At 73.6% G+C, this 56,712-nt stretch carries 50 protein-coding genes and 2 pseudogenes (1 of these 52 only partly in view); 30 read left to right on the forward strand and 22 right to left on the reverse strand.

What is annotated here, in order from left to right; genetic code table 11:
* Positions 1-143: 143 nt before the first annotated feature.
* Both IE109_RS26195 and IE109_RS26200 read right to left on the reverse strand, forming a co-directional pair.
* Positions 144-512 (reverse strand): STAS domain-containing protein, encoded by a 369-nt coding sequence (locus IE109_RS26195; RefSeq protein ID WP_189553812.1) that lies wholly within the window; start codon positions 510-512, stop codon positions 144-146.
* Positions 509-1,996: a PP2C family protein-serine/threonine phosphatase gene (locus IE109_RS26200; RefSeq protein WP_229891570.1), complete on the reverse strand. Its 1,488-nt coding sequence runs from the start codon at positions 1,994-1,996 to the stop codon at positions 509-511. The genes IE109_RS26195 and IE109_RS26200 overlap by 4 nt, the downstream gene beginning before the upstream one ends.
* 117 nt (positions 1,997-2,113) lie before the next feature.
* On the opposite strand from IE109_RS26200, the gene IE109_RS26205 reads away from it, so the two are divergent.
* The 4 genes and pseudogenes from IE109_RS26205 (at position 2,114) to panD (ending at position 5,440) form a co-directional block, all read left to right on the forward strand.
* Entirely contained in the window at positions 2,114-2,488 is a 375-nt protein-coding gene (locus IE109_RS26205) for a hypothetical protein (protein WP_189553813.1), read from the forward strand.
* Between the two features lie 758 nt (positions 2,489-3,246).
* Positions 3,247-3,609, forward strand: coding sequence for a hypothetical protein (locus IE109_RS26210; protein WP_189553814.1), 363 nt, complete (start codon positions 3,247-3,249; stop codon positions 3,607-3,609).
* Positions 3,606-4,144: pseudogene (locus tag IE109_RS26215) on the forward strand (nucleotidyl transferase AbiEii/AbiGii toxin family protein); the annotation flags it as partial. The gene IE109_RS26210 and the pseudogene IE109_RS26215, both read left to right, overlap by 4 nt.
* An 867-nt stretch (positions 4,145-5,011) precedes the next feature.
* The gene (gene panD, locus IE109_RS26220; RefSeq protein ID WP_189553815.1) at positions 5,012-5,440 is read left to right on the forward strand and encodes an aspartate 1-decarboxylase; all 429 of its coding nucleotides are present in this window, start codon (positions 5,012-5,014) and stop codon (positions 5,438-5,440) included.
* Positions 5,441-6,110: 670 nt separating this feature from the next.
* Here the strand turns inward: panD and IE109_RS33370 are convergent.
* Positions 6,111-6,191: pseudogene (locus IE109_RS33370) on the reverse strand (NAD(P)-binding domain-containing protein); the annotation flags it as partial.
* A 223-nt stretch (positions 6,192-6,414) separates the two neighbouring features.
* On the opposite strand from IE109_RS33370, the gene IE109_RS26230 reads away from it, so the two are divergent.
* The 3 genes from IE109_RS26230 (at position 6,415) to IE109_RS26240 (ending at position 10,145) form a co-directional block, all read left to right on the forward strand.
* Positions 6,415-7,671, forward strand: coding sequence for a transglycosylase family protein (locus IE109_RS26230; RefSeq protein ID WP_189553816.1), 1,257 nt, complete (start codon positions 6,415-6,417; stop codon positions 7,669-7,671).
* 568 nt (positions 7,672-8,239) lie between these two features.
* Positions 8,240-9,706, forward strand: a complete 1,467-nt coding sequence (locus IE109_RS26235) for an SDR family NAD(P)-dependent oxidoreductase (RefSeq protein ID WP_189553817.1) — start codon at positions 8,240-8,242, stop codon at positions 9,704-9,706.
* A gap of 268 nt (positions 9,707-9,974) precedes the next feature.
* On the forward strand, positions 9,975-10,145 hold the full coding sequence (locus IE109_RS26240; RefSeq protein ID WP_189553818.1) for a hypothetical protein: 171 nt from the start codon (positions 9,975-9,977) through the stop codon (positions 10,143-10,145).
* Positions 10,146-10,256: 111 nt separating this feature from the next.
* On the opposite strand, the gene IE109_RS26245 is transcribed toward IE109_RS26240, so the two are convergent.
* The 3 genes from IE109_RS26245 to IE109_RS26255 are packed head-to-tail and all read right to left on the reverse strand — an operon-like array spanning position 10,257 to position 13,061.
* Positions 10,257-11,669: a lipase maturation factor family protein gene (locus IE109_RS26245; RefSeq protein WP_189553819.1), complete on the reverse strand. Its 1,413-nt coding sequence runs from the start codon at positions 11,667-11,669 to the stop codon at positions 10,257-10,259.
* 22 nt (positions 11,670-11,691) lie between these two features.
* Positions 11,692-12,237, reverse strand: a complete 546-nt coding sequence (locus tag IE109_RS26250; protein WP_189553820.1) for a DUF1990 domain-containing protein — start codon at positions 12,235-12,237, stop codon at positions 11,692-11,694.
* Positions 12,234-13,061 (reverse strand): YndJ family protein, encoded by an 828-nt coding sequence (locus IE109_RS26255; protein ID WP_189553821.1) that lies wholly within the window; start codon positions 13,059-13,061, stop codon positions 12,234-12,236. Before IE109_RS26255 ends, IE109_RS26250 begins: the two co-directional genes overlap by 4 nt.
* Positions 13,062-13,218: 157 nt before the next feature.
* Between IE109_RS26255 and IE109_RS26260 the strand changes: the two genes are divergently transcribed.
* The 3 genes from IE109_RS26260 to IE109_RS26270 all read left to right on the forward strand — a co-directional run bounded on the left by IE109_RS26260 (position 13,219) and on the right by IE109_RS26270 (position 17,696).
* A complete protein-coding gene (locus IE109_RS26260; RefSeq protein WP_189553822.1) occupies positions 13,219-14,568 on the forward strand; it encodes a DUF6777 domain-containing protein in 1,350 nt (449 codons plus the stop codon).
* Between the two features lie 50 nt (positions 14,569-14,618).
* On the forward strand, positions 14,619-16,739 hold the full coding sequence (locus tag IE109_RS26265; protein ID WP_189553823.1) for a SpoIIE family protein phosphatase: 2,121 nt from the start codon (positions 14,619-14,621) through the stop codon (positions 16,737-16,739).
* A gap of 96 nt (positions 16,740-16,835) precedes the next feature.
* The gene (locus IE109_RS26270; RefSeq protein WP_189553824.1) at positions 16,836-17,696 is read left to right on the forward strand and encodes an Fpg/Nei family DNA glycosylase; all 861 of its coding nucleotides are present in this window, start codon (positions 16,836-16,838) and stop codon (positions 17,694-17,696) included.
* Between the two features lie 9 nt (positions 17,697-17,705).
* Here the strand turns inward: IE109_RS26270 and IE109_RS26275 are convergent, their stop codons facing one another.
* Positions 17,706-18,359: an anti-sigma factor family protein gene (locus tag IE109_RS26275; protein WP_189553825.1), complete on the reverse strand. Its 654-nt coding sequence runs from the start codon at positions 18,357-18,359 to the stop codon at positions 17,706-17,708.
* 117 nt (positions 18,360-18,476) lie between these two features.
* Here IE109_RS26275 and IE109_RS26280 point away from each other — a divergent pair, with 117 nt between their 5' ends.
* From IE109_RS26280 to IE109_RS26300, 5 genes are all read left to right on the forward strand, one after another.
* On the forward strand, positions 18,477-19,223 hold the full coding sequence (locus tag IE109_RS26280) for a LytR/AlgR family response regulator transcription factor (RefSeq protein WP_189553826.1): 747 nt from the start codon (positions 18,477-18,479) through the stop codon (positions 19,221-19,223).
* Between the two features lie 344 nt (positions 19,224-19,567).
* Positions 19,568-19,954: a hypothetical protein gene (locus tag IE109_RS26285; protein ID WP_189553827.1), complete on the forward strand. Its 387-nt coding sequence runs from the start codon at positions 19,568-19,570 to the stop codon at positions 19,952-19,954.
* Between the two features lie 17 nt (positions 19,955-19,971).
* Positions 19,972-21,714 (forward strand): sodium/solute symporter, encoded by a 1,743-nt coding sequence (locus IE109_RS26290; protein ID WP_189553828.1) that lies wholly within the window; start codon positions 19,972-19,974, stop codon positions 21,712-21,714.
* Complete coding sequence (locus IE109_RS26295; protein ID WP_189553829.1) at positions 21,711-22,940, forward strand: sensor histidine kinase; 1,230 nt, start codon at positions 21,711-21,713, stop codon at positions 22,938-22,940. The genes IE109_RS26290 and IE109_RS26295 overlap by 4 nt, the downstream gene beginning before the upstream one ends.
* Positions 22,941-22,997: 57 nt before the next feature.
* Complete coding sequence (locus IE109_RS26300) at positions 22,998-23,219, forward strand: DUF6296 family protein (RefSeq protein ID WP_189553830.1); 222 nt, start codon at positions 22,998-23,000, stop codon at positions 23,217-23,219.
* A gap of 79 nt (positions 23,220-23,298) precedes the next feature.
* Here the strand turns inward: IE109_RS26300 and IE109_RS26305 are convergent, their stop codons facing one another.
* Positions 23,299-23,799, reverse strand: coding sequence for a hypothetical protein (locus tag IE109_RS26305; RefSeq protein ID WP_189553831.1), 501 nt, complete (start codon positions 23,797-23,799; stop codon positions 23,299-23,301).
* A gap of 185 nt (positions 23,800-23,984) precedes the next feature.
* On the reverse strand, positions 23,985-24,524 hold the full coding sequence (locus tag IE109_RS26310) for a sigma-70 family RNA polymerase sigma factor (RefSeq protein WP_189553832.1): 540 nt from the start codon (positions 24,522-24,524) through the stop codon (positions 23,985-23,987).
* A 269-nt stretch (positions 24,525-24,793) separates the two neighbouring features.
* Here IE109_RS26310 and IE109_RS26315 point away from each other — a divergent pair, with 269 nt between their 5' ends.
* On the forward strand, positions 24,794-26,002 hold the full coding sequence (locus IE109_RS26315; RefSeq protein ID WP_189553833.1) for a CapA family protein: 1,209 nt from the start codon (positions 24,794-24,796) through the stop codon (positions 26,000-26,002).
* An 83-nt stretch (positions 26,003-26,085) separates the two neighbouring features.
* Here the strand turns inward: IE109_RS26315 and IE109_RS26320 are convergent, their stop codons facing one another.
* Positions 26,086-27,534, reverse strand: coding sequence for an amino acid permease (locus tag IE109_RS26320; protein WP_189553834.1), 1,449 nt, complete (start codon positions 27,532-27,534; stop codon positions 26,086-26,088).
* A gap of 211 nt (positions 27,535-27,745) precedes the next feature.
* Here IE109_RS26320 and IE109_RS26325 point away from each other — a divergent pair, with 211 nt between their 5' ends.
* A complete protein-coding gene (locus IE109_RS26325; protein WP_189553835.1) occupies positions 27,746-28,636 on the forward strand; it encodes a polysaccharide deacetylase family protein in 891 nt (296 codons plus the stop codon).
* A gap of 61 nt (positions 28,637-28,697) precedes the next feature.
* Here IE109_RS26325 and IE109_RS26330 read toward each other — a convergent pair whose 3' ends face one another.
* Positions 28,698-29,360, reverse strand: coding sequence for a class F sortase (locus IE109_RS26330; RefSeq protein WP_189553836.1), 663 nt, complete (start codon positions 29,358-29,360; stop codon positions 28,698-28,700).
* A 322-nt stretch (positions 29,361-29,682) separates the two neighbouring features.
* Here IE109_RS26330 and IE109_RS26335 point away from each other — a divergent pair, with 322 nt between their 5' ends.
* Complete coding sequence (locus IE109_RS26335) at positions 29,683-30,168, forward strand: hypothetical protein (protein ID WP_189553837.1); 486 nt, start codon at positions 29,683-29,685, stop codon at positions 30,166-30,168.
* Positions 30,169-30,272: 104 nt separating this feature from the next.
* Here IE109_RS26335 and IE109_RS26340 read toward each other — a convergent pair whose 3' ends face one another.
* From IE109_RS26340 to IE109_RS26350, 3 genes are all read right to left on the reverse strand, one after another.
* Entirely contained in the window at positions 30,273-30,842 is a 570-nt protein-coding gene (locus tag IE109_RS26340; protein WP_189553838.1) for a hypothetical protein, read from the reverse strand.
* 168 nt (positions 30,843-31,010) lie between these two features.
* Positions 31,011-31,784 carry a bestrophin-like domain gene (locus tag IE109_RS26345; RefSeq protein ID WP_189553839.1) on the reverse strand — a complete coding sequence of 258 codons (774 nt, stop codon included), beginning with the start codon at positions 31,782-31,784 and terminating at the stop codon, positions 31,011-31,013.
* A 100-nt stretch (positions 31,785-31,884) separates the two neighbouring features.
* Positions 31,885-32,487 (reverse strand): hypothetical protein, encoded by a 603-nt coding sequence (locus IE109_RS26350; protein WP_189553952.1) that lies wholly within the window; start codon positions 32,485-32,487, stop codon positions 31,885-31,887.
* Positions 32,488-32,693: 206 nt separating this feature from the next.
* On the opposite strand from IE109_RS26350, the gene IE109_RS26355 reads away from it, so the two are divergent.
* From IE109_RS26355 to IE109_RS26365, 3 genes are all read left to right on the forward strand, one after another.
* Complete coding sequence (locus IE109_RS26355; RefSeq protein ID WP_189553840.1) at positions 32,694-33,728, forward strand: SCO0930 family lipoprotein; 1,035 nt, start codon at positions 32,694-32,696, stop codon at positions 33,726-33,728.
* A gap of 273 nt (positions 33,729-34,001) precedes the next feature.
* Complete coding sequence (locus tag IE109_RS26360) at positions 34,002-34,814, forward strand: SAM-dependent methyltransferase (protein ID WP_189553946.1); 813 nt, start codon at positions 34,002-34,004, stop codon at positions 34,812-34,814.
* Complete coding sequence (locus tag IE109_RS26365) at positions 34,811-36,979, forward strand: putative bifunctional diguanylate cyclase/phosphodiesterase (RefSeq protein ID WP_308431396.1); 2,169 nt, start codon at positions 34,811-34,813, stop codon at positions 36,977-36,979. The genes IE109_RS26360 and IE109_RS26365 overlap by 4 nt, the downstream gene beginning before the upstream one ends.
* A 75-nt stretch (positions 36,980-37,054) precedes the next feature.
* On the opposite strand, the gene IE109_RS26370 is transcribed toward IE109_RS26365, so the two are convergent.
* The 3 genes from IE109_RS26370 to IE109_RS26380 all read right to left on the reverse strand — a co-directional run bounded on the left by IE109_RS26370 (position 37,055) and on the right by IE109_RS26380 (position 39,354).
* Positions 37,055-37,762: a B3/B4 domain-containing protein gene (locus IE109_RS26370; RefSeq protein WP_189553842.1), complete on the reverse strand. Its 708-nt coding sequence runs from the start codon at positions 37,760-37,762 to the stop codon at positions 37,055-37,057.
* A gap of 78 nt (positions 37,763-37,840) precedes the next feature.
* The gene (locus tag IE109_RS26375) at positions 37,841-38,488 is read right to left on the reverse strand and encodes an FMN-binding negative transcriptional regulator (protein ID WP_189553843.1); all 648 of its coding nucleotides are present in this window, start codon (positions 38,486-38,488) and stop codon (positions 37,841-37,843) included.
* A 29-nt stretch (positions 38,489-38,517) separates the two neighbouring features.
* The gene (locus IE109_RS26380; RefSeq protein ID WP_189553844.1) at positions 38,518-39,354 is read right to left on the reverse strand and encodes an EamA family transporter; all 837 of its coding nucleotides are present in this window, start codon (positions 39,352-39,354) and stop codon (positions 38,518-38,520) included.
* A 117-nt stretch (positions 39,355-39,471) separates the two neighbouring features.
* Here IE109_RS26380 and IE109_RS26385 point away from each other — a divergent pair, with 117 nt between their 5' ends.
* Complete coding sequence (locus IE109_RS26385) at positions 39,472-40,047, forward strand: helix-turn-helix domain-containing protein (protein WP_189553845.1); 576 nt, start codon at positions 39,472-39,474, stop codon at positions 40,045-40,047.
* A gap of 234 nt (positions 40,048-40,281) precedes the next feature.
* Here IE109_RS26385 and IE109_RS26390 read toward each other — a convergent pair whose 3' ends face one another.
* Positions 40,282-41,211: a LysR family transcriptional regulator gene (locus tag IE109_RS26390; RefSeq protein ID WP_189553846.1), complete on the reverse strand. Its 930-nt coding sequence runs from the start codon at positions 41,209-41,211 to the stop codon at positions 40,282-40,284.
* A 95-nt stretch (positions 41,212-41,306) separates the two neighbouring features.
* Here IE109_RS26390 and IE109_RS26395 point away from each other — a divergent pair, with 95 nt between their 5' ends.
* From IE109_RS26395 to melC2, 5 genes are all read left to right on the forward strand, one after another.
* Positions 41,307-42,011, forward strand: a complete 705-nt coding sequence (locus IE109_RS26395; protein WP_189553847.1) for a succinate dehydrogenase cytochrome b subunit — start codon at positions 41,307-41,309, stop codon at positions 42,009-42,011.
* A gap of 1 nt (position 42,012) precedes the next feature.
* Positions 42,013-43,995 (forward strand): fumarate reductase/succinate dehydrogenase flavoprotein subunit, encoded by a 1,983-nt coding sequence (locus IE109_RS26400; RefSeq protein WP_189553848.1) that lies wholly within the window; start codon positions 42,013-42,015, stop codon positions 43,993-43,995.
* The gene (locus tag IE109_RS26405; RefSeq protein ID WP_189553849.1) at positions 43,992-44,744 is read left to right on the forward strand and encodes a succinate dehydrogenase/fumarate reductase iron-sulfur subunit; all 753 of its coding nucleotides are present in this window, start codon (positions 43,992-43,994) and stop codon (positions 44,742-44,744) included. The genes IE109_RS26400 and IE109_RS26405 overlap by 4 nt, the downstream gene beginning before the upstream one ends.
* Before the next feature lie 296 nt (positions 44,745-45,040).
* On the forward strand, positions 45,041-45,439 hold the full coding sequence (gene melC1 / locus IE109_RS26410; RefSeq protein ID WP_189553850.1) for an apotyrosinase chaperone MelC1: 399 nt from the start codon (positions 45,041-45,043) through the stop codon (positions 45,437-45,439).
* 23 nt (positions 45,440-45,462) lie between these two features.
* Positions 45,463-46,290 carry a tyrosinase MelC2 gene (gene melC2 / locus IE109_RS26415; protein WP_189553851.1) on the forward strand — a complete coding sequence of 276 codons (828 nt, stop codon included), beginning with the start codon at positions 45,463-45,465 and terminating at the stop codon, positions 46,288-46,290.
* Between the two features lie 64 nt (positions 46,291-46,354).
* On the opposite strand, the gene IE109_RS26420 is transcribed toward melC2, so the two are convergent.
* Complete coding sequence (locus tag IE109_RS26420; RefSeq protein WP_189553852.1) at positions 46,355-46,762, reverse strand: SMI1/KNR4 family protein; 408 nt, start codon at positions 46,760-46,762, stop codon at positions 46,355-46,357.
* A 189-nt stretch (positions 46,763-46,951) separates the two neighbouring features.
* On the opposite strand from IE109_RS26420, the gene IE109_RS26425 reads away from it, so the two are divergent.
* The 3 genes from IE109_RS26425 to IE109_RS26435 all read left to right on the forward strand — a co-directional run bounded on the left by IE109_RS26425 (position 46,952) and on the right by IE109_RS26435 (position 52,997).
* A complete protein-coding gene (locus tag IE109_RS26425; protein WP_189553853.1) occupies positions 46,952-47,938 on the forward strand; it encodes a hypothetical protein in 987 nt (328 codons plus the stop codon).
* 248 nt (positions 47,939-48,186) lie between these two features.
* Positions 48,187-50,034: an HSP90 family protein gene (locus tag IE109_RS26430; protein ID WP_189553854.1), complete on the forward strand. Its 1,848-nt coding sequence runs from the start codon at positions 48,187-48,189 to the stop codon at positions 50,032-50,034.
* A gap of 2 nt (positions 50,035-50,036) precedes the next feature.
* Entirely contained in the window at positions 50,037-52,997 is a 2,961-nt protein-coding gene (locus tag IE109_RS26435; RefSeq protein WP_189553855.1) for a hypothetical protein, read from the forward strand.
* A gap of 200 nt (positions 52,998-53,197) precedes the next feature.
* On the opposite strand, the gene IE109_RS26440 is transcribed toward IE109_RS26435, so the two are convergent.
* The 3 genes from IE109_RS26440 to IE109_RS26450 all read right to left on the reverse strand — a co-directional run.
* Positions 53,198-53,605 (reverse strand): DUF3224 domain-containing protein, encoded by a 408-nt coding sequence (locus tag IE109_RS26440; protein WP_189553856.1) that lies wholly within the window; start codon positions 53,603-53,605, stop codon positions 53,198-53,200.
* 173 nt (positions 53,606-53,778) lie between these two features.
* Positions 53,779-56,130, reverse strand: coding sequence for an ATP-binding cassette domain-containing protein (locus tag IE109_RS26445; RefSeq protein ID WP_189553857.1), 2,352 nt, complete (start codon positions 56,128-56,130; stop codon positions 53,779-53,781).
* Between the two features lie 10 nt (positions 56,131-56,140).
* A protein-coding gene (locus IE109_RS26450; RefSeq protein WP_189553858.1) for an MsnO8 family LLM class oxidoreductase crosses the window boundary here: on the reverse strand, positions 56,141-56,712 show its 3' portion. It continues 439 nt past the right edge of the window; only the last 572 of its 1,011 coding nucleotides appear in the window; its start codon lies beyond the right edge, outside the window; its stop codon occupies positions 56,141-56,143.

The following is a 56,712-nucleotide window of genomic DNA, read 5'->3' on the forward strand; positions in this document are numbered from 1 at the left end:
GTAGCGCCATGGCGGAGCGGATGAGCGCGCGTCGCGACCAGTACGTCGGTCGCGGCGCGCGTTTGGCCGTGCCCCGGCGCCGGCCGCGGGAGAAGGCCGGGCTGTGCGGTGCTGGCCGGCTGTCGACTGGTGAGTGAGGGGTGTCAGGCGGTGGTGCGGTTGCCTTGGCGAGCGGCGAGCGCGGCGTCGGTGCTGGGGTAGGCGGGCAGGAAGGTGTCCATCCCGGTGACGCTGAGCAGGCGGCTCAGCCGGTCGGGGATGGCCGCCAGGGTCAGGGAGCCGTCGGCGTTCTTGGCGCAGCGCCAGATGCCGACGAGGGCACCCAGCCCTGAGGAGTCGCAGAAGGTGACGCCCGCCAGGTCGACGACCAGGTCGGGTTGTCCGGCCGCGATGAGGTCCAGGGCGCGGGTGCGGACGGCGGGTGCGGCGGCGATGTCGAATTCGCCGGACAGTGCGATCACGGCCAGGGTGCCGTCGGTGTGCGGGACGTCGATGTGGAATGCGTCGGTCATGGGCGTCGGTTCTCCTGCCCGACGGAGACGTCGGCGGTCGGGGCTGCGGCGCTGTGAACGGTGGTGGTGATACCGGCGGGAGCGGCATCGCGGGTGGGGACGGACAGGGCCAGCAGGGCCACGTCGTCGCGTTCGGTGTCGGGGAGTGTGTCCAGGAGCGCGACGGTGTCGTCGATCAGGGCGCCGGCACCGACCGGCGCCGGCCGCCGGTCGAGGAAGTCGGTCAGGCCCGTGTCGGCGAGCATCTGGCCATCGGCCGTGCGGGCCTCGGTCAGCCCGTCGGTGTACAGCAGCAGTCCCTCGCCGGGCGCCAGGTGCAGGGTGCGTGAGGCGAACGCGGCTTCGGCGAACGCGCCGACCAGCATCCCTCCCTTGGCGCGGACCGCCTCCACCCGCACACTGCCGTCCTCGGTGGGGCTCAGGTGGTAGGCGGGCGGGTGACCGCCGGTGGCCAGCGTGACCGTGAATCCGCCGTCCCGGGCGGGGTCGAGCAGGCCGAAGATGGCGGTGCAGAAGCGGGTACCCACCGCCGGGTCCAGCAGCAGCGCCGTGTTCAGGGCATTCAGCGTTGCCATCGGGTCCGGATCGACGAGGGCCGCGGCCCGCAGCGTGTAGCGGATCAGTGAGGTGACCGAGGCGGCTTCGGCGCCCTTGCCGCACACATCGCCCAGGAAGAACGCCCACCGGCCGGCGCCGACGGGGAAGACGTCGTAGAAGTCGCCGCCCACTTCCTGCGGGGAGGCGGTCTGGTAGTGGCAGGCCAGCTCCAGCCCCGGTACGGCGGGCAGCACGGGAGGCACCAGGGTGCGCTGGAGTGTGGAGGCGAACGCGGCGATGGCCGCCTTGTCCCGCTCCGCGCGCTGCCGGGCCTCTTGCTCCGCCCGGCGCTTTTCCTGCTCGACCTTGCGGCGCTCCTGTTCGGCGCGCACCACGTGCAGCGCGGACAGCCGCAGCTCAAGCTGGTCACGCACCACCGCGGCCAGGTCCGCGAGCGTGGCCGAGTCCGCCTCGCTGATCTCACGGGGGCGGGTGTCCAGGACGTTGACCGTGCCCAGCCGGTACCCGTCGGCGGTGATGATCGGAGCGGCGGCGTAGAACCGCACCCCCATCGGGCCGGCGACCAGCGGATTGGAGCAGGCGACCGGATCGAGCAGGGTGTCGGGGATGACAGTGGCGTCATCGGTCAGGACCGCCGAGGCGCACAGGCCCGGATCGCGGCCGATCTCGGTGACGCCTTCCAGTCCGTGCGTGGCCTTGAACCAGATCCGGTCCTCGTCCACGATCGTCACCGTCGCCACCGGAACCTCGAACAGACGCGCGGCCAGCGCTGCGACTCGGTCGTAGGCGCCGTCCGGAGGGGTGTCGAGAATGTCGTAACGGCGCACCGCCGCCATCCGCGCCGCCTCGACCGACGCGGCCAGAGGCTCGTTCGGTGTTATCGCAGGCGGGCTCGCTTGTTCCGGCATGTTCCTCGTCTCGCTCATCCCCCAGAAGGCGCCAACCGAACAGTCGGCCCCATGGCACTGTACCGAAATGCCCCGGCGCTCCCGACCCGCCGATGAGCTTCGTGAAAACGGTGCCGGATCACGTATCACTTGCCCGTGCTCACTATCAGGTGCGTACTCCGGCGGCGGGATCTCAACATCCGCCGCCTCGTGCCCCTTTCTAGGGATTCCGATCACGGCGAGCACTCCGGGAGCGCTGCTCTTCTCCCACTGCTCCCGGTTCGCCTGGACGGGATTGCCGCGGCGGCTGTCGTAAACATTCACGATGTGTGTGCGATGTGCGGGGAGAAGATCACCGGCAGGCTCTGGGCCAGCCGGGAACAGGCCACAGCCTTCACCAGGAAGCGCCGGGCGGCGACGCGGCAGGGCACAGCGGGTGGTGGGCTTTCGCTGGGTGAGGAGAACCGGCGGTCGCTTGCCACGCAGGACCGCATCCCGTGCCACCGCCAAGAGTCACCGGACGAGCTATAGCCGGGGTTCTGCAATCGCCGATCTGGCTGCCGGCGATTTGCTGCTGTTTGGCCGCGCCCCTGTGTCCCCTTGGATGCGGTGTTGCACCGGGGGGCTCCTTTCTCCTTTTTCGATGTAAAGGAGGACCGGGCCCGCCGGCCTATGGCGCTACGCAGGCTCGCTTCCGGTCCCGCCGTCGCTCCCGACTGCCGTCCAGGCCCCCGGCGTGACGCTGATCACGGACGCTGTTCGGGGGCTGCTGCGTAGGCTTGTGCAGTCGTCACGGTGTGTCCCGGGAGGGCGGGCGAGGCTTTCCTGCATCCGCCTGATGACATGGTGCGCGAGTGGTCAGCATGAGTCCGAAAAACGCCTGGCTCCCGCTTGGGACGCTCGCTGGGTTACTCGACAGCTCGTCCGCGGCATGGGTTCTGAGCGAGTGGGCTGCGTTCGAGGCCGAAGCGGCGTGCCTTGTGGATGCCGCCCGTCCCCTCCGGCCGCTACCGCGACACCGAGGCCGAGGCCGCAGCCGACTCCACCGCGGCGGCCCTCCGCGCAACCTGCTGCGTCATGATCACCCGCGCCTGCGAGCGGGGCTGGTCCCGGGTCTGAAGGGCAGCCGGTTGCCGCGCCACCTTGGGGCCTGCACGGGTAGGCGATGATGCGCTAAGCGCCCACTGGGTGAGATGTCCGAGGGAAGGGCGGGCGCCCGCCCGACGTACGTACGACAGGGGACCCCCGTATCCGCCATGCCGCCGCCTCCCAGCAGTGATAGTGGAGGCATGGACACGACGACCACCGCGCCCCGCGCCGAGGTGCTGCGGGACCGCTATCGCAGCCGACTGCCCGAGCGCTTGCAGGAGCTGGCCGGCCCCATCGAGGGCAACGTGGACCTGCCGCTCCACATCGTCTGGTCCGGGCGGACGAGCTACAGCCTGGACCGTCCGAAGTCCCGCATGACGCTCTACCGGACCGTCCTCGCCGAAGGACTGCGCGAGGACCTGGTGACCCTCCTGCACCACCGGCTGCTCGCCGAGCAGTGGCCCGTGCTGCGGCGCTTGATCAGTCCCTACATCCGCGAGGTCTGGGAGGGCGCCTTCCCCGAGCTGCTCCGCACCGCTCCGGCCGACACGACCGCCGCGTGAAGCTCACTCCGCTCCACGAGCGTCTCCTCGCCGACATCCTCGACCTCGGCTCCCCCTACCCTCTGGTCCTCACCGGGGGATACGCCGTGCAGGCCCACGGCCTGGTCGAACGCTTCAGTCGTGACCTCGACGTCGCCACCGAGAGCCCCGCTCCGATGCAGGAGATCGTCGCCTCACTCACAGCCGGCCCCAGCGCGCGCGGATGGCGGACCACGCACGTCCAGACCGATCCGCTCAGTGGCCGGTTTCTCGTCACCGATCCGGACACCGGCGAGGAGTGTGAGGTCGACGTCCTCAAGGAGGCGTTCTGGGCTCCGCCTGCCCAGACCCCCTACGGCCCCGTCCTTTCCTCGACGACGTGATCGGCACCAAGGTCCGTGCCCTCGCCGACCGCGGCACCGTCCGCGACCTCATCGACGTCCAGGCTGCCTCCCGCCACCGCTCCACCGCCGACCTCGAATCCCTGGGCCGCCGTCGCGCCCATGACGAGTTTGTAGTCAGTAGGTTCCAACCCGGAGCCGTCCACGGTGGGTGGCTGCCCTGCACGGCGGATGTGCATGGCGGCCGAGCGATACCCCGCAGTGGACTCACGGCGAAACCGGGCGGTAACGGTCAAACACTGCATCCCGCTCCCACAACGGCCAGCTCGAAGAATTGGTCGGAAGGCTTCCGGCTGGATCCATTGACTACCAGCGCTGACAGCATCGGCTCGGGACCGGTGCTGTCCCGGCGGCAGACGTCTGCCGGCAGAAGCGACATCATCCGGCCGTGGTACTGCACCCGGTGCTCCGGTGCCACGGCCTCGCTCAGCGCCTTGTAGGTGTCGGTCCGGCCCTCTCGGGCCCACCCCTTCAGACGACGCTAGACGACACCTCCCCTGACGCCAGGGGGATTTGACAAAGCGCGGCGCACCCTGGAAGTGCGGCTCCGCACGAGGACGTGTCCGTGGCGGACCGATACGCGCCCGTAGTGGGCGTCGTCGAAAGCCTCAGCAGAGCTGCCGGCAGATCCAGCCCCCGCTGCACCTGCGAGTCATGTGGCCGGTTGGACGCCAGCTGCGCCTCGACTTCACCGGGGCCCGAGGTGCCGGTCCTCATCGCGTCGGCGGCGCTCACTGACGCCGACCACCTCGTGGCCCTGCCCTCACGCTCCTGATATGCCGTCAGGTAAGTCAGCGTTTCGTCAGCATCGGTTCTGGCGTGTTCCGCGAAGAGTGTTCGGGTGGGGGCGTGTTCGACGAGCCACGACAGCCTGGTTCGCACGGAAGCCCAGGCAGTGAGCCGGCTCACCGAAGTGAAGCGATGTTCCTCACAATCTTCGACTCAGGCGGGTGCCAGTTGTAAAGTGATACCGCCCTTGACCTGCACAAAGTAGGCAGGGAGCCTAGGTCCAGGAGTCCAAAGTGCTGCGTACTCTGTTCAAGTCCAAGATCCACCGCGCCACCGTGACCCAGGCGGATCTCCACTACGTCGGATCGGTCACCGTTGACGCCGATCTGATGGAGGCGGCCGACCTGCTTCCCGGCGAGCTCGTGCACATCGTCGACATCGACAACGGCGCCCGGCTGGAGACGTACGTCATCGAGGGTGAGCGCGGCTCGGGCGTCATCGGGATCAACGGGGCGGCGGCGCACCTCGTGCACCCCGGCGACCTGGTGATCCTGATCAGCTACGCCCAGGTCGACGACGCCGAGGCCCGCTCCCTCGTGCCGCGGGTCGTGCACGTCGACGGGACCAACCGGATCGTGGAGCTCGGCTCCGACGCGTCGGCGCCGGTGCCCGGCAGCGACACCGCGCGCAGCCCGCAGGCCGTGCCGGCCGCGCGCGGCTGAGCCCCGGCGGCGACCGGCCGGCGGCCCGGAGGGGCTCGGCCGGTCCCGGCACGGAGCGCCCCGCCGGGAACCGGGCCGCCCCCGGGAGTGGGCGTGGCCCGTCCGGAGGGCCATGGTCCGCTCGCCCGGGTGCCGTGACCCCGATGAGTGATCCCGCCGCGCGGGGGAACGCGCAGCGCGAGAACCTGGAAGGCACACGGACGAACCGCCGAGGGAGCGTGCCATGACCAGCCCGAACCCGTATCCCCCCGACCCCGTGCCCCCCGCCCCGACGCCCGGCCCGCCGGACCCGGTGCCGCCGACGCCGGTGCCGCAGCCGGGTCCGACCGGCCCCGAACCGGGTCCCGCTCCCGGCCCCGTACCCACCCCGGCACCGCCGCATCCGGGCCCGCCGCCCCCGGGGCCGGCGCCCGACCCGGTGCCCAAGCCGCCCGGCCCCGACCCGGTGCCCGGACCGGAGCCGGAACCCGGCCCGGCGAGCTGACGTCAGCCGCCCCCCTCCGGGCGGTCACCCCGCTCCGGGCGGCCACCCCCTCCGGGCGGTCACCCCGCTCCGGGCGGTCGCCCCGCTCCGGGCGGTCGCCCGCCTCCGGGGGGTCACCGCCCGGGGACGTCGTCGTCGACGGCGGCAACGCGCACGTCGCAGACCCCCGGCGCCGCGAACGTGGGGGTGCACCGCGACGGTGAGACCGTCGCGGGCCATGTCGCGGGCCAGGTTGCGGCCCATCACGCCGAGCCCCGTGACGCCGATCCGTGCGGTGCCACTCGTCTGTGCTCCTGGATTCCGGTGGGTTCCGTGAGTGCGGCGAGCGCGCGTACGCGTCCATACGCGGGGCATGAGCAGGACGTTCACCGCGGTGCGCCCAACGCGCGCCCCTGTACGGCGTTTTGACGCGTCTCGCGCCCCCTTGTCACGGCCCGGCCGGTACCTCTAGCTTGGGCGGCTGCTGACGTGTGCAAGGGGGGACCGACCCATGGCCGTACGCGGACGACACCGCCGGTATCAGCCCAGCCGTATCAACCGGGCATCGCTCACCGTCACGGCGAGCGGCGCGGGGATCGCGCTGCCGCTGATAGGAGCGGGAGCGGCCCACGCGGCCTCGGTGGACGTCTGGGAGAAGGTCGCGGCCTGCGAGTCCACCAACAACTGGAAGATCAACAGCGGTAACGGCTATTACGGCGGCCTGCAGTTCACCCAGTCGACCTGGGAGGCGTACGGCGGTACGCGCTACGCGCCGCGCGCCGACCTCGCCACCAGGGACCAGCAGATCGCGATCGCCGAGAAGGTGCTCAAGGGGCAGGGGCCGCGCGCCTGGCCCAGCTGCTCGGTCAAGGCCGGCCTCACCCGGGGCGGTGACGCGCCCGACATCTCCCCCCAGGGGAGATCGCAGGCCCAGCCGAAGCAGCAGTCGCAGGCTCGGCCCAAGAGCGAGTCCCGGCCCCAGTCGCCGCCCGCGACGCCCACCACGGTTCCCGGCAAACGCGAGAGCTACACGGTGGCCCGGGGCGACTCCCTCTCCGGCATCGCCGAGGCGCAGAGAGTCAGAGGCGGCTGGCAGCGCCTGTACGAGGACAACCGTACGGTCATCGGCACCGACCCCGACCTCATCATGCCGGGCCAGCGACTGGCGCTGCGCGCGACCGCGCCCGGGCCAGCCCCCGCGAAACCTCCTACGGCGGCCCCGAAGCGGCCCGCCGCCAAGCCGGCCGTGCCCAAGCCCGCCACCAGGCCCGCCCCGGCGAAACCCGCCGCCAAGCCCGCCACCGCCAGGCCCGCCCCCGCGAAACCGGCCGCCGTCAAGCCCGCCACCGCCAAGCCGCGTACCGCCGGCTTCAGCGCGCCCGTCGACGCCGGTCCCAGCACCGCCTACCGCAAGGCCGGCTCCTCCTGGTCCAGCGGCTACCACACCGGGGTCGACTTCGCGGTCCCCACCGGCACCTCGGTCAGGGCCGTGGCGTCCGGCCGGGTGGTCTCCGCCGGCTGGGGCGGGGCGTACGGGTACCAGGTCGTCATCCGCCACGAGGACGGCAAGTACAGCCAGTACGCGCACCTCTCCGCGCTGACCGTGCGCGAGGGACAGCGGGTCGGCGCCGGCCAGCGGATCGCCCGCTCGGGGTCGACCGGCAACAGCACCGGCCCGCACCTCCACTTCGAGGTGCGCACGGGACCGGGATACGGCTCCGACATCGACCCCCTGGCCTACCTGAGGGCGGGCGGAGTCCGGCTCTGAGGCTCTGACGGCGGTGGCGGCGCGGCGGTGAGGAGGACCGGCCCGCGCGCCGCCACCCCGCCGCACACCACGCGTGCGCGCGGTGCCCACACCGGGGCCACCGCCGGCCCGGCCACCATCACGGCGGCCGGGCGCCGACGGTCCCGACAGCCGCCGAGATCCTCGTGCCGCGCCCCAGGCGCCGGCCCGGCGCCCGCCGTCGCCACGGCCACCCACCGGACGACGGGGCGAGCAGGCCCGCCGCCACCACGGCCTGTCACGGCCCCGCAAGCCGCCACGAACACGCTCGCCCCCGCCGCGGACACCGCGACGGAGCCCTGAGCCGTGCGGCATGCGTCCACGAGGCCACGACACCCGGATGCCGACCCCTCCGGCCGCTCGCCCCGCGCCGTCCCTCACCCCGCCCCCCGCTCGTCCCGCCCCCGCGGGACGGGAGGACGCGTCCCGGGCGGACGACGGGCCCGCCCCGGGCCGGACGTCCGTTTGGCGGCAGGCCCCTCCGCTGGCGTAAAGTGCGGCTTTTGAAAAGTAAACGTGGCATACGAGTGATCGAGGAACGGCAGCGGCCATGACGGTGACTGAAGAGAACCAGGCGTACGGGCCGGGAATCGACCCCGAGCGCCTGGCCGTCTGCCTGAGCGTCCTCGAGGAGCTCGACACGATCGACGTCGACCACCCGGACGCCATCGCCGTGCGCCGCGCCACCGCCGGCGTCTACCGGACCGTGAAGCAGCGCCGCCGCCAGGAGCGCCGGGCCGCGAAGACCGCCCACGACAAGGCGGTCACCGAGGCCACCGCGACCGGCTCGGCCGAGCGGATCGACGACGAGACCCAGGGCCTGCTGCCGTCGTCCTCCGTCGCCGGCGAGATCGCGGGCGTCCTCCAGCGCCCCCGCTCCTGCTACATCTGCAAGACCCGGTACGTCGAGGTCGACGCCTTCTACCACCAGCTGTGCCAGAAGTGCGCCGCCGAGAACCGGGCCCGTCGCGACGCCCGGACCGACCTGACGGGCCGGCGTGCCCTGCTCACCGGCGGCCGCGCCAAGATCGGCATGTACATCGCGCTGCGGCTGCTGCGTGACGGTGCCCACACCACGATCACCACCCGCTTCCCCAACGACGCGATCCGCCGCTTCAAGGCGATGCCGGACAGCGACGAGTGGATCCACCGTCTGAAGATCGTCGGTATCGACCTGCGCGACCCGGCGCAGGTCGTCGCCCTCGCCGACTCGGTCGCCGCCCAGGGCCCGCTGGACATCCTGATCAACAACGCCGCGCAGACGGTCCGCCGCTCCCCGCAGGCGTACAGCGAGCTGGTCGCGGCCGAGTCCGCCCCGCTGCCGGCGGGCGAGCTGCCGCCCGCCGAGGTCATCGGGACCTTCGGCAGCGGCGCCGTGGAGACCATGGCCGCGCTGCCGGGCCCGCGCGGCGGGGACGCGCTGACGGCTCAGCAGGTCACGGAACTCGCCCTGGTGAGCGGGTCGGCGTCGCTGGAGCGCATCGCCGCGGGCACCGCGATCGACGCGGGCGGCCTGGTACCGGACCTGCACGACACCAACAGCTGGATCCAGACCGTTTCCGAGGTCGATCCGGTCGAACTTCTCGAAGTCCAGCTGTGCAACTCCACCGCGCCGTTCATCCTCATCAGCAGGCTGCGCGCCGCGATGGCCGCCTCTCCGGCGCGGCGGACGTACGTGGTGAACGTCTCCGCCATGGAGGGCGTCTTCAGCCGCGGCTACAAGGGTGCCGGGCACCCGCACACCAACATGGCCAAGGCCGCGCTGAACATGCTCACGCGCACCAGCGCCCAGGAGATGTTCGAGTCCGACGGCATCCTGATGACGGCGGTCGACACCGGCTGGATCACCGACGAACGCCCGCACCCCGACAAGCTGCGCCTGGCCGAGGCGGGCTTCCACGCCCCGCTCGACCTGGTGGACGGCGCGGCCCGCGTCTACGACCCGATCGTGCGCGGCGAGATGGGCGAGGACCTGTACGGCTGCTTCCTGAAGGACTACGCGCCCGCCAAGTGGTGAGCCCGGTCACAGGGTGACCTGTGTGCCCTGTCCGGAAGCGGGCAAGGTGTCCGGATCCGGACCATGTGACGCGTTCCATCGAGCGGAAGCACGCTCATTTGGTTAACCTGAGGCGAACGGCTCGCCGCCAGGGATCCACGAAACCCCCTCAGGCGGGTCTCCGGGGACAGGCCTGCCACCAAGGCTGCGTTTCCGCCCGAGTACCGGCGCCACCGCGACCGAACGGCAGTACATGTCCTCATAGGTTCGCGACACGAAGGAGTGCGCGGTGACACCAGAACTCATCAAGCAGGAGCAGCGGCCGGCGGAACACGGCGAACGACCCGCCCGGCCCGACACCCTCGGCAGCCTCGAAGTGTGGGCCCGTTCGGCCCCGATCCGGCTGGCCGGTTACGAGGACGACCTCGCCGAGCCGCACATCCTGCCCGGCATCGACTGACCGGCCCGGGCCCCGGGTCCACCGGCCGGTCCGCACCGTGCGCCCCGTGCCCCCCGCCGCCCAGGCGGGGGGCACGCGCGCGCCCGTGCCGAGGGTGCGGGGGGCGGCCGGTCAGGACAGCCGGGTGGGGGGCAGGAACTCCCGGACGTGCGTCCGGTGCCACCAGGCGCCCGTCTCCCGCAGTTCCCGCCAGGTCGTGAACCGGTAGCGGTACAGCCTGGCGCGGATCCGCACCGGCGGGTCGCCGGGGAAGGGGTTGTGCCGCAGCAGCTTCAGTGTGTCGCGGTCGCCTTCGAGCAGCCGCTCCACGAAGGGCGCGAACCAGCCGTGCGCGTACGCGGGGGAGAGCGCGGCGAACCACATCATCCAGTCGAGGCGCAGGTGGTACGGGGCGAACTGGCGCGGCAGCCGCCGTACGCCACCGGGCTTGCCCTTGAACTCGTACTCCCGCCACACCGTGCCGGGGTGGACGGTCGGCTCGTCGGTGCCCTCGATCACGATCTCGTGCCGGACCCGCCCGACCGACCCGAACGCCCCGTAGGTGTTGACCAGGTGCAGCGGGTCGAAGGAGCGGTTCATGGCCTGCCGCCGGGAGAGCAGGTTGCGCGCCGGCCGCCGGCTGAGGAACACCACCAGGGCGGTGACGGCGACGACCAGGATCCCGTACCAGAGCGGCGGACCCGGCATCGCGGGCGCGTCGGCCACGAGGGAGCCGTCCACCGCCGACAGGGCGAGCACGATCGTGATCCAGTTCAGCCAGGAGAAGTTGCCCGACAGCACCAGCCACAGCTGGGTCAGGACGATGAGCGCCGCCGCCGCGCTCGCCACGGGCTGCGGCGTGAACAGCAGCACGGGCACGACGAGTTGCGTCACATGGTTCGCCGCGGCCTCCACCCGGTGCAGGGGCCTGGGCAGGTGGTGGAAGAACCAGCTGAGCGGCCCGGGCATCGGCTGCGTCTCGTGGTGGTAGTACAGGCAGGTCAGATCGCGCCAGCAGGCGTCACCCCGCAGTTTGATCAGGCCCGCCCCGAACTCGACCCGGAACAGCAGCCAGCGCAGCAGGAAAAGGATCAGGACGGGCGGGGCCGTGTCCTCGTTGCCGAGGAAGATCGCCAGGAACCCCGTCTCCAGCAGCAGCGACTCCCAGCCGAAGCCGTACCAGGTCTGTCCGACGTTGACGATGGACAGGTACAGCGCCCACAGCACCGCCCACAGCAGCATCGCGACGGCCAGCGGCACCGCGTCGCCCGCCCCGGCGGCCAGCGCGAGCGACAGCGCGGCGCCGGTCCACGCGCAGAGCGCGAAGAACCGGTCCGAGTAGTGCAGGTGGAAGACGCTGGGCGCCACCCGGGGCGGAACGCGGCGCAGGTACGCCGGCACCGGCAGCATGCCCCGCTCGCCGATCAGCGCCCGGAACTGGAGCGCCGCGCACAGGAACGCGACCAGGTAGACCCCGGCGAGCGCCCGCTGGAAGACCAGCCGGCTCAGCCAGTAGTCGGACGAGGTGAACCAGATCCACTCCATCGGTCCCAGTATGGGTCGGCCCTCAGCCCGTGGCGATCTTTCGCAGGGTCCGGCCCAGGTGCCGCGCGTACATCCGCTGGAACACGGGTACGACGGGCCCGGCGGCCCGCGTGTACCAGCGGGCGGGCCGGCTGAAGGCCGTCACCGTGAACCGGACGGAGCCGTCCGGCCGCAGCTCGACCACGAACGACTCCTCACCGCACTCCGGGTGTCCGGTCAGGGTCCCGTACGCGAACCCGGCACGCGTTTCGTCGTGGACCGCCCACACCACCTCGCACGGCGCGGCGATCTCGAACGGTCCGGCCCCGAGCGCGATCTCGACGGCCGTGCCCGGCTCGGCCCGCGAGGAGCCGGCCCGCACGCGCGCGCCGGACCTCCGGTGCATCGCCCAGGTGGTGACGGCCGTGCCCGCCGCCTCGAACACGTGCCGGCCGTGGCCGATCAGGGTCTCGTGGCGCAGGTGGTGATAGCCGGCCGGGAGGGGACGGGTTCCGGTGGCGCCGGCATCCGGGTAGCTGAACCCCGGAGGGGCGGCGGGGGAGTGGGGACTGGGGTTCGGACGGGTCATGCCGGGTTCTCCTCGTTCTCCCGCAGCCGTCGCCAGGCCAGTACCGCGCACAGGGCGAAGCCGAGCGCGTTGCCGAGGCCATGGGTGGCGGCCATCCAGGTCAGGTCGGGGTGGGGCAGGCCGGTCGCCTCGCCGAGCGCCCAGCTCAGGGCGAGCAGCATGGTCACCACCAGGACGGCGGCCGAGACGGCGAGCAGTGCGCGGGTGGGCCGGTCGTGCCGTTCACGGGCCACGTCCCGCCACGTGAGCAGCGCCACCGTCCACATCCCGGCGGTGAGGACGACCGCGCCGGCCAGTTCGGCCCAGTCGTCCAGGAAGTAGCCCAGAAGGACGAGCAGGGTGCCGAGCGGCACGCTGAGCGCGGCGAACCGGGCCGCCGGGCGGTCCACCGTACGGCAGACCAGCCCGGCCACCAGGGCGGCGGCGAAGCCGGCGAAGTGGAAGTGCGGGACGGTGAGCGCCAGGATGTCCAGGCCGAAGCCGAACAACCGGTGCCCCGACCGCTCGGCCACCAGGGCGAGCGCGGCGACCGACGGGCTGACCAGCGCGGTCAGCACCGCGACCTCGGCGGGTGCCGCCGACCGCGTGCGGAGCAGGCGGCGCGGGGCGTGCAGGGCGAGGAGCACCGTGCCCAGCGCGTAGCAGCCGGCGAGCGCGGTGGCCGTGGCGCCGCGCGGCAGCCACAGGCACACGGCCCCGGGCACGGCGAAGAAGGGCCACAGGCGCCGGACCGCCGTCAGGTCCGGGGCGTCCATCAGGCGGAGCCCCGCCGGGACGATCACCAGCATGCCGAGCGTCACGATCAGGCCGACCAGTACGGACACGACCCGTCACCCCCTTTCTTGAACATGTTCAGCCCGATGGGGCCACGGCAGAGCGTAGAGCTGTATTTGAACATGTTCAAGTCCGAGGGCGGCGATGTGCCCCGGTTGCGGGCCGGCCCGCTGTCCGGCAGACAGGAAGCACCTGAAGGAGGTTCGCGTGCGCTCACCGCTACGCCCCCGCCGGTGCGCCGGCCGTGCCGCGCCGGCCGCGCTGCTGCTGGCCGCCGGTCTGCTGGCCGCGGGCTGCGGCGGTACGGACGACGGCGGCGCGGGCGCCCCGGAGCGGGCCGGGACGCCGGTGGTGGACGCGCGCGGCGTGCGCCTCCAGCCGGCCGGCGCCCGGGGGCCTCACCCGTTCACCGCATCGACGGTCCGCCCCGCGCCGGGCCGGACCGCAGCGCCCCCGCAGCGGGTGGCGGAGGGCCGGGGCCCGGTCACCGTCCCGGGCTCCACGCCCGGCCTCTACGGCGGTCTGCCCTCCGCCCCCAGTTGTGACGTCGCGCGGCAGGCCGGCCTGCTGACCGCGGACGGCGCCAGGGCGGAGGCGTTCGCGCGGGCCGCCGGGATCGGTCCGGCGGGCATCGCGTCATGGCTGCGCGACCTCACCCCCGTGGTGCTGCGCGCCGACACCCGGGTCACCGCCCACGGCTACCGCGACGGCTCGGCCGCGCCCTACCAGTCGGTCCTCCAGGCCGGTACGGCCGTGCTGGTCGACCAGTACGGCGCGCCACGCGTGCGGTGCGCCTGCGGCGGTCCGCTGCGGTCGCCGGTCCTCGCCGGGAGCGCGAGCGGGAGCGGTGGCCCGGGCGGAGGGGGCGGGAGCCGCGTGGACGGGAAGGCGGGTGCCGCCGCCGGACGCGCCACGGACGCGGACCCCGGCGCCCAAGTGGGTGCGGGCGACGGCGCGGGTGCCGGGGCGGGCGCGGTGACCCCCTGGGCCGGATACCACCCCGGCCGGGTCGTGATCATCACGCCCACGCAGCAGGTGGTGCACAGCCTCGTCATTGTGAACCTCCGGGACAACACCTGGCTCGAGCGCCTCACCGGAACCGGGGGTGCGCGGGACCGGCGCCCCGAGGCGCCGCCCCCCTTCGCCCCCGGTGAGCGGGACCTGGCGGCGGCTGCGGACAGGGAGCCGCCCGCCGACACCGTGCCCGTGGCGCCCTCCGACTGCCCCACCTCCATCGGCGGCAGCCGGACGGTCCCGCCCGGCTGCCCCACCCCGCCCCCGTCGCCGCCGCCCCCGGTCATGCCCCTGCCGGACGCCCCCGGTCAGCCCGGAGTCCCGGACGTCCCGGCCGTTCCCGACGCGCCGGCGGTCCCGGACGCGCCGGAGGCGCCGGGCGCGCCCGCCGTGCCCGAGACTCCCGCGGCGCCCGACGGCGTCGGCGTACCGGATGCTCCCGCCATGCCGGACGACCTTGGCGCTCCACCTGATTTTGAAGTTCCGGATACGGGAGGCGGGCCGGAGGGTATGCCACTCGGGCCGGATCCCTCCGAGGGCTGACGGCATCCCGAACAGTCGAAAAACCCGACAAATGATGGCAGAGTGGCTCCATGGTTGATCCGGCAGCGGATGCCCTGTCGCTTCCCGAGGACTGGCCCGCCCACCCGGATCTGAGTCTGGCGCTCAACCGCATGGGCAGCTTCGACTGGGACCTCGACACGGGGCTCATGCACATGGACGAGGCCGCCCTCGACGTGTTCCAGACGGACGTCACCGAGTACGACGGGCGACCGGAGAGCCTGGCTCCCCGGGTGCCGCCCAGCGAGTCCATCCGCCTCGACGGCATGGTGGCGCAGGCCCTCAAGAGCGGCGGCACCCACTACGGCGCGTACTTCCGCATCCGCGCCCGCGACGGCAACCTCCGCTGGACGCACACCCAGGGCTTCATCAGGCGGGACGAGACCGGCCGCCCGCGCCGCATCATCGGCATCGTCCGGGACGCCACCCACGAGCTCGCCGAGTCCACCGCCCGCCGCGAGGTGGACGACGAGCGGCGGCGCCAGACCAGCGTGGTGGAGTCGACCACGGCGGCCCTCGCCCACGCCCGGACCGTCCAGGACGTCATCGACGTGCTGAAGGACTCGCACGGCCTGGAACACCTCGGCGCCACCAGCGTGGTGATGGGGCTGCTGGAAGCGGGCCGCATCCACCTGGTCGCCGACGGGCCCGAGGGCTCCTTCGTCCCCGGCACCCGCCACACCCGGGTGGACGAGCAGTACCCGATGAGCGAGGTCGTCCGTACCCTCGCCCCCCGCTTCATCGAGTCGCCCGACGACTTCGCCGGCTCCTACCCCGTCCTGTGGCCGCACATCAGCGGGCTCGGCATCACCTCCGCCGCCTATCTGCCGCTGATCGCCCAGGCCCGCCCCATCGGCGCGCTCGGCCTGCTCTACAGCGACAAGGACGGCTTCTCCCCGGAGGACCGCAACGTCCTCGTCGCGCTCGGCAGCAGCATCGCGCAGAGCCTCCAGCGCGCCATGCTCTTCGAGCAGGAGCACGACCTCGCGGAGGGCCTCCAGCAGGCCATGCTCCCGCGCCGGATCCCCGAGGTGCCCGGCGCCCAGATCGCGGTCCGCTACCGCTCGGCCCGCCTCGGCCGCGACATCGGCGGCGACTGGTACGACATCATCCCGCTGCCCGGCGGACGGGTCGGCGCCGTCATCGGGGACGTCCAGGGCCACGACACGCACGCCGCGGCGGTCATGGGGCAGCTGCGCATCGTGCTGCGGGCGTACGCGGCGGAGGGGCACACGCCCGCCACCGTGATGGCCCGGGCCTCCTCCTTCCTGCACGAGCTGGACACCGACCGGTTCGCCACCTGCACGTACCTGGAGGCCGACCTCGCGACGGGCGTGGTCCAGGTGGTCCGGGCGGGCCACGTCGACCTGCTGCTGCGGGACACCGACGGCGGCTGCCGCCGGGTGCCGGTGGAGGGCGGGATGCCGCTCGGGCTGTCGGCCGAGTTCGGACGGCTCGACTACCCCGTCGGGATCCTGGAGCTGGACCCCGGGCAGGCCCTGCTGCTCTACACCGACGGCCTCGTCGAGCAGCCGGGCACCGACCTGGACGAGGGCATGCAGTGGCTCACGGCGCTGGTGCGCAACGGCCCCGACGACATCCAGGATCTCGCCGACCACATGTGCGACGTGGTCGACGGGCGCGGCGGGGACGACGACATCGCCGTCCTGCTGCTGCGCCGCAAGGGCGGCTACACCCCGCAGGCCGGCGGGCGGCTCCAGCAGCACGTCGCCCAGAGCGACCCCGAGGCGCTGATCTCGGCCCGGCACATGATCCGGGCGGCCGTACGGGCCTGGGGGGCGGGGGACCGGGCCGACGAGATCGAACTGGTCGCCGACGAGCTGATCACCAACGCGCTGCTGCACACCGACGGCGGGGCGATCGTCACCCTGCGCATGCTGGCCGGGCACGAACGGCGGCTCCGGGTCGAGGTCGAGGACCGCTCCAGCGCCCTGCCCCGCCGCCGGGAGGCCGGGCCGGCGGGCGTCTCGGGCCGGGGTCTGCTGCTGGTGGACCGGCTCACCGACGTATGGGGCGTGGACTCGCGCGGCAGCGGCAAGTGCGTCTGGTGCGAGTTCGCCCTCTCGGGGCGGGCGGAGATCCCCTGGACGTCGGCCATCGACACGGTGCCGGCGGACATCCCCCGACCGTGACCGGCCGCGCCCGCCCGTGCCGTCCGGCCCCGGCGGACGGCCGTGACCCGGGACGGTCCGGGGGCGCGCCGCGCGGGGCTGCGGCAGGCTGGAAGCATGCCCGAACTGCCCGAGGTCGAAGCCCTGCGAGAGTTCCTCGACGAGAACCTCGTGGGCAAGGAGATCGCCCGCGCCCTGCCCGTCGCGATCAGTGTCCTGAAGACGTACGACCCCCCGCTCTCCGCGCTGGACGGCACCGCCGTCACCGCCGTCGGCCGGCACGGGAAGTTCCTCGACATCGAGGCGGGCGGGCTCCACCTGCTGGTCCACCTCGCCCGGGCCGGCTGGCTCCAGTGGCGCGACGTCCTGCCCTCCGGGCCGCCACGCCCCGGCAAGGGGCCCCTCGCCCTGCGCGTGGCGCTCACCGGCGGCGACGGCTTCGACCTCACCGAGGCCGGCACCACCAAGCGCCTCGCCGTGCACCTCGTCCACGACCCCGCCGACGTCCCGGGCGTCGCCCGCCTCGGTCCCGACCCGCTCGCGCCCGGCTTCGACCGCGACGCCTTCGCCGCCCTCCTCGCCGGGGAACGACGGCAGATCAAGGGCGCCCTGCGTGACCAGAGCCTGATCGCCGGCATCGGCAACGCGTACAGCGACGAGATCCTGCACGCCGCCCGGATGTCGCCCTTCAAGCCCGTGCGGAACCTCGACGACGACGGGATCACCACGCTGTACGCGGCGATGCGCACCACCCTGGGCGAAGCCGTGGAACGCTCGCACGGACTGGCGGCCGGCCGGCTGAAGGCGGAGAAGAAGAGCGGGCTGCGCGTCCACGGCCGGACCGGCGAACCGTGCCCCGTCTGCGGCGACACGATCCGCGACGTGTCGTTCAGCGACTCGTCGCTCCAGTACTGCCCGACCTGCCAGACCGGCGGCAAGCCTCTCGCCGACCGGCGCCTGTCCCGCCTGCTGAAGTAGCCCGCGCGCTCAGGGCCGTACCGACACCAGTCGCTCGCCGTCCACGGCCCGCACCTCCAGCCGCTCGATCTCCCCGATCCGCAGCGCCGTGCCACCCTCCATGAACGGCTCGTCGCCCGCGTCCGTCGCCCAGGTCATCACCGGCCACGACCGGCCGTCCGTCCCGACGACGACCAGCTCGCACACGTGCGGCCCCCGCACCCCCGCCACCCGCAGCGCCACCTCCGTGCCCCACTCCCGCTCCCGCAGCGCCACCGACGCCGACGCCCCGGTCGCCGTGTCCGTCGCCGCGGCCCGCAGCACCCCCGGGTCGCCGGCCTCCGCGCCGGGAGACGTCAGCAGCACGGCGCCCGGCACCGCGACCGCCAGCGCCGCCGCCACCCCGACGACCCCCGCCCGCCACCGCCGCACCGGCGCACGGCGCGCCCGCCGCACCCGGCGCCGCCCCGTCCGGGCCGGCCGGCCCCGCCCCGCCCCCGCGGGCCGCAGCGGCTCCCGGCCCGCCAGCTGGGCGAGCGCCGACGCGGTGAAGGCGAAGTCCGCGAGCCCGGCGGCGCAGGCCGCGCACCGCCCCAGGTGCTCCTCGCACGCCAGGGCGTCCGCCGGTTCCAGCACGCCCAGCGCATAGGCGGCGACATCGTGATGCCGCTCCCGCAGACTCATGGGGGTGCCTCATTCCCGCGTACGCGCCCGATGCCTGTGCTTCCCTGAAGCCTTACGCCCACCAGTACGCATCCGAGCCGTTTCTCGCTCAATAGTCCCGCCCCTACACTCCGCACCATGGTGCGCGTACTGGCCGTCGACGACGAGAAGCCCGCTCTCGAGGAGCTGCTCTACCTCCTGCGCGCCGACCCCCGGGTGCGCAGCGCGGAGGGCGCCACCGACGCGACCGAGGCGCTGCGCCGCATCGGGCGTGCCCTGGAGGCCGGACCGGACGGCGAGGACGCCATCGACGTCGTCTTCCTCGACATCCACATGGCCGGGCTCACCGGCCTCGACATCGCCCGGCTGATAGCCGGGTTCGCCAGGCCCCCGCTGATCGTGTTCGTCACCGCTCACGAGGGGTTCGCGCTCCAGGCGTTCGACCTCAAGGCCGTGGACTATGTCCTCAAACCGGTCCGCAGGGAACGACTGGCCGAGGCGGTGCGCCGGGTCCGTGAACTCGCCGAACCGGCCCTCGCCCCCACGGCGGCGCCGGAGCAGATCCCGGTCGAACTGGGCGGCGTGACACGGTTCGTGGCCGTCGACGACATCGCGTACGTCGAGGCGCAGGGCGACTACGCGCGGCTGCATACCGACAACGGCAGCCATCTGGTCCGCATCCCGCTGTCCACGCTGGAGGAGCGATGGGCGGCGCGCGGCTTCGTCCGTATCCACCGCAGCCATCTCGTCGCGCTGCGCCGCATCGACGAACTGCGCCTCGACGCCGGGACCACCACCGTGCGGGTCGGCAGTGCCGAGCTCGCCGTCAGCCGCCGTCACGCCCGCCAGGTGCGGGACCTGCTGATGCGCCAGGCCCGCGGCTGACCGACGCGCGGCAGCGGCCGTTCGGCGACGGGACCGCCACCGGCCGGCCGGCGGCCTCACGCGCGGCGCCCCTTGATCACCGGACGAGCACCGGACGCACCGGACGCACCGGACGCACCGGCTGCACCGGATGCACCGGACGCACCGGGCGGGCACCGGGCCCATCGGGCTCGGCGACGCCCCGGCACCCGACAGCCCCCTGACGGCGGCCCGCCGTCCCCGACCGGGCGCCGCGCCCCCGGCCCGCGCCCCGGAACCGGGGTCTACCTTCGGTAATGGCTTCTGCGTAGACTCCATCGACCGGAGCAGCCGCCCCGCCCCAGCGAGCCCACCCACGGACGCCGATGCCCGTAGAGCCCACGCCCGCGCGCCGACCCCGCCGCGAGACGGTCACCGGTGTGCCGCGCTCCGCCCGCCGTCCCCCCGGCCACGCGCCCGCCCGGTCCGAGATCAGCGAGCAGACCACCCTGGGCCACACCTACGTGCGCTCTCTGATGCGCAGCCAGCTGCGTGCCGCGCTGTACGCGCTCGCGACCCTCGCGCTGCTCGTCGGCGCGCTGCCGCTGCTGTTCACGCTCCCCCCGGCGCTCGGCCACGGCACCGCCCAGCCGTTCGTGTGGGCCGCCCTCGGCGTCGCCGCGTACCCCGTCATCTGGCTCGTCGCCCGCTGGTACGTCCGACGCGCCGAGCGGAACGAGCGTGACTTCACCGGCCTGGTGGAAGGCCGCTGAGCGCGGATGGACCGGACGTGAACCAGACCTACGCGGTCGCCGCCGTCACCGCGGTGGTCCTCGCGACCGTGCTCATCGGCGCGCTCGGGCTGCGGATCTCCCGCACCACCTCCGACTTCTACGTCGCCTCCCGCACCGTGGGCCCCGGCCTCAACGCCGCCGCGATCAGCGGGGAGTACCTCTCCGCCGCCTCCTTCCTCGGCATCGCCGGACTCGTCCTCCTCCAGGGCCCCGACATGCTCTGGTACCCGGTCGGCTACACCGCCGGGTACCTGGTCCTGCTGGTCCTGGTCGCCGCCCCGCTGCGTCGCTCGGGCGCGTACACGCTCTCCGACTTCGCCGAGGCCCGCCTCGAGTCGCCCGAGGCGCGCAGACTGGCCAGCCTCTTCGTGGTCGGGATCGGCTGGCTGTACCTGCTGCCGCAGCTCCAGGGCGCCGGACTGACGCTGGAGATCCTCACGGGCGCCCCCGAATGGGTCGGCGGGCTGGTCGTGGCCGTGGTCGTGACGGGCGCGGTCGCCGCGGGCGGGATGCGGAGCATCACCTTCGTCCAGGCGTTCCAGTACTGGCTGAAGCTCACCGCCCTGCTGGTCCCCGCGCTGTTCCTGGTCACCGCGTGGTGGGGTGACGACGCACCGCGCGCCCGGTTCGACGCGCCGGCCGTCTTCCGGGAGCACACCACCGTCACGATGGACGACACCGTGCGCGTGGACGTCGACGCGCCGCTGACCCTGACCGTCTCCGGGCGCGTCGACTCCACCGCGTACGAGGGGGACCGCGTCGCGCTCGCCGAGGGCGGCCACCTCGTCGAGGCCGGCACCACCCTCGGGTTCCCGGCGGGGGCGCGCGTCCCCGAGCGGGCCGCCAACGGCGATGACCCTCTCGGCTGGTCGCAGCCGCTGGCGGACGGCAGCGACGGCCACCAGCTCTACGCCACCTACGGGCTGATCCTCGCCACGTTCCTCGGCACCATGGGGCTGCCGCACGTCGCGGTCCGCTTCTACACCAGCCCCGACGGGCGCACCGCCCGCCGCACCACGCTCGTCGTCCTCGGCCTGGTGGGCGCCTTCTACCTGCTGCCGCCGGTGTACGGCGCGCTCGGCCGGATCTACGCGCCCGAGCTGACCCTGACCGGTGCGGCGGACGCCGCCGTACTGGTCCTGCCCGACCGTGTGGTGGGCGGGACGGCCGGCGAGCTGCTGGGCGCGCTGCTGGCCGGCGGGGCGTTCGCGGCGTTCCTGTCGACGGCCTCGGGGCTGACCATGTCGGTCGCGGGGGTGCTCAGCCAGGACGTGCTGCCCTCACGCGGGGTGCGGCACTTCAGGCTGGCGACCGTGCTCGCCATGGCGGTGCCGCTGGCGGTCAGCCTGGTGGCCACGAACGTGCCGGTGGCCGACGCCGTGGGCCTGGCGTTCGCCGTGTCGGCGTCCTCGTTCTGCCCCCTGCTGGTGCTGGGCATATGGTGGCGGCGGCTCACCCCGCCCGGCGCGATGGCCGGTCTGGTGGCGGGCGGCGGGGCGGCGCTCACCGCCGTGATGGCCACGCGCGCGGGGCTCGCCCCCGAGGGGTGGCCGCACACCCTGATGGCGTGGCCCGCCCTGTGGTCCGTACCCCTCGGGTTCCTCACCATGGTGGCCGTCTCGCTGGCCACGCCCCGCCGGGTGCCGGCCGGCACCCCGGCGATCCTGGCCCGGCTCCACCTGCCCGAGGACCTGGTCGGCCGCCCCCGGCCGGGACAGCCGGAAGGAGCCGGCCGGTGAGCGGCACGGCCGGGGTCGTCCTCGCGGCCCTGGCCGCCGCCGGGGCCGTCCTGCTCGCCGCCGGGTTCGCGCTGGGTCGGCTGACCGCGCGGCGGGCCGGCCGGGACGTCCTGGACCTCGGCACGCCCGTCGAGCGCGCCACCTTCCACACCCTGCACACCGCGTCCCTCGCCGCCCCGCCGCTGCGCGCCGGGCTCACCGGCGACACCGCGCGCAAGGCGTCCCGCCGGCTGCGCTCCCTGCTCGGCACTGAGGCGCTGTGCCTCACCGACCGCACGGCCGTGCTCGCCTGGGACGGCCCCGGAGGCGACCACCATCGGGGCCAGGTGATGGAACGGGTCGCCGAGGTGCTCGGCTCCGGGCGGGGCCAGAGCGTCCGGGCGGCGTGCGACGAGCCGGACTGCCCGCTGCGGTGGGCGGTGATCGCGCCCCTGACCGGCGAGGAGGGAGTACTGGGCGCGCTCGTCGCGTACGGCTCGCGCGAGTCGGCGGTGCTGGTGCGGGCCGCCACGGAGGTGGCCCGCTGGGTGTCCGTCCAGCTGGAGCTGGCGGAACTGGACAGGTCCCGTACGCGGCTGATCGAGGCGGAGATCCGTGCCCTGCGTGCCCAGATCTCCCCGCACTTCATCTTCAACTCGCTCGCGGCCATCGCCTCCTTCGTCCGCACCGATCCCGAGCGGGCCCGCGAACTGCTGCTGGAGTTCGCCGACTTCACCCGGTACTCGTTCCGGCGGCACGGCGAGTTCACCCAGCTCGCCGACGAGCTGCGCTCCATCGAGCAGTACCTGGCGCTCGCGGGCGCGCGGTTCGGCGACCGCCTCCAGGTGACGTTGCAGATCGCGCCCGAGGTGCTGCCGGTGACGCTGCCGTTCCTGTGTCTCCAGCCGCTGGTGGAGAACGCCGTCAAGCACGGCCTGGAGGACTCCCGCACCACCTGCCGGGTGATCATCGCGGCCGAGGACGCCGGCGCCGAGGCGGTCGTCACCATCGAGGACGACGGGGTCGGCATGGACCCGGACGTCCTGCGCGCCGTCCTCGCCGGGGAGCGCTCCCCGGCGTCCGGCATCGGCCTGTCCAACGTCGACGAACGGCTGCGGCAGGTGTACGGGGACGACTACGGCCTGGTCGCCGAGACGGGCGTCGGCGCGGGGATGAAGGTCACGGTGCGTATCCCGAAGTACCGGGCGGGTGTGCACCGCGATCCCCCCAGGTCCGTTGAGGAATGAAATGTCCCTCTATGGGGACGCGGGTGCGTGGCGGCGAACGCTCACCGGGAGGCAGCCATGCGTATCCACGATCACTACGAACTGGACTTCGGGCAGGAGGACGTCGTGCTGGTGCACCGCACCGAGCGCAGCGGGGCCGGGGGGCACCCGGTCTACTCCGACGACACCGGCATCGTCCTGGCGGAGATAAGCGACCGGGGCGAGGTGCGGATGCTCGCCAGCAGTGGTCACCAGGACCTGCCGCTCCGGGTGCGGGCGCGCCCGTCCCAGCCGCACTGAGGTCGTCCCGCCCCCGCGTCCTGCCGCGGAGCCCGCTCCTCGGGCCGGGCGGCCCGCCCGCCGGCCGGCGGCGCGGCACTCAGTGCAGCCGGAGCGCCAGGTGGCCGAGCGGGAGGCCCAGGCGCCAGGACGGGAGCCACACGGCCTCCGACTCGTCGACCGCCGGCGCGGCGGCCGGGCCGGCCGACAGGGCGCCCAGGTCGGTGGCGAGCAGGTGGGTGCCCTCCAGCCGCTGCCAGGTCTCCCGGGCCAGGGCGAGACCCCCGTCCTCGTCGCCGTCGCGCTCGCGCCGGGCGGCCAGCCGCTCGCGCACCCACTCCTCCCAGGGGTGGCCGTACTCCGTGCGGGCCAGCCACTCGTCCAGCCGGTCCTGGGCGTCCGGGCCGGTGGCGTCGCCGGTGCCGTCACCGAGGTAGACGGTCAGCGCGAGCGTCCGGCGGCCCGCCTGGTACTCCAGCGAGCCGGGCTCGACCAGACCGCCGGCTCTCAGCAGTTCGTCGGCGACGTACTCGGCACACAGCCAGGCCATCGGTACGGCCAGCCCGCCCCCGCCGGTGCCGTTCGTGCTCTCGGGCCGCAACGTTCCCACCTTCTCCCGGACGTCCAACGCGTGCGTGTGTGGTCCTCGACGACGAGCCTCTACCGTCAGGCACGGACCGTGGCCCCTCTTTGCTCAACTCTGCGGTGTGGTTTCGCCTACATTCCGGTCCGGGATCGTGACGCGCGGGCGGCGAGTGCCCGGAGAGGGCGGTGGGGTGGCAGGGGTCAGCCCCGCAGCGAGCCGGAGAGCGTCCTGCTGTAGCCCGGCAGGCACCGTCCGAGCGCCCGCAGCGCGTAGTGCGAGCGCGACTTGACCGTCCCTGCCGGTATGCCCAGATCCGCTGCGGCCTCCTTCACGGAGAGGCCGTCGAAGTAGATCCGCACCAGCACCGCCCGGTGCTCGGGGCTCAGCTCCCGTACCGCCGCCCGTACGTCCAGCGCGGCGACGGCGGACTCGGTGACGTCGGAGGGGTCGGGGGTGCCGGCGAGCACCCCGTCACCGATCTCGGTGGGGCGGGCCATCCGGGAGCGGCGCGCGTCGATCGCCAGCCGCCGGCCGACGGTGAACAGCCACGGGCGCATGGACTCGTACGGGGCCTCGAACGCCTCGGGGTGCTGCCACGCCCGGACCAGCGTCTCCTGGAGCAGGTCCTCGGCGCGCTGCCGGTCGCCGTACGTCAGGCCGAGCAGGAAGCTCAGCAGCGCGGGGCCGTGCTCCCGCTGGAGCTCCTCCAGGGCCCGCTCGTCCGTGGTCGCCGTCGTCATCGTCACACCCTTCCGCGCCGTACTCGCACCTCGACGCGTATACGAACGCATCCCGACCCCGGGGGACAGGCGCCGCACCGGGGCGTGCGACGAGCGGTCGCACCGAGCGGCGAATGGTGCGGCGAACGGTCGCCCGGAGGGAGGCGCCCGGTATCACTGCGTTTGCGTGATTTTACATATTTAAGGATTGTCTGATCCTCATTTCCCGTAGGGATCGAGGGGAGCACCCCGCCCCTCCCCAGCACCCCGATCCCCCCGGAGGACGGCTGATGACCAGCACGCCCATGCGACGGACCACGGTGGCGGTGGCCGCCGTCCTGCTATCCGCGACGGCAGGCTGTGCCGGTGCGCCTGCCGAGCCGTCCGCCCCGGCCGACCGGCCGCACCGGGCCGCCCTGCCCGCGCCCTCCTCGGCGGGCGGCGCCGCCGCCGCCGCCGCGCCGGAGCGCGGGTTCACCCTCGTGGCCACCGGCGACGTCCTGCCGCACGCCTCGATCATCCGGCAGTCCCAGGCGGACGCCGGCGGCACCGGCTACGACTTCCGCCCCATGCTGGCGGGCGTCAAGCCCGTCATCTCCCGGGCCGACCTCGCCATCTGCCACATGGAGACGGTGTACGGCAAGGACGGCGGGCCCTACACCGGCTACCCGTCCTTCAAGTCGCCGCCCGAGGTGGCCACCGCGCTGGCGGCCACCGGCTACGACTCCTGCTCCACCGCCTCCAACCACACCCTGGACGACGGCGCCGACGGCCTCGGCCGCACCCTCGACGCCCTCGACAAAGTGGGCGTCCGCCACGCCGGCTCCGCCCGCACCGCCGCCGAGGCGGCCCGCCCCACCCTGCTCAAGGCCGGCGGCGCCACGGTGGCCCACCTGGCGTACACCTACGGCACCAACGGCATCCCGCTGCCCCGGGACCGGCCCTGGGCGGTCAACCTCATCGACGAGAACAAGATCCTCGCCGACGCGCGGGCGGCCCGCACGGCAGGCGCCGACGTCGTCGTGGTGAGCCTGCACTGGGGAACCGAGTGGCAGACCGCCCCCGACGAGCAGCAACTGGACCTCGGACGCGGCCTCACCGCCGCGGCGACCGGCGGCCGCCCCGACATCGACCTGATCATCGGCACCCACGCCCATGTGCCGCAGGCCTACGAGAGGGTCAACGGCACCTGGATCGTCTACGGCATGGGCGACCAGATCGCCGGCGACATGATCAACTACAGCGGCGCCTTCGACCCGCGCGGCAACCAGGGCACGATCGGCCGCTTCACCTTCGCCCCGCCCGCCAGGTCCGGTGCCCGCTGGGAGGTGGCGAAGGCGGAGTTCCTGCCGCAGTGGTTCAACACCGGCACGGGCCGGGTGGTCGACCTGAACGCCGCGATCAGGGCGGGCGAGAACCTCACCGCCGTGCGCGACCGCATCCAGCAGGTCGCCCTCAGCCGGGGCGCCGCCGAGGACGGCCTGGTCATGGGCGGTTAGCGCCGGGCCGCCCCGCGCCCACCGCCCGCACGGTGCCGTCACGGCCCCCTGCGGGCGGCGGGCCCGCTCGCGGTCGTGGCGGCTCAGGGGCCGGGCGGGCCGCCCGCGCGCGTACGGTCCCGTGCCTCGGCCCGGGCCAGGTTGGACCTGCGGTACGAGTAGCCGAAGTACACGGCCAGGCCCAGCGCGAACCAGACGGCGAAGCGGGCCCACGTCTGCCACTGCAGGAACGTGATCAGCCAGAGGGAGAAGACCACGCCGATCGCCGGCACGAACGGCATCCCCGGCGTGCGGAATGTCCGCGGCAGCTCCGGGCGCCGGTAGCGCAGCACGATCACCGCGACGCACACCACCACGAACGCCAGCAGGATGCCGATGTTGGTCAGCTCGGCCGCCTCGCCGATCGGCAGGAACCCCGCGATGAGCGCCGACGCCACGCCGACGATCCACGTCACCCGGGTCGGGACGTGCCGCGTGGGGTGCGTCTTGGCGAACCAGTGGGGCAGCAGACCGTCCCGCGACATGGAGAACCACACACGGGTGACGCCCAGCATGAAGGTGAACATCACCGTGAGGATGCCGATGATCGCGCCCACCGCGATCACGTCCGCCAGCGCGTCCAGGCCCACCGACTTGAACGCGGTGGAGAACCCGCTCTCCGGGTCGACCTCCGTGTAGTTCTGCATACCGGTCAGGACCAGGCACGCCAGCACGTACAGGACCATCGAGACGGCGAGGGAGTACAGGATCGCCTTCGGCATGTGCCGCTGCGCGTCCTTGGACTCCTCGGCCGCCGTCGACATCGCGTCGTACCCGAACACCGCGAAGAACACCGTCGCCGCACCGGTGAACGCGCCGCCCACCCCGTAGGGGAAGAAGGGGCTGTAGTTGTCGGAGGTGACGTGGAAGAAGCCCACCACGATCACCAGCAGCACCACCAGCACCTTCAGGATCACGACGACCGTCTCGAAGCGCGCCGCGTTCTTGATGCCCAGGGTGAGCAGGTAGGCGATCAGCAGGCACAGCACCGCCGCGAACAGGTCGATCCGGTGGCCCTCGCCGGTCCCCGGCGCCCCCAGCATCCAGGCGGGCAGTTCGGCACCGAACTCGCCGAGGAGGAAGTTGAAGTAGCCGGAGATGCCGATGGCGACGACGGCGACGATCGCCGTGTACTCCAGCAGCAGGTCCCAGCCGATCAGCCAGCCCACCAGTTCGCCGAGCACCGCGTACCCGTACGTGTAGGCCGACCCGGCCTTCGGGATCAGACCGGCGAACTCGGCGTAGCTGAAGGCGGCGGCGGCGCTGGCGATGCCGGCGATCAGGAACGAGACGAGCACGGCGGGACCGGCGGTGCCGTTGGCGACCGTACCGGCCAGGGTGAAGATGCCCGCGCCGATGATGCCGCCGACACCGATGGCCGTCAGCTGCCACAGCCCCAGCGTCCGGGTGAGGCGTTCCTCCTCGGGGCCCTCGTCGATCAGTGCGATGGGTTTGCGGCGCAGAATTCCCTGCCCCGCGCGGATCCGGGCCATGAGCGTCACCTCTTCGCGAACGGCATCGGCTGACGGCGGATCATGATGGCCCACCCCGGGACCCGGGGGAAGACGACACACACCACCCGGTGCCACTGTTCGCCGCCCGGCGGTCCGCTGGTCCCATCGGGTGCATTCGGCCGCCCGGACGGTGTGGGTCAGGGGCGCGGGGCATCCGCCATGCGAGTTATCGGTCATGAGAACCGATCAAATGCACAACGGTCGGCGGATGGTGCTGCGCATCGCCGCCGCACTCGGGGCCACCACGACGTTCGGACTCTTCGCCCTGGAGCGGACGGGAAGCCCTCCCGGCCCCTCCGGCCCTCCCGGCTCCGCCCGGTCCCCCGTCCCCTCCCGGCGTCCCGCCCCCGCCGCCGTCGCGCCGGGCGCCGCCGGTCCCCAGGCGGGCGGTGCCCAGGCGGGCCCCCGTCTGGCCCCGTCCTCGTACCGGCTCCAGCCGATGACCGCGTACGCGCCGCCCCGCCACCGGCGCGCCCTGCCCCCCGTACGGCAGCGGCCCTTCCTGCGCGTGTCCGGCGCCGGCCGGTCGATGGTCCTCTCCTTCGACGACGGGCCCGACCCCCGGTACACGCCCGCCATCCTCCGCACCCTGCGCAGATACGACGTGCGCGCCATGTTCTTCGTCTGCGGCGAGATGGCGGCCGTGAACCAGGACCTCCTGCGCGAGATGGCCGACGACGGGCACGTGGTGGGCAACCACTCCTGGTCGCACCCGCTGATCCCGAGTCTCCGCCCCTCCCGCATCCGTGACGAGCTGGGCAGCACCAGCGACCTCATCGAGCGCACCCTCGGCTCACCGCCGCTGTGGTACCGCGCCCCCTACGGCGCCTGGAACCGGCACTCCTTCGAGATCGGCGCCGAACTGGGCATGGAGCCGCTCGCCTGGACGGTGGACACCCTCGACTGGAAGGAGCCCGGCACCGGCCCGATCGTGCGCCGCGTCCTGGACGGCGCCGGGCCGGGCGTCGTCGTGCTCTCCCACGACGCGGGCGGCGACCGCTCCCAGAGCGTCGCCGCCCTGCGCACCTACCTGCCGGAACTGCTGGCCGCGGGCTACCACCTCACCGTGCCGCGCCGGTGAGGCGCCCACGCCGGGCGGCACCCGCCGGGCGGGCCGAGCCGGTTCCGGGCGGCCGGCCCGCTCAGCGGGTCGCCACCAGCCGGGCGAAGGCGACCACGTTGCCGTCGTAGCCGTGGGCCTTGGAGTAGCCACCACCACAGGTGATCACGCGGAGCTCCGGGTGCCCGGTGTCGCCGTAGACGCGCACCCCCGGGAAGTCCTCCTTGGAGAAGACCTCGATGCCGTACACCTCGAAGACCGCCACCCGCCCGTCGAACCGCGTCACCTCCACGCGGGCCCCCCTCTTGAGCGAGCCCAGCCCGTAGAACACCGCCGGTCCGGCCTCGTTGTCGACATGGCCGACGATCACCGACGTACCGCGCTGACCGGGGGAGATGCCGTTCTGGTACCAGCCGGCCATGTTGGGGTCCTGGGCGGGCGGCGCCTCGACCCAGCCGGCCCGGTCCAGTCCGACGTCCATGATCGGCGCGTCGACGTCGATCGACTCGATCCGGATCCGGGAAGCGGGGGCGTACGCGAGGGGCCGCAGCCCTACGGGCGCGACCGGCACCGCGCCCGCGCGGCGGTTCTCCGAGACGGCGGCGGGGGCCGGCTGGGGCGGGCCGGGCCGGGTGTCGACGCCGTTCCGCATCATCGCGAGACCGGTGAGCATGACGAGGGCCAGCGCTCCCCACGGCGAGCGTCTCCTCGTCTCGAAGCCACTGTGGTCCAGGCCCCTGCCCATGCTTCTCCCTTCGCGGCGTAGTAGCACGCTAAGTGCGCCGCACGGCACCGGCGATCAGGAGAGGGGCGAACGGGTGGCGGGCGCCAGAGGGGATGACCCATCCGTGTCATCGTCGCGCGAATCGTCCCTCGGCCGCCCTGACGGTCCGTGACCTGCGACTCCGTCAGATACGCGGCCACCGCACCGGCGTGTCGGCTCACCGGGGTGGACGAACTCCGAAATGCGCTAAGCACACCGGCTTGTGAAGGTTCGTCGTGGAAGGCGTACTCGTCGAATCCTCCCGGAGCGCCGCTTCGGGGCGTCTTCCACTGGAGGTTCAACGATGCGTGCTTCACGCGCTCTCGCGGTGGCCGCCACCGCCGGCGCGGCCATCGGGCTCTGCGCCCCCGTGGCCCTCGCCAACAACGGTCCCACCAACGTCACGGTCTCCCCGACCCGGGTGCACCAGGGAGGCCAGCTCGCGGTCAGCGCCATGGGATGCGGCCACGGCGGCACGGTCACGTCCAACGCGTTCCCCAAGACGGCCCTCACCGTCAACCCCTCCGGGCACTCGGCCGCCACGCCCCGGATCTACGACCACGCCACGCCGGGGCAGTACAACCTGGCCGTCAAGTGCAGTGACCACTCGATGGTGGTCACCAGGACCTTCACGGTCGTCCGCGGCCGTGGCTCCCAGGGCGGTCTCGGCGGTTCGATGGCGCCGAGCTCCACCGAGATGGCCATCGGCGGCACCCTGGTCGCCACCGCGGCCGTCGGCGGCGGGCTGTTCATCAGCCGCCGTCGCCGTTTGAGCGGCGGAAAGGTCTGACCGGCCGAACCTCCCGGTCGGCCGGATACGCCCGTCGCCCCGAGTCCTGGTCGGTCAGGACTCGGGGCGACGGGCGTGCGGGGGAGGGGCGCCCCGGGGGCCGGTCAGTGGCGCCGGCCCTCGGCGCGGCGGCGCAGCATGAAGATGACGGCGGTGGCCGCCGCCACGACCAGGCCGGTCCCGGCGGCGAGCTGGCCGGCGTTCAGGCCGCCGATGCTGCCGCCCACACCGCCCCGGACACCCTGGCTGGGCGCCGTGGTGGTCACCGTCCGCGTCGTCGTCACCGTCGGCACGGCGGTCGAGCTGGTGGTCGGGGTACTGGTCGGGGAACTGGTGGCCGGTGGGATCCTGAGGTCGGCCGTGCCCGGCGCACCACCCGCGCACGTGAACGACACCGTGTAGACGGCGCCGCGCCTGGCGTCCCAGTCCACGGTGGCCGTCGCCGACCGGCCGGCCGGGATGGTCACCGTGTCGAAGACGCCCGAGGAGGCCATCGCGGTGCCGGAGCAACCGGGGGCCGTGAGCACCACCCTGCCCCCCGGCTGGACGGCCGAGGGGCTGATGGCGAAGTCGCCGGGGGCGAACCTGCCGGAAGCCACCGCCGGGGCGGGAGCGGTCAGGGCGAGAGCGGCCGCTCCGAGGAGAGCGGCGGAGGCGGCACCTATCGCGCGCATCGTCAATCCTCCGGGTCCCGAGGGGCAGCTGCGGAAGGGATATCCACAAAGCGTCTGATATGCACCTCGATGCCGGAAACGCTAGGAGCGCTTTATCACAACCGCGATCCCAGACGGGCGAATGGGGCACCGAGGTCCCCCGGACGGCGGACGGGAATACCGCATCCGTCAGCCCCCGAGGCCCTCGACATGGGGGAAGAGATGGTGGAAGGGCTCCGGGGTCGCGGAGATACCGTTGCCGAACGGCGCGTCCAGGGCCCAGATGAGGAACAGCAGAAAGGCGATCAGCGCGCTGAAGAGGCCGGCCAGCAGCAGTTCGCGGAACGTCCGCCTGATCTGGAGCGTGAAGATCAGACCCACCGTGATCAGGGCGCCGGTGATCAGCCCGAACCAGACCACCCCCGGCATGGTGGCCCCCGCGTTCTCGGCCCGGGCGCTGCGCGCGTCGTCGGCGACCGCCACCTGGTCCACCATCGGCTGGTACGCGTCGCCCTCGTGGGCGTCGGCCGGCCGGTAGTCGGAGACACTGCGGCGCAGCCGGTCCAGCAGCTCGGTGCCCTCGTCGGTCAGCTCGCCCCGGTCGGCCATGGACCGCCACTCGTCGTCGACGACGTGCGCGACGTACGCGTCCACGTCGGCGCGGATGCGCGCCCGGACGTCCGCGGGCCAGACCTCGGCCCTGGCGGACACCTCGTGCAGCGCCTGGGCTTCCTGGCGGACGCTCTCCTGGGCGGCACTGCGGCCCTCCCACACACCGGCGATCGCCAGGCCGAGCACGATGGCGTACACCACGCCGATCATCATCGTCATGTACTCGATGACGTCGGGGGTCTCGGAGGGGTCGTCGTCGTCGCCGAGCCGGCGGTTGTTGATGACGACGATGGTCAGGACGACCGCGCAGGCGGCGGCCATCGCGATGGACAGGACGAGCCATTCGGACAAGGTGGGCTCCGGGCGGGCTATTCCGACGGGGGTGTCCGGCGGGTGTCTGGTGGGTGGTGGTCCGGCGGGAGGGGCGGCTGGAGGGGCGGGCCGGGGGCCGCTAGCGGGACGAGCGGGGGCGCAGGATGGCGGCGCCGAACACCGCGGGGGCCATGATCAGCAGCATCACGGTCACGGTGGTCGGGCCACCCGCCCGTTCGGCACGCTGCGCCCGCCGGTAGGCGGGCAGCGGTACGGGGGGAGGCGGGGACGGGCGGGGGCGCAGCGACGGACCGGGGGCCGGGGGCGGGGCGGTGGCCGGCGGGGGCGGCCCGCTCGGACCGGGCCGCGGACCCGGCCCCGGCCGCGCGCCGGCAACCGGCGGCGGGGCCGGGGCCTGGGCGGGCGGTCTCGCCGACGCGGGCGGTGGCTGCGGCGGGGCCTGCCCCGGTGGCGGCGGCGGTGGCGGCGGGGCCGGGGACGGCGGGTGGGGCTGCGGCGGGGGAGGAGGTTCAGGCGTGGGCGTGGGCGTGGGCGGCTGGGGCCGGGGCGGCGTCGGGCTCGGCGAGCAGGTGTCGTCGCCGGCGCCGGCGACCACCGGCGCGGAGGTACCCGGTCCGACGTGGGCGACGGCGCAGCTGTCGGCCGCCGCGGGCAGCGGGGCGGTCAGCAGCCAGCCGAGGGCGGCGATCGCCAGGAGCCGGGCGGTAGGGGTTCCGTACACGCGCAAGAGCATGATCGTTCAACGGTCCGGGCGCGTCCCGAAGCATCGCAATTCCCCAAATGGAGGGGTTTTCGGCCTCCTGCCGTTACCAACGGCCGGGAACTTTCTCGCGGCGTGTTGAACGCGCGCCGCCCTCCCACCCGTACATAGGGCCATGAACGGCGCACCTGGCGTCGCCAAACTATCTCGATATCACGGGAGTTGACATGAAGACCTGGCGGAACGCCTCGCTCGCGCTGTCCGCGGCGGCCGTGCTCGCGCTGACGACGGCGTGCGGTCAGGAAACGGGTGCCCAGGCCCCCGCCGGATCGGTCGGCGCCGCCGCACCGGCGGGGGCCCCCGCCGAGAACGGCGCCGGTTACGGCTCGGGCGCCGGCTACGGCTCCGGTGCCGGTTCCGGAGGGCAGGGGGCGGCCGCCGAGCCGGCCGGCCAGCTCGCCGTCTGGGACAGCAAGGAACTCGGCGAGGTCGTCACCGACAGCGAGGGCCTCACGCTGTACCGCTTCGACAAGGACACGCCGAACCCGCCCAAGTCCGCCTGCGAGGGCGACTGCGCGAAGACCTGGCCCGTGGTGGCCGCCGAGGGTGCCAAGCCCCCGGCCGGGGTGGACGCCTCCCTGATGGGCGAAGTCACCCGGGCCGACGGCACCCGTCAACTCACCATCGACGGCTGGCCGATGTACCGGTACGCCAAGGACGCCAAGCCGGGCGACGTCAAGGGCCAGGGTGTGGGCGGCACCTGGTTCGCGGCCGCCCCCGACGGCAAGAAGGCGGCCCTGTCCGGCGGCGGCGACGAGGGGGCCGCCGAGGACGAGGGCACCGGTGACGAGGGGGCGGCCGAGGAGCAGGGCGGCGAGGGCGGGGGCGCGCCGGCCGACCCGGCGGGCCTGTCCGTCCGGAAGGACCCCAAGCTCGGCGAGATCGTGGTGGACGGCAACGGCATGACGGTCTACCGGTTCGAGAAGGACTCGGCGTGGCCCATGAAGACCGCCTGCACCGGCGCGTGCCTGGAGAAGTGGCCGGTCGTCGCACCCGTCGAGAAGAACGACACCGAGGGCGTGTCCCTCAAGGGCTTCGTCACCTTCGACCGCCCCGACGGCATCAAGCAGCAGACCATCGACTGCTGGCCGCTCTACACCTTCGCGGGCGACAAGAAGCCCGGTGACACCAACGGCCAGGGCGTCGGCGGAACCTGGTACGCCGTCTCGCCGGCCGGAAAGATGGTCGGGGCGTCCAAGTAGCGTCCCCGCGCACGTCCCGATCCCGGGTCCGGGCCGGCCGGCCCGGACCCCCGCGCCGGCCCGCCGCCACACGCCCCCCCCGCGTGCGCGGCGGGCCGGTCGTACGGGGTGGGAGAACCCGCACGTGCCGGGGTACGGTGACCGGGACGTGTGACCAAGAACGGATCGCTAATTTCCGTTTCCCCTCGCTCTCCAGGCGGGCGATCAGTAGCCTCGGCTCGAACACCGGCCAGGAACATGGCCGCATACCGTGGCGACTTGTTGGAGACATCGATGGAGCGTCCCGCCTGGGCCCCGCCGGGCATCGACATTTCGGTGCCGAGCGTGTCCCGCATTTACGACTACTACCTGGGCGGCTCGCACAACTTCGAAGTGGACCGGGAAGCGGCACGCAAGGCCATGGAATTCGTGCCGGGCCTGCCCAAGGTGATGCAGGCCAACCGCGCCTTCATGCGCCGTGCGGTGCGGTACGCGGTGGGCGAGGGCGTCACCCAGTTCCTCGACATAGGCTCCGGCATCCCCACCTTCGGCAACGTCCACGAAGTGGCCCAGGCCGCCGACCCCGGCGCCCGCGTCCTGTACGTCGACCACGACCCGGTCGCCGTCGCCCACAGCGGGGCGGTGCTGGAGGGCAACGAGAACGCCGGCGTCGTCGCCGCCGACCTGCGCAAGCCTCAGGACATCCTGGACGCCCCCGAGGCCGGCCGGCTCCTCGACCTGGACCGGCCGGTCGCCCTGCTGCTGGTCTCCGTCCTGCACTTCGTGGAGGACGCGGACGAACCGCGGCGGGCCGTCGCCGAGCTGCGCGACGCCCTGGCCCCCGGCAGCCTGCTGATCATCAGCCACGCCGCGTACGAGGGCATACCGCTGCCCCAGGAGCGCGTGGGCGGCGCGGTGGGCGTCTACCGCGACATCCGCAACCCCCTGGTGATGCGGACCCGCGAGGAGATCTCGGGCTTCTTCGACGGGTTCGAGATGGTGGAACCGGGCCTGGTGAAGATGCCGGAGTGGCGGCCCGAGAACGCCGTCGACCAAGAGGATCCATACGCCTTCTCGGGCTTCGCAGGGGTGGGGCGCAAGGCGTGAACATGCCGGCGCAGGCCCCTGGTTCCGCCGCGGAACCGGACGGCCTGGAAGACAGACTCCAGCGGTTCGCGACCATCTGGAGCCGGGCCGTCTTCCCCGTCACGGCCACGTCGCTGACCCGCCCCGAGATAGAGCGGCACCTGCTCCCGCTGGCCCGCGACCTGAGCGACGCCCTCCACGCGCGGCCGTTCGACCCGGCGCCCGCGCACCGCGTGGGCGCCGCCCTGGTGGCGGCGCACTGCACCGACCCCGACGCGCTCAGCCGCACCCTCGGCGTGGTCGACTCCTACCTGGTGCTGTACTGCGGCGGCGACGGGGAGAGCGCGGCCCTGGAGGAACTGCGCGCCCGCTGCGCCCGGCTCCAGCACGCGCTGGCCGCCGGGTTCGCCCAGGCGCTGCGCGAACGCACCCTCGTGGAACAGGAGGCCATCGCCCGTTCCGCGCTCGTGGCCCGCAGCTTCGCCGAGCAGGCCCTGCACGCCACCGAGGCCCGCTTCCGGGCGGTGTTCGAGGGCGCGACCATCGGCATCGGCATCGCCGACCTGGAGGGCAACATCCTGGAGGTCAACGGGGCCCTCACCCGGATGTTCGGCGGTCTGGAGCACCACGTGCGCGGCCGCAGGGTCAGCGAGTGGGTGCACCCCGAGGACGCTCCGCACGTCTGGAAGCTTTACGGGGAGCTGGTGCGCGGCGAGCGGGACGACTTCCGCGTCGAGAAGCCCTTCTACCGGGGCGACGGCACCGTCCTGTGGACGAACCTGACCGTCTCCCTCCTGCGGGACTCCGACGGGCGCCCCCAGTACCAGCTGGCGCTGATGGAGGACACCACCGAGCGCCGGCTGCTCAACCTGCGGCTGCGGTACGAGGCGACGCACGACTCGCTGACCGGGCTGCCCAACCGGACCCTGTTCTTCGAACGGCTGGACAAGGTCCTCTCCTCGGGCGACGGCACCCGCTTCGGACTCTGCTACCTCGACCTCGACGGTTTCAAGGCCATCAACGACAGCCTCGGCCACGCGGCCGGCGACCGCCTGCTGGTCGAGGTCGCCGACCGGCTGCAGAGCGTGGCGACCCGGCCGGGCGAGATGGTGGCCCGCCTCGGCGGTGACGAGTTCGTGGCGCTCACCACCGGTACGGACACCGAGCAGCAGGCCGACGAGCTCGCCCACCGCATCCTCGGCGCCCTGGCCACGCCGATCCGGCTGGACGGCCGCGAGCTGACCGTGCGCGGCAGCGTCGGCATCGTCGAGGGGCCCGCCGGGGAGCGGGGACCGGCGGAGGTGCTGCGCAGCGCCGACATCACCATGTACCGGGCCAAGGCGGCGGGCGGCAACCGCTTCGAGCGGGCGGACCCCGAGGCGGACGCCCGCGCCATCACCCGGCACGGTCTGACCACCGCGCTGCCCGCGGCGCTGGACCGGGGCGAGTTCTTCATCGAGTACCAGCCGCTGGTGCACCTCGGCGACGGCAGCGTGCACGGCGCGGAGGCGCTGGTGCGCTGGTGCCACCCGCAGCACGGCGTCCTCGGCCCCGACCGGTTCATCCCGCTGGCCGAGCACACCGGGCTGATCGTGCCGCTCGGCCGCTGGGTGCTCCAGGAGGCGGTGCGCCAGGCCCGGTTCTGGAACCGGAGCCACGCGGACGGCGGCCCGCTGCGCATCAACGTCAACCTGTCGCCGACGCAGCTGCACCACCCGAACCTGGTCGCCGACACCGTCGACGTACTGGAGCGCTCCGGGCTGGACCCGGGCGCGCTGTGCCTGGAGGTGACCGAGTCCGCGCTGATCGGCGCCGACGAGGACCTGCTCAAGCCGCTGCGGCAGCTGGCCGAGATGGGCGTGGACATAGCCCTGGACGACTTCGGCACCGGCTACTCCAACCTGGCCAACCTGCGCCGGCTGCCGGTCAGCGTGCTGAAGCTGGACCGCTCCTTCACCCAGAGCATGCAGCGGCACCCGATCGACCCGGTCGACCTCAAGATCGTCGAAGGGATCGTCTCGCTGGCGCACAGCCTGGAACTCGCCGTGACGGTGGAGGGCGTGGAGACGGGCGCGCAGGCGGAGCAGCTGCGCGAGCTGGGCTGCGACACCGCGCAGGGCTGGTACTACGCCCGGCCCGGCGCCCCGGACCGGATCCACTCCCTGGTGCTGGCCGACGCGGTCTAGGGCCCGTCCTCGGAGCGTGCCGGGCTCCCGCGGCCGGCACGCGCGTGGGACGCCGGCGTCCCCCGGGGGCGTGGTTCAGATGGTCACCTCCGGGCGCGCCGGGCCGAGGTGGTGGACCGCGCTCCGGGCGCAGTGCTCGCCGATCAGGTCCCGCAGTTCGCCGACCGCGGTCGTGATGAGGTGCCCGTCGCGGTCGGCGTGGAGGGTTTCGAGGACGAAGGCGACATGGGTGGAGTCCTCGGTGACGCGGGTGCGGTGGGCGTCGCGGTGGTTCCAGTGGCGGGTGAGGACGTCGGTGGCGTCGGTGTAGACGATCTCGCCGGGCTCGGGGTTCTCGGTGGTGCCGGGTTCGCCGAGGGGAGTGAAGGTCTCGGTACCGTCCGCGTGGCGGATCTCGATGTCGCCGGTGACCCGGTCGAGGTCGAAGGCGCCGGCGGGCAGGCCGTGGCGGACGGAGACGGCGTTGTAGGAGTCGACGGCCGGGTTGATCCGGGGCAGGGTGCGCTTCTTGGCGAGGCGCCGGCCGAGGGCGTCGACGCTGGGCCGGACGCGGCGGGGGTTCGTGCCGAAGGCGCGGTAGGCGGTGTGCCACGCCTCGACGCGCGGGTCGCTCTCGTCGGCGGGCCGCCAGGTGCCCCCGGCGAGCCGCTGCTCCAGTTCCTCCAGGGCGGTGGTGGTGGCGGGCCACGGCTCCCGGCCGCGCAGGCCGGTGGCGGTGACGACGGCGACCAGGGTGCCGGGGAAGGCGTCGGCGACGGCGGGGCTGATGCGGAAGGTGGTCATCGAGGGTTCCGTTCCGGGACGACGGGAGGGCGGGCGGGCGGGACGACGGGAGGACGGGGCGGGGCGGGGTCGGCCGGGTCAGGCTTTCCAGGGGCCGACGCGGTCGAGGCGGCGCAACTGCTGGGCCGCGGTGGGCGCGTCCAGGCCGGTGCCGCGCTCGGCGAGCCGGCGGGCGGTCCGGGTGCGCTGCTCGACGGGCTTGTGGTCGTCGTACTTGAACTTCGCCCGTACCTCCGTGACGTCCAGGCGCAGACCGCGGATACCGGCCAGCATCCGTCCGTAGGGGGGTCGGTCGACCTCGACGGGGGCGTGGTCGCCGTCGGGCTGGAAGTGGTCCATCTGCCGGCGCAGCAGGTGGGCCTTGGCCTGGGGGTCGTCGATGATCGTGGCCCGGCAGGTGAATTGGACGGCCGCGTAGTAGCTGGTCGGAACGCCCTCGGTGGGCGGGGTGCCGGGCCGGGCCCGCCAGGGGCCGGGGACGAAGGCGTAGTCGCCGGTGACGGTGAAGGTGACGTTCGCATCGGCTTCGATCGCCAGCCAGACGGGGTTGGGGCGGGCGAGGTGGATCAGCAGGCCGGCGCCGTCGACGGTGAAGTGCGTGGGCACGACGCCCGGTGCCCGGCCGGGCGGGCCGTTGACGCTGAGGACGCCGAAGTCGTGGCCGTCGGCGATCCAGGTCCGCCATTCGGCGTCGTCCAGGGCGGCGTCCCAGGGCTGGATGAACATGCGGGGTCCTTCCGGGTGGGGGCAGTGGGTCAGCTGAGGGCGAGGAGGCTGACGGCGACGGCCGCGGTGCCCAGGCCGATGAGTTGGCCGCGGTGGATCCGCTCGGCGAGGACGCGCCGGGCGAGCAGGACGGTGCCCGCCGGGTAGAGGGCGGTGATCACGGCGACCACGGCGAGGTCACCGCTGCGGGCGGCGAGCAGGAACAGCAGGTTGGCCACCGAGTCCAGCACGCCCGCAGCCGCCGACAGCGCGTACGCGGGCCTCTCCGAGCCGAGCCGGCGGTACATCAGCCCGGCCGCGGCCAGCGTGACGGCGGAGGAGACGGCGCGGCCGACGATCAGCGGGCCGACGCCGCTGTCCGCCGGCGCCTGGTCCAGGAAGACCAGTTGCAGCGCGATGGCGGCCCCGGCGCCGAAGGCCGACAGCAGCGCGGTGCGCGACGGGCGCGCGGCACCGGCGCGGTGTCCGGCGCTGACCAGCACCACCGCCGCCAGTGCCAGCGGCAGGCCGATCAGCCCGGCGGCACCCAGGTGCTCGCCCCCCAGCAGCCCGACGCCGACCGGCAGCATCGCCGAGACCAGCGCGGTGACGGGGGAGAGGACGTTCATCGGGCCGATCGCCAGCGTGCGGTAGAGCAGGGCGAAGGCGGCGGCCGACGCGACGCCGGACGCCGCGCCCCAGGCGAGGGTCGCGGGCGCGAAGGAGGCGCCGAGGAAGGGCCACAGCAGAAGTTCGACGGTGAGCGAGGCCGGGGCGGCGACCATCACGGTGCGCAGGACGTGGGCCTTGCGGGCGCCGATGCCGCCGAGGAAGTCGGCGCATCCGTATGCCAGGGAGCTGCCCAGGGCCAGCAGCAGAGCGATCACGAGGACTTTCCTTACTGTCAGCAGAACGACCACACCGTACAACGGAACGACCGTGGCACACAACATAACGACCGCGCGGTACAGTGCGGTGAACCATCTGCCGGAAGGGATGCAACGATGGCCGAGACCGACGCGGCACTGCGGACACTCGCGCACAATGTGAGGGCCGCCCGCATCCGGGCCGGTCTGTCCCTGGACGAACTCGGTCGCCGGGCCAAGGTCAGCAAGGGTGCTCTGGTCGGGCTGGAGAAGGCCCAGGGCAACCCGAATTTCGCCACCCTGGTCCGCCTCGCCGACACCCTCGGCGTCTCCGTCTCCGTCCTGATGGAGGGCCGCCCGGAGGAACGCGTCCGGGTGGTGAGCGCCGGGGCCGTCATGCCGCTGTGGAAGGGTGAGCGCGGCAGCGAGGCCCGCCTCATGCTGACCACCAGCGGCCCCGCGGCCACCGAGGTGTGGCGCTGGACGCTGGAGCCCGGCGAGGAGTACCCCAGCCACCCCCATCAGGCCGGGGTGACCGAGACCGTCAGCGTCACCGCCGGGGAGATGGTGCTCGTGGTCGACGGCGCCGAACACCCGGTCAGGGCCGGGCAGACGGCCGCTTTCGACGGCGACACCTCCCACACCTACCGCGGCGCGGGGACCGGGACCTGCCACCTGATCATGACGGTCCACCTGCCTCCCGGCCCCGCCTGAAGGGTCCACGGCCCGGCCGCCCCGGACATGCCCGGCGAGGGCGACGCCTCCTCCGGGCCGCCGCCCGGCCGTCCCGGCCGCCCGGAGCGACACCGGCCGCGCCGCGTGCCCGGCCGGTGGTCCACCGCCGCCCGGCCCGCGAGCACCGGTCGGCCGCGGCCACCGCGTACGGCCGTCGCCGGACGGCAGGGGCACGGCCCCGCGCCCGCGGGGTCGTCGCTCCGCCGTCCCTGGTCATTCCGGCCCGGTGCCGCCTTGTGCGCGGTGCGCGGCCCCGGCGCCGTCCGGGCGGCGTGCCAGCAGCAGCCGCTGCAGCTCCCGTGCCGCGCGTGGCGGCGCCACGTCGCTGCGGTGCGCCAGCCCGATCGTCCGGCGCAGCCCGGGCCGGGCCAGGGCGGTGACCCGCAGGTCGCGGCCCGACCGGGCGGCGACCATCGCCGGCACCACCGCCACGCCCAGCCCGGCCCGTACGAACCCGAGCACCGCGTCCATCTCACCGCCCTCCACCGTGAACGAGGGCTCGAACCCCTCCGCACGGCACGCGGCGACCGTCAGCTCCCGGAGGTCGTAGCCGTGCCGGAACATCACCAGCGGCTGCCCTTCCAGATCGGCGATCCGCACCGGCCGGCGGGGGGACGGAGCCGCCGCCGAGGAGACGACCACCAGGTCCTCGTGGAGCAGCTCGACGGTCGTCAGCGCGGGTGACGCGGCCGGCAGGGGCAGCACCACCAGGGCGAGGTCCAGGGCCCCGCGCGCCAGCTCGCGCACCAGGTCGTGGGAGCCGCTCTCCTCGATCACCAGCCGGATGCCCGGATGCAGGTCGTGGAAGGCCCGCAGCACGTCGGGCAGCAGCCCGGTGCACAGGCTCGGCGTCGCCCCCAGCCGGACTCGCCCGCGCCGCAGCTGGGCCAGCTCCTGCACCTCGTGGCGCGCGGTGTCGGCGTCCGCCAGGATGCGGCGGGCCAGCGGCAGCAGCGCCTCTCCGGCGTCGGTCAGCGCGATGTTGCCGCGCGCCCGGCTGAACAACTCGGCGCCCAGCTCCTTCTCCAGCGCCCTGATCTGCTGCGACAGCGAGGGCTGCGAGACGTGTACGCGCTCGGCGGCCCGGGTGAAGTGCCGGGTCTCCGCCACGGCCACGAAGTAGAGGAGCTGCTGGAACTGCATGGCACCACCCTAGGCCCGCCCCATAGGCAGCACCTATGGAGATCAGCCGGACCATGTCTTGGACCTCTGACGGGCCCGCCCGTAGCGTCGACGCCATGGCTCTGGCAACGAGGACGGATCGGAAACCGTCCCTCCCGCGCACGTTCTGGCGCTCGACGATCGGCAAGAAGACGGTCATGGCCGTCAGCGGCCTCGTCATGATCGCCTACCTCGTCGCGCACGTGATGGGCAACCTCAAGGTCTTCTTCGGCCCCGGCGAGTTCAACGCCTACGGCCACTGGCTGCGCACCATGGGCGAGCCCGTGCTGCACCACGAATGGGGGCTGTGGATCGCCCGCGTCGTGCTGCTCACCGCCGTGATCGCCCACGGTGTCAGCGCGTACCAGCTCAGCAGGCGCGACATCAGGGCACGCCCCACCGCGTACGTCCACAAGCGCCGCCGCGCGAGCTACGCGACCCGCACCATGCGCTGGGGCGGTGTCATCGTGGCGCTGTTCATCGTCTGGCACATCCTCGACCTGACGACACTGACCGTGAACCCCCACGCCCAGGCGGGTCATCCGTACGAGAACGTCGTCGCGACCTTCTCCACCTGGTACGGAAACGTCATCTACATCGTCGCGATGCTCGCCGTCGGGCTGCACATCCGGCACGGCTTCTGGTCCGCCGCCCAGACCCTCGGCGTGGGCAACGCCACCCGCGACCGCGCGCTGAAGACCCTCGCCGACGTCCTCGCGCTGGCGCTGACCGCGGGCTTCGTCTCCGTACCCGTCGCCGTCATGACCGGAGTGGTGAGCTGACATGAGCTACCTGGACTACGAGATCGGCGCGCCGATCAGGGACGACAAGGCACCCGCCGGCCCGATCGCCGAGCGCTGGGACAGGCGCCGCTTCGAGGCCAAGCTGGTCAACCCGGCCAACCGCCGCAAGCACACGGTCATCGTCGTCGGCACCGGACTCGCGGGGGGCTCCGCCGGCGCGACCCTGGCCGAACAGGGCTACCACGTCGTGCAGTTCTGCTACCAGGACTCTCCCCGACGCGCCCACTCCATCGCCGCGCAGGGCGGGATCAACGCCGCCAAGAACTACCGCAACGACGGCGACTCCGTCCACCGCCTCTTCTACGACACCGTCAAGGGCGGCGACTTCCGCGCCCGCGAGTCCAACGTCCACCGGCTCGCGCAGATCTCCGTCGAGATCATCGACCAGTGCGTGGCCCAGGGCGTGCCCTTCGCCCGCGAGTACGGCGGTCTCCTCGACACCCGCTCCTTCGGCGGCGTCCAGGTCTCCCGTACGTTCTACGCCCGCGGCCAGACGGGCCAGCAACTGCTGCTGGGCGCCTACCAGGCGCTGTCCCGCCAGATCGCGGCGGGGAACGTGGAGATGCACCCGCGCACCGAGATGCTCGACCTGGTCGTCGTCGACGGGCGGGCGCGCGGCATCGTGGCCCGCGACCTGGTCACCGGGGAGATCTCCACGCACGTCGCGGACGCGGTGGTCCTGGCCACCGGCGGTTACGGCAACGTCTTCCACCTGTCGACGAACGCCATGAACTCCAACGCCACCGCGATCTGGCGCGCCCACCGGCGCGGCGCGTACTTCGCCAACCCCTGCTTCACCCAGATCCACCCCACCTGCATCCCGCGCACCGGCGACCACCAGTCCAAACTGACCCTGATGAGCGAGTCGCTGCGCAACGACGGCCGCATCTGGGTGCCCAGGGCGCGCGGTGACAGCAGGCCGCCCGGTGAGATCCCCGAGGACGAGCGCGACTACTACCTTGAGCGGATCTACCCCTCGTTCGGCAACCTGGTGCCCCGTGACATCGCCTCCCGCGCCGCCAAGAACGTCTGCGACGAGGGCCGTGGCGTCGGCCCCGGAGGCCAGGGCGTGTACCTGGACTTCGCCGACGCGATCGCGCGGATGGGCCGGGCGAGGGTGGAGGAGAAGTACGGCAACCTCTTCGACATGTACGAGCGGATCACCGCGGAGAACCCGTACGAGGTGCCGATGCGGATCTACCCCGCCGTGCACTACACCATGGGCGGCCTGTGGGTGGACTACGACCTGCAGACCACCGTCCCCGGCCTGTTCGCGATCGGCGAGGCCAACTTCTCCGACCACGGCGCCAACCGGCTCGGCGCGTCGGCGCTGATGCAGGGCCTGGCAGACGGGTACTTCGTCCTGCCGTCCACCATCAACGACTACCTCGCCCGCGCCCCGCGCGCCGAGCCGGTGACCGACGACCACCCGGCGGTGCGGGACGCGGTCACCTGCACCCAAGAGCGGCTCGCCCGGCTCCTCGCGGTCGACGGCGACCGCACCCCCGACTCCTTCCACCGCGAGATCGGCGAGCTGATGTGGGAGTTCTGCGGCATGGCCCGTACGGCGGACGGGCTGCGCAAGGCCCTGGACCGGATCCCGCTCGTCCGCGAGGAGTTCTGGCGCCGGATCAAGGTGCCGGGGACCGGGGCCGAGCTCAACCAGTCGCTGGAGAAGGCGAACCGCGTCGTCGACTACCTGGAGCTGGCCGAGCTGATGTGTCTCGACGCCCTGCACCGCGCGGAGTCCTGCGGCGGTCACTTCCGCGAGGAGTCCCAGACCCCGGACGGTGAGGCGGCCCGCAAGGACGAGGAGTTCGCGTACGTCGCCGCCTGGGAGTTCCGGGGGGCCGGCGACCGCTCCTCGGCGGAGCACGGCCCCGGCTCCGCCGGCGCGCCCGTCCTGCACAAGGAAGACCTCGTCTTCGAATACGTCCACCCCACCCAGCGGAGCTACGCATGAGGCTCACCCTGCGCGTCTGGCGACAGAAGAACGCCGACGCCCCCGGCGCCATGGCCACCTACGAGGTGGACGGCGTCTCCGAGGACATGTCCTTCCTGGAGATGCTCGACACCCTCAACGAGGAGCTCGTCCTGCGCGGTGAGGACCCGGTCGCCTTCGACCACGACTGCCGCGAGGGGATCTGCGGCGCCTGCTCGCTGGTCATCAACGGCGACGCCCACGGCCCGGAGCGCACCACCAGCTGCCAGCTGCACATGCGGTCCTTCAGGGACGGCGACACCATCGACGTCGAGCCGTGGCGGGCCGCCGCCTTCCCGGTGGTCAAGGACCTGGTCGTGGACCGGTCCGCCTTCGACCGGATCATCCAGGCCGGCGGCTACGTCAGCGTCCCCACCGGGGCCGCGCCCGAGGCGCACGCGACGCCGGTGCCCAAGGCGGACGCGGACTTCGCCTTCGAGCACGCCGAGTGCATCGGCTGCGGTGCCTGTGTGGCGGCCTGCCCCAACGGCTCGGCGATGCTCTTCACCTCGGCGAAGGTCAACCACCTCAACGTGTTGCCGCAGGGCGCGCCGGAACGGGAGACCCGTGTCCTGGACATGGTCCGCGTCATGGACGAGGAGGGCTTCGGCGGCTGCACGCTGGCCGGCGAGTGCGCCACCGCCTGCCCGAAGGGCATCCCGCTGCCGTCGATCGCGGCGATGAACAAGGAGTGGCTGAGGGCGACCCGCAAGGGGGCGCGCCGCACCTGATTCAGGACAGACTGCGGGAGTGAGCCCGACCACTCCCAGTGCCCTGGGACGATAGAATTTTCACGAGGTTGTCACATTCCCCGTAAATCTTTCGCTCCAGGGCGCACACGTGTGTGCGGACAGCAAGATCAACTTCGTTCAACTCTGCACTTTTCATGGCGAGTTGTCCGTATCGCGGCCAACCGGCATCCGCGGAATTCCGCACTCCACCCGCCCCCGGTACGCATGGGACATGCCAGGGGCACATGACCACGCCCCCGGCGGTACCGACCACCGCACCACACAGGGGGTTACCCATGTCCACCGTCCTCACGCGCCGCCGCGCACTCGGCGCCGCCGCGTCGGCCGCCGTCGGCCTCGCCGCCGGGCGCGCCCTCACGGCACCCGCCCCGGCCTTCGCCGCGGCGGCCCACCAGGGCACCGCACCCGAGGCGTTCGACGAGATCTACCAGGGCCGCCGCATACAGGGAGGGCCCTCCGGGGGCGGTCACCACGGCGCCGGCCACCACGGGGGCCACGGCGGCGACTACGCCGTGCGCGTCGACGGTGAGGAACTCCACGTCATGCGGAACGCCGACGGCACCTGGATCAGCGTGATCAACCACTACGAGCCGCTCGCCACGCCCCGCGCCGTGGCACGGGCCGCCGTCCGCGAACTGCAGGGCGCCCCGCTCGTTCCCCTCACCCTCGCCTGATCACGATCCGGAGCCGCACCACCATGACCGTACGCAAGAACCAGGCCCAGCTGACCGCCGCCGAGAAGCGCGGCTTCGTCGCCGCGGTGCTGGAGCTCAAGCGCACCGGCCGGTACGACACGTTCGTCACCACGCACAACGCCTTCATCATGAGCGACACCGACAGCGGTGACCGGGTGGGCCACCGTTCGCCGTCCTTCCTGCCCTGGCACCGGCGCTTCCTCCTGGAGTTCGAGCGCGCCCTCCAGGCCGTCGACCCGTCCGTCGCCCTGCCGTACTGGGACTGGACCGTGGACCGCACGCCCCGCGCCTCCCTGTGGGCGCCGGACTTCCTCGGCGGCACCGGCCGCGCCCGGGACGGCCAGGTCATGGACGGGCCGTTCGCCCGCTCCGCGGACCGCTGGACCGTGTCCGTACGCGTCGACGGCCGCGACTTCCTGCGCCGTGCCCTCGGCGCCGGCGGCCGCCAACTGCCCACCCGCGCCGAGGTCGACGCCGTCCTCGCCATGGAGACCTACGACATGCCGCCCTGGAACAGCGCGTCCGACGGCTTCCGCAACCACCTGGAGGGCTGGCGCGGCGCCAACCTCCACAACCGCGTCCACGTGTGGGTCGGCGGCCAGATGGCGACCGGCGTGTCCCCCAACGATCCGGTCTTCTGGATGCACCACGCCTTCATCGACAAGCTGTGGGCCGACTGGCAGGCCCGTCACCCCCGTTCCCCCTACCTGCCGACCGCCGGCACCCCGGACGTCGTCGACCTGAACGACACCATGCGCCCGTGGAACGACGTCACCCCGGCCGACATGCTCGACCACACCCGCCACTACACGTACGACACGGCCGCCTAGGACCCGCCGGAACGTCCGCCGCCGCCTCCCGTCACGGGGCCGCCGGCGGTGGACGCCCGGAGGCTCAGCCCCTGAGCCAGACGTCCCGGGCCCAGTGCCACACCGACTCCCAGCGGTCGCCGGTGAGGCCCTTCGTGTCGCACGACCAGTGGACGACCGTGCTGTCCGGGGCGACGAGCCAGAAGTCGCTCTCGTCCTGGCACAGCACGACCAGGTCACGCGGGACACCCTGGTCCCAGGCCAGCTCCGCCAGACCGGGCAGGTGCGTTTCCGCGAACTCGTCCATGACCGTCACCGGCGCCGGGCCGTCGCGGACGACATCGCTGACCCGGAGCAGGAACTCCTTGAGCCCGGCGGGCAGTACGATGCCGTGATCCTCCTCCAGCCGCGCGAGGGACTCCTCGTCGGGACGGTCCAACAGGTCCCAGTCGGGATAGTGGCCCGCCCGGATCCGCTCGATGACGTCTTCCATTTCTCTCCTCACGCCGCCGCCACACCCGACCCGCACGCGCGAGTCCCGGTCAGCCTGTCACCAGCCACTGACAACGGTCGGGCGAAGGGGCGAGCGGGTGAGGCACCGGTGGAAACCCTGTGGAAGCGGTGTCGGTGGTGCCGCTTATGCTGCACCGGACGCAGACGCGGGACCAGGGGAGGGCGTGGCATGTTCGGCAAGCTGTTCGGCAGGGGTACGGAGGGAGCGCCGGCGGATCCGTACGCCCTTCCCGCGCCGCGCAGGGGGAGGAACGGGACGTACACGCTGCGCGCCCTCGGGGACACACGGGTCCTCGCACTGGTGGAGGCGGCCGACGCGGGCGACTGGGAAGCGGTCAAGGCGGCGCTGGTGCCCTTCGACCTCGGCAGCGACCATCAGGTCCTCGGTGAACTCGCCGGGCTGGACGGGGTGGAGGACTGGATCGGCCGGGCCGTGGAGGAGGACAAGGAGCACCGGGCGACCGCCCTCCTGATATCCGGCGCGCGCCACATCGACTGGGGCTGGGAGGCCCGCACCGCCGCCCGGGCCGTGGACGTCACGCAGGAGCAGTGGCGCGTCTTCCACGAGCGGCTGCGCATCGCCGAGGAGCAGTTGCTCGAAGCCGCCGAGGAGCGGCCCGAGTGGATCACGCCCTGGCGCTGCCTCCTCACCTCCGGCCGCGGCATGTCGCTGGGCACGGCCGTCAACGAGACCCGGCGCGACGCCGCCCTCCGCCGCGACCCGCTGGACGTGGAGACCCACCTGGGGTGGGTGGCGCAGTTGCAGCCCCGCTGGGGCGGCGAGCCCGGCCAGGCCCTGGCGTTCGCCCGCGACGCGCTCGCCCGCAGCCCGCAGGGGCACCGCCTCGGCTGCGTGATCGCCATGGCGCACATCGAGGAGTGGGTGGAGGCCGGCCACGGCGACTGCCTCGTCAGCCCCGCGATCCAGGCCGAGCTGCGGGACGCGGCCGACCACAGCATCCTGCACCCCGCCTACGTCCGGCGCCCGGGCTGGCAGGTCGACTTCAACACGTTCGCCATGGCCCTGTCGCTGGCCGGTGAGCGCCACACGGTCCGTCGCGTCTTCCAGGCGCTGGACGGCGCCTTCACCACCTGGCCCTGGACCTACTGCGCCGAGCCGGAGAAGCAGTTCGCGCGCGCCCACCGCCGCGCCTGAACCCACCGCCCGACCCGCAGGCCGCCCGCCCCGGACACCCGCGCACCGGACGCCCCCGGCGCACCGGAGACCCACCGGCATGCCCGGCCGCCCGCCGGGCCTCGTCGTCCGCCGTACGCGGACCGGCTCGACGAACCCCGTCGACCGCCGTACTCCGGCCGGCCGGCACCGCCGTCCGCCCGGACCCGCAGACCGCAGATCCGCAGACCCGCCCGTCACCCTGTGACCCGTCCACCCCGGAACGCCCGATGACCCTGCCCGAAACCGCCGCGAACCCGTCCGCCGCCGACCGCACCTTCCAGGTGGATCTGCGCGGCCTCGTCGATCTCCTCTCCCACCACCTCTACTCCAGCCCCCGCGTCTACCTGCGCGAACTCCTGCAGAACGCGGTGGACGCGCTCACCGCCCGGTACGCCCTCGAACCGGCCGCGCCCGCCGACGCCTTCGGTGTCCGCCTGTACGCCGACGGTTCGGTCGTACGCGTCGAGGACGACGGCGTCGGTCTCACCGAGGCCGACGTGCACCGCTTCCTCGCCACCATCGGCCGCAGCAGCAAGCGCGCCGAGCGGATCGCGGAGGAACGCGGCGACTTCATCGGCCAGTTCGGCATCGGGCTGCTCTCCTGCTTCCTGGTCGCCGACGAGATCCACGTCGTGAGCCGCTCCGCCCGCGCCCCCGGCGCACCCGCCGTCGAGTGGCGCGGACGCGGCGACGGCAGCTACACCGTCCGCACCCTGCCCGCCTCCGCCCGCCCCCGGCCCGGCACCACGGTCACGCTGACGCCGCGCGGCGACGCGGGCGAGTGGACCCGCCCCGCCCAGGTGCACGCGCTGGCCCGCCACTTCGGCTCCCTCCTCCGCCATCCGGTGACGTTCGACGACGGCACCGGCGGCCCCGGCGCACCCGTCAACCCCGAGCCGGCGCCCTGGGCGCGCGCGTACCCCACGCCGGGCACCCGGTCCCGGGCGCTGGCCGCGTACGGTGAGGAGGTCTTCGGCTTCACACCGCTGGACACCATCGAACTGGACCTGCCGGCCGTGGGCCTGAAGGGCATCGCGTGCGTGCTCCCCGAGGCCGTACCGGCCGGGCGCCGCCACGGTCACCGCGTGCACGTCAAAGGCATGCTGCTGTCCGAACAGGCCGAGGAGATCCTGCCCGAGTGGGCGTTCTTCGTCCGCTGCGTCATCGACGCCGAGAGCCTGCGCCCCACGGCGTCCCGCGAGTCCCTGTACGAGGACGACACCCTCGCCGCCGTCCGGGACGCCCTCGCCGAGCGGCTGCGCGCCTGGATCGCCCGGGCCGCCGCCAGCGACCCGGACCTGCTCGCCCGCTTCCTCCAGGCCCACCACCTGGCCGTGAAGTCCCTCGCCGTGCACGACGACGAGATCCTGCGGATGCTCCTGCCCTGGCTGCCCTTCGAGACCACCGACGGACACACCACCCTCGACGAGTTCGCCCGCACCCACCGCACCGTGCTCGTCACCTCCAGCGTGGAGGAGTTCCGGCAGGTCGCGGCGATCGCCTCGGCCGCCGGACTCGGCGTCGTCAACGGCGGCTACACCTACGACCGCGAACTGGTCCACCGGCTCCCCGAGGTCAGGCCCGGGAACAGCGTCGCCGACCTCGACCCCGCGACCCTCACCGCCCACCTCGACCCCGTCGACCGGGAGACGGAATTGGCCGCCTCCGCCTACCTCGCCCGGGCCCGGGACGCCCTCGCCGTCTTCGACTGCGACGTCGCACTGCGCGCCTTCCAGCCCGCCTCCGCCCCCGCCCTCCTGGTCGACAGCCGCGAGGCCCGGCACGAACGCACCCGCTCCCAGCTCGCCCGCGAGCAGGAAGGCGGCCTGTGGGGCGACATCCTCGGCGCGCTGCGCCAGGAGGCACCGCGTGCCCAGCTGATCCTCAACCAGCTCAACCCGCTGGTCCGCGCCGCCCTCGCCATCGACGAGCCCGAACTGGCCCGCACCAGCGCCGAAGCCCTCTACGGGCAGGCCGCGCTGCTGTCCCGGCGCCCGCTCAGGCCCGCCGAGTCGAGCCTCATCAACCGCTCCTTCCTCGACCTCCTCGCCCACGCCCTCCGCAAGGACAGCTGACGATGCCCACCGCACCCCATCCCCAGAACACGGACGAGCTGTACCGGGCGCTCCAGGAGAACGACCGGCGCCCCTACGGCCGCACCCGCACGGTCACCGCCGAGGAACTCGTCGACGCCGCCGAGCGGTTCGACGAGCCCGTCCCCCTCATCCACGCGCTGCTCGAACTCCAGGAGGCGTACACCTACGGCTCCGAACCCCGGAAGTCGCCCGTCGTCTTCGCCCGGCTGCTCACCCTCTTCGACGAGCGACCCGACGTCTTCGACGAGCGCCTGCGCCACATGCTCTTCTGGCGGTTCAAGTGGGTCGCCAACGCCCTGCGCGCACTGCCCGAGGTGCCGCTGACGAGCCTGCGCCAGTGGCTGACGGAGATGCGCGACCGGTACGAGAAGGCCGGCCTGGGACTCCAGCCCTACTACGGGCAGGCATACCAGCTCGCCGCCCACACCGGCGAGGACACCACCCTCGCCTACGAACTGTGGGCGGCCCGCAGCCGCACCCGGCTCAGCGACTGCGAGGCCTGCGAGATCTGCGAGCGCGCCCTCCACCACCTCGCGGCCGGTGACGACGAACGGGCGCTGCACGCCTGGGCCCCCGTCCTGAACGGCACGGAGTCCTGCCAGGAGGAGCCGGCGCGCTCCGTCTCGTACGCGCTGCTGCCCCTGCTGCGCACCGGTCACGCCGACCGCGCCCGCGAACTGCACCTGGCCGGCTACCGCGCCTGCCGCCGCAACCCCTCGATGGCCGGGGAGGTCGGCCGGCACCTGGAGTTCTGCGCGCTGACCGGCAACGAGGCGCGCGGTCTGGAGCTGCTCGCGGAGAACCGGAGCCTGTTCGACGAGGTCGACTCGCCGCTGGCCCTGCTGGACCTCCTCACCGGCGTCGAGGTGCTCCTCCGGCGGATCGAGCACCTCGGCCACGGCGACCTGCCCGCCGCCGGGTTCGCGGGCCGCACCTGGACGGTGAGCGACCTGTGCGCCGAGGTCAGGGGCCGCGCCGACGACCTCGCCGCCCGCTTCGACGCCCGCAACGGCACCACGGCCCACACCGACCGCCGCAGGACCCGCCTCGACCGCGTCCCGCTCCTGGACGCGCTGGAACTCACCCTGCGCACCCGCGGCCTGGACGACGTGGCCCCGGCTGCCGCGCCCGTCACCCCGCCCGCCGCCACCTCTGCCGCCGCTCCGGCCGCCGATGCCGCCGCCGCGCCCGAGACGCTGCCCGAACTCATCCTGCGGGCAAGGGCACTGGACGCCCAGGGACACCCGGACGCCCAGGCCTGCTGGTCGCGGCTGCGCACCCTCGCCGGCGCCCGCGACTACGTCCATCCCGACGACCCGGCCGTCGGCCCGCTCGTACGGCTGCGCGCCGACCTGCTGGCCGACGAGGCGGGCCGGACGGGCGACGAGGAGTACGCCGCCGCCGCGGCCCTCCACGAGGAGGCCGCGGGCCTCTACGAGGACGCCGGGGAGCCGGGTGACGCGGCGGTCGCCCGCGCCTGCGCCCTGCTCGCCGGCGCCGGGACCGACGCGGAGGGCACCGAGGATCCCGAGGTGAAGGCGGCCGGGTTGACCGCCGCCCACCAGGCCATGGTCCGCCTGCACGAGGAGACGCCCGGCCTCGCCCCGTACCAGGAGGCCCGCCTGCTGCGCGTGCGGGCGACCGCGCTCGGCCTGCGCCTTCAGACGTCGGGGAGCGAGGAGCACGTCGCGCCGGCCCTCGCGGAGGTGGACCGGCTCCTCGCCTTCGCCACCCGGCACGACATCACCGGGCAGATCTCCGGCGCCCTGCTCCTGCGGGCCAGCACCCACGCCGTGTCCGGGGACCTGCCCGCCGCGCTCACCGAGGTCGACGCCCTCCTCGACCGGCTGAAGGCGCAGGGCCCCGCCTGGCACCTGCCCCGTACCCTCGGGCTGCGCGGCCGGCTCCGGCTGGGCCTGCGGGACGCGGGGGCCGCGTACACCGACCTGACCGAGGGCCTGCGCCTGGCCGCCGACTTGCCGGCCGACGCGGTCGACACCGTCCGCCTCCACGGCGACCTGGCCGAGGCCTGCATGCGCCTCGGCCGTCCGGACGAGGCGCTGCGGCACCTGACGCGCTCCGCCGAGCTGGAACTCCGCCGCGGCAACCGGACCGACGCGTTCTGCGCCTACAGCAGCGCGGCCCAGCTCAGCCTGGACCTGGGCCGGGTCGAGGACTGCATCGCCCTGCTCGACTCCCTCCTGGCCGAGCCGGACGTCACCGCCGGGGAGCTGGACGACCGGCTCGTGGCCCAGCTCCGCCTGACCCGCGCCCGCGCGCTGCACGCGGGGGAGGACCTCAAGGCCGCCACGGCGGAGTTCGTCGCCCTCGCGGCCGAGTCGGCCGGCTGGGACGACGACCCCGGCAGCCACGCCATGATCGCCGGCGAGACGGCCGTGCTCCTCGGCGAGTCGGGGGACTTCGGCCGGGCCCGCGAGGCCGCCGACCAGGCGCTCGCGGCCCACGCCCGGAGCCCGCGGTACGAGCAGCTCAGCAACTGCCTGCGGGAACTGGCCCGCCTCCGCTCGCAGCAGCAGGGCCCCGACGGCCTGCCGGACGCCCTCGTCTTCCTCGCCGACGCCGGCAAGGTCGCCGACGAGGCCCGCGCGGCCGGGTTCGAGGCCCGGGGCCGTTCCCTGGACACGGCCCTGGCGTACGAGTACGGGCGGGTGAACGCCTACGCCGGTGCGTACGAGGACTCCCTCGCCGCCCTGGAGAGGGCCATCGCCCTGCTCGGCGAGCCGGGACCGGAGGAGGACCACGCGGGCGAGTGGGCCGAGTGCGTCCGGCTCGCGGCCGCGGTGGAGGGCATCTACCTGGAGCGCCCCGCCCCCGCCCTGGCCCGTCTCGACGCGGCGGTCTCCCGCCTGGCCGCCCTCGGCCACACGGAGGAGGCCGAGCCGCTCACCGCCCTGGTGGCCAAGCTGCGCGACGAGGCATGACGCGGCGGGCCCGGCGCGAGGGCGCCGGGCCCGCCTGGACGGGTGGTCACGGCCCGGGTCCGCCTGGACGTGGCAGGAGCCCGCGCGTCGGCCTCCCCGGCGCCCGGCGTACGGGTGCCGGGGCCGATCCGCCGACGCGGGGTCGCCGCGGTCATGGAGGGCCCTCACCAGGGGTCGTCCCGTGGCGGGGGCCGCCGGCGTCAGGCGAGCCGGTAGTCGAACCAGACGCGGTGCGTGCCGTCCGCGTCGACGGCCAGCCCGCCGGCTCCGGAGATCCCGGCGAGCCCACCGGTACCGCTCGACGGCACGATGGTGAAGAACTCCGCGGTGCGGTCGCCGCCGGAGGTCGTCGCCGAGTGCACGAAGTTGAAGGAGCCCTCCCGGTCGTGCAGCGCACCCTCGAACGACTCCATGGCCACATAGGTGCCGACGCCGCTCGACTGATCGAACGCGGCGGTGAACAGGGTCGCCGAGCGACCGGCGACCTCTCCCTCGAAGTGCTTCTCCATCGTCGCCACACCCACCGGAAGCCCGGTGGACACGGCGGGCTCGGGCTTCAACTCGGCAGGGGCGAAGGCTTTCACGGTGAACGTTCCCACAGCTCTCATGCGCCGACCGTACCGAGCCGGTCCGACAAACGCCGCCGGGAGAGGGATCGCCCGGTCCTCCGGCCCGGCACGGACGGACCACAGGAGGCACCACCAGCTCGCCCGGGGCCGGCCGGGGACCGCTACGGGGTGTGCCCGGTCACGCGAGCCCGGCGAGGTCCGAAAGACAGGCCCTAGCCGCGCAGGGCCGCCGCCAGGTACGGCGCCGTGCGGCTGCCCGGCGCCCCCGCGACCTCGGCCGGCGTCCCGGCGGCGACGACGCGGCCCCCCTCGTCACCGCCCCCCGGACCCAGGTCGATCACCCAATCCGCGCCGGCCACCACGTCCATGTCGTGCTCGACGACCACCACCGAGTGCCCGGCGTCCACCAGCCCGTGCAACTGCCGCATCAGCACCTCGACATCGGCCGGGTGCAGGCCCGTCGTCGGCTCGTCCAGCACGTACAGCGTGTGACCGCGGCGCACCCGCTGCAGTTCGGCGGCCAGCTTGATGCGCTGCGCCTCGCCGCCGGACAGCTCCGTCGCCGGCTGCCCCAGCCGCAGGTACCCCAGACCCACGTCCAGCAGGGCACCGAGACTGCGCACGGCGGCGGGGGTGTCCGCGAAGAACTCCGCGGCGGCCTCCACCGTCAGGTCCAGCACCTCGGCGATGTTCCGCCCCCGCAACCGCACCTCGAGCGTCCGGGGGTTGTAGCGCGCGCCGCCGCAGTCCGGGCACGGCGCGTACGTACTGGGCAGGAACAGCAGCTCCACCGAGACGAACCCCTCGCCCTGGCACGTCTCGCACCGCCCGCCCGCCACGTTGAACGAGAAGCGCCCCGCCCGGTAGCCGCGCGCCCGTGCCTCCTCCGTCGCCGTGAACAACCTGCGCACCACGTCGAACAACCCCGTGTACGTCGCCAGGTTCGAGCGCGGTGTCCGGCCGATCGGGCGCTGGTCCACCGACACCAGGCGGCCCACGCCCGGACGTTCGCCGGACAGCTCGCCCACGAGCGTCGACTTGCCCGAACCCGACACCCCCGTCACCGCCGTCAGGGCGCCCAGCGGCAGCTCCGCCTCCAGGCCCCGCAGGTTGTGCCGCGTCACGGGGCCGACCTCCAGCCACCCCGACGGCTCCCGCACCCTCCGTGCCGGCGCCGGGCCCCGGTCGAACAGGAACCGGCGCGTCACCGACTCCCCGGCCGCGCGCAACCCCTCCGGCGGGCCGCTGTGCAGCACCCTGCCGCCGCGCTCGCCCGCCCCGGGCCCGACGTCCACCAGCCAGTCGGCGCGCCGCACCACGCCCAGGTGGTGCTCGACCACGAACACCGAGTTGCCGGCCGCCTTCAGCCGGTCCAGCACCACCAGCAGCGCCTCCGTGTCGGCCGGGTGCAGCCCCGCGGACGGCTCGTCCAGCACGTACACCACCCCGAACAGGCCCGACCGCAACTGGGTGGCCAGCCGCAAGCGCTGGAGCTCGCCGGGGGAGAGGCTCGGCGCGGGCCGGTCCAGGCTCAGGTATCCGAGGCCCAGCTCCGTGACGGTGCCGATCCGGCCCGCCAGGTCGGCGGTGAGCACCCGCGCGGTCTCCCCGCCCCCGGCCCGGGCCCGCTCCAGGACCTCCGCCAGCTCGGTGAGCGGCAGCGCGGCCAGCTCCGCGATGGTCCGCCCCGCGAAGGTGACCGCCAGCGCCTCCGGACGCAGGCGGCTCCCGCCGCACGCCGGGCAGGGGGCGCTCGTCAGGAACCGTTCCGCCCGCGCCCGCAGCGCCGGGCTCTTCGAGTCGGCGAACGTCCGCAGGACGTACCGCCGCGCACTCGTGTACGTGCCCTGGTAGGGGCGCTGGATGCGGCCGGCCTCCCGCACCGGGTGCACGGTCACCACCGGCCGCTCGTCCGTGAACAGGATCCAGTCCCGGTCCTCGCGCGCCAGCTCCCGCCACGGCCGGTCGACGTCGTACCCCAGGGCCTCCAGGACGTCGCGCAGGTTCTTGCCCTGCCAGGCGCCCGGCCAGGCCGCGATCGCCCCCTCCCGGATCGACAGGCCCGGGTCGGGCACCAGCAGCTCCTCGCCGGTGCTGTGCACCCGGCCCAGGCCGTGGCACTCGGGGCACGCCCCGGCGGCCGTGTTCGGCGAGAAGGCGTCCGAGTCCAGCCGCCCGGCGCCCTCGGGGTGGTCGCCCGCCCGCGAGAACAGCATCCGCAGCGAGTTCGACAGCGTGGTGACCGTACCGACGGAGGACCGCGACCCCGGTGAGGAACGGCGCTGCTCCAGCGACACCGCCGGCGGCAGCCCCGTGACCTCCCCCACCTTCGGCGCCCCCACCTGGTGGATCAGCCGCCGCGCGTACGGGGCGACGGACTCGAAGTAGCGGCGCTGCGCCTCCGCGTAGATGGTCCCGAAGGCGAGGGACGACTTGCCGGAGCCGGAGACTCCGGTGAACACGACGAGCGCGTCCCGAGGGACGTCCACGTCCACCGCGCGCAGATTGTGCTCCCGGGCGCCCCGGACGCGGACGTACGGATCGAGGTCGCGAGAGCCCGGCATGACCGCCAGTCTAGGCGTCCGCACTGGTCAAACCCGCGACACGGGCGAGCCTGGCGAAGGAGTCCAGCAGTGCCGCGCGATCGTACGTGCTCGTCGTCACCAGCAGCTCGTCCGCCGCGGTCAGCGCCACCGCCTCCTCCAGCGCGTCCCGCACCTGCTCCTCGGTGCCGTGGATGTGCCCGCGCAGCCCCGCCGCGTAGAACTCCCGCTGCCTGGCCGTCATCGCCGACCCGTCGATCCGTTCCGGCGGCACCAGCGGCGGGAACTCGCCCCGCGTCCGGGAGTAGGCCAGCGCCCACGCCTCCGGCATCAGCATCCGCGCCGCCTCCTCCTCGGTGGCGGCGACCGCGACCGTGCCCGCCACCACGACGTACGGTTCCGGCGACCACACGGAGGGCCGGAAGTCCGCCCGGTACCGCTCGATCGCCGCCACCACCTTCGGCCGGTCCCTCAGGTCGCCGATCACCAGCGGCAGCCCCGCCGCCGCGGCGATCGCCGCGCCCTCCCCGGTGGCCAGGACGAACGGCGGCACCCGCAGCCCCTCGGCGGGGCGCGCGTGCACCCGCGGGTGCACGCGCTGCG

This window comes from Streptomyces lavendofoliae (assembly GCF_014649735.1).
GTDB classification, from domain to species: Bacteria; Actinomycetota; Actinomycetes; order Streptomycetales; family Streptomycetaceae; genus Streptomyces; species Streptomyces lavendofoliae.

Excerpts from the sequence above, each read along its gene's own strand:
- IE109_RS26250 (WP_189553820.1), bottom strand. The coding sequence starts at position 12,237 with ATGACCCGTCCGAACCCCAGTCCCCACTCCCCCGCCGCCCCTCCGGGG.
- IE109_RS26405 (WP_189553849.1), top strand. The coding sequence starts at position 43,992 with ATGAGGCTCACCCTGCGCGTCTGGCGACAGAAGAACGCCGACGCCCCC.
- IE109_RS26360 (WP_189553946.1), top strand. The coding sequence starts at position 34,002 with ATGGAGCGTCCCGCCTGGGCCCCGCCGGGCATCGACATTTCGGTGCCG.
- melC1 (WP_189553850.1), top strand. The coding sequence starts at position 45,041 with ATGTCCACCGTCCTCACGCGCCGCCGCGCACTCGGCGCCGCCGCGTCG.
- IE109_RS26325 (WP_189553835.1), top strand. The coding sequence starts at position 27,746 with ATGCACAACGGTCGGCGGATGGTGCTGCGCATCGCCGCCGCACTCGGG.
- IE109_RS26400 (WP_189553848.1), top strand. The coding sequence starts at position 42,013 with ATGAGCTACCTGGACTACGAGATCGGCGCGCCGATCAGGGACGACAAG.
- IE109_RS26310 (WP_189553832.1), bottom strand. The coding sequence starts at position 24,524 with ATGACGACGGCGACCACGGACGAGCGGGCCCTGGAGGAGCTCCAGCGG.
- IE109_RS26300 (WP_189553830.1), top strand. The coding sequence starts at position 22,998 with ATGCGTATCCACGATCACTACGAACTGGACTTCGGGCAGGAGGACGTC.
- IE109_RS26285 (WP_189553827.1), top strand. The coding sequence starts at position 19,568 with ATGCCCGTAGAGCCCACGCCCGCGCGCCGACCCCGCCGCGAGACGGTC.
- IE109_RS26355 (WP_189553840.1), top strand. The coding sequence starts at position 32,694 with ATGAAGACCTGGCGGAACGCCTCGCTCGCGCTGTCCGCGGCGGCCGTG.
- IE109_RS26435 (WP_189553855.1), top strand. The coding sequence starts at position 50,037 with ATGCCCACCGCACCCCATCCCCAGAACACGGACGAGCTGTACCGGGCG.
- IE109_RS26425 (WP_189553853.1), top strand. The coding sequence starts at position 46,952 with ATGTTCGGCAAGCTGTTCGGCAGGGGTACGGAGGGAGCGCCGGCGGAT.
- IE109_RS26200 (WP_229891570.1), bottom strand. The coding sequence starts at position 1,996 with ATGAGCGAGACGAGGAACATGCCGGAACAAGCGAGCCCGCCTGCGATA.
- IE109_RS26430 (WP_189553854.1), top strand. The coding sequence starts at position 48,187 with ATGACCCTGCCCGAAACCGCCGCGAACCCGTCCGCCGCCGACCGCACC.
- IE109_RS26315 (WP_189553833.1), top strand. The coding sequence starts at position 24,794 with ATGACCAGCACGCCCATGCGACGGACCACGGTGGCGGTGGCCGCCGTC.
- IE109_RS26275 (WP_189553825.1), bottom strand. The coding sequence starts at position 18,359 with ATGAGTCTGCGGGAGCGGCATCACGATGTCGCCGCCTATGCGCTGGGC.
- IE109_RS26265 (WP_189553823.1), top strand. The coding sequence starts at position 14,619 with ATGGTTGATCCGGCAGCGGATGCCCTGTCGCTTCCCGAGGACTGGCCC.
- IE109_RS26230 (WP_189553816.1), top strand. The coding sequence starts at position 6,415 with ATGGCCGTACGCGGACGACACCGCCGGTATCAGCCCAGCCGTATCAAC.
- IE109_RS26370 (WP_189553842.1), bottom strand. The coding sequence starts at position 37,762 with ATGACCACCTTCCGCATCAGCCCCGCCGTCGCCGACGCCTTCCCCGGC.
- IE109_RS26385 (WP_189553845.1), top strand. The coding sequence starts at position 39,472 with ATGGCCGAGACCGACGCGGCACTGCGGACACTCGCGCACAATGTGAGG.
- IE109_RS26235 (WP_189553817.1), top strand. The coding sequence starts at position 8,240 with ATGACGGTGACTGAAGAGAACCAGGCGTACGGGCCGGGAATCGACCCC.
- IE109_RS26445 (WP_189553857.1), bottom strand. The coding sequence starts at position 56,130 with ATGCCGGGCTCTCGCGACCTCGATCCGTACGTCCGCGTCCGGGGCGCC.
- IE109_RS26420 (WP_189553852.1), bottom strand. The coding sequence starts at position 46,762 with ATGGAAGACGTCATCGAGCGGATCCGGGCGGGCCACTATCCCGACTGG.
- IE109_RS26210 (WP_189553814.1), top strand. The coding sequence starts at position 3,247 with ATGGACACGACGACCACCGCGCCCCGCGCCGAGGTGCTGCGGGACCGC.
- IE109_RS26335 (WP_189553837.1), top strand. The coding sequence starts at position 29,683 with ATGCGTGCTTCACGCGCTCTCGCGGTGGCCGCCACCGCCGGCGCGGCC.
- IE109_RS26195 (WP_189553812.1), bottom strand. The coding sequence starts at position 512 with ATGACCGACGCATTCCACATCGACGTCCCGCACACCGACGGCACCCTG.
- IE109_RS26375 (WP_189553843.1), bottom strand. The coding sequence starts at position 38,488 with ATGTTCATCCAGCCCTGGGACGCCGCCCTGGACGACGCCGAATGGCGG.
- IE109_RS26245 (WP_189553819.1), bottom strand. The coding sequence starts at position 11,669 with ATGGAGTGGATCTGGTTCACCTCGTCCGACTACTGGCTGAGCCGGCTG.
- IE109_RS26330 (WP_189553836.1), bottom strand. The coding sequence starts at position 29,360 with ATGGGCAGGGGCCTGGACCACAGTGGCTTCGAGACGAGGAGACGCTCG.
- IE109_RS26440 (WP_189553856.1), bottom strand. The coding sequence starts at position 53,605 with ATGAGAGCTGTGGGAACGTTCACCGTGAAAGCCTTCGCCCCTGCCGAG.
- IE109_RS26390 (WP_189553846.1), bottom strand. The coding sequence starts at position 41,211 with ATGCAGTTCCAGCAGCTCCTCTACTTCGTGGCCGTGGCGGAGACCCGG.
- IE109_RS26340 (WP_189553838.1), bottom strand. The coding sequence starts at position 30,842 with ATGCGCGCGATAGGTGCCGCCTCCGCCGCTCTCCTCGGAGCGGCCGCT.
- IE109_RS26395 (WP_189553847.1), top strand. The coding sequence starts at position 41,307 with ATGGCTCTGGCAACGAGGACGGATCGGAAACCGTCCCTCCCGCGCACG.
- IE109_RS26270 (WP_189553824.1), top strand. The coding sequence starts at position 16,836 with ATGCCCGAACTGCCCGAGGTCGAAGCCCTGCGAGAGTTCCTCGACGAG.
- IE109_RS26320 (WP_189553834.1), bottom strand. The coding sequence starts at position 27,534 with ATGGCCCGGATCCGCGCGGGGCAGGGAATTCTGCGCCGCAAACCCATC.
- IE109_RS26280 (WP_189553826.1), top strand. The coding sequence starts at position 18,477 with ATGGTGCGCGTACTGGCCGTCGACGACGAGAAGCCCGCTCTCGAGGAG.
- melC2 (WP_189553851.1), top strand. The coding sequence starts at position 45,463 with ATGACCGTACGCAAGAACCAGGCCCAGCTGACCGCCGCCGAGAAGCGC.